Annotated in this window: 63 protein-coding genes (2 of these 63 cut by a window edge); 19 read left to right on the top strand and 44 right to left on the bottom strand. The window is 69.1% G+C overall.

Annotated elements, in window-relative coordinates; translation table 11 throughout:
- Window positions 1–9, top strand: partial view of a CaiB/BaiF CoA transferase family protein gene (locus ACFHNC_RS18030; protein WP_437170627.1) — the 3' portion only. Its footprint begins 1131 nt before the window's first position; 9 of the gene's 1140 nt are visible here — the last part of the coding sequence; its start codon lies beyond the left edge, outside the window; it ends in the stop codon at window positions 7–9.
- Here the strand turns inward: ACFHNC_RS18030 and ACFHNC_RS18025 are convergent.
- The 7 genes from ACFHNC_RS18025 to hpxZ form a co-directional block, all read right to left on the bottom strand.
- Window positions 1–292 carry the 5' portion of a hypothetical protein gene (locus tag ACFHNC_RS18025; RefSeq protein ID WP_437170626.1) on the bottom strand. The gene continues 17 nt to the left of window position 1, outside the view, so 292 of the gene's 309 nt are visible here — the first part of the coding sequence; its start codon is at window positions 290–292; the stop codon falls past the left edge of the window. The genes ACFHNC_RS18030 and ACFHNC_RS18025 overlap by 26 nt on opposite strands.
- Window positions 292–1272, bottom strand: a complete 981-nt coding sequence (locus tag ACFHNC_RS18020; RefSeq protein ID WP_437170625.1) for a phosphotransferase family protein — start codon at window positions 1270–1272, stop codon at window positions 292–294. Before ACFHNC_RS18020 ends, ACFHNC_RS18025 begins: the two co-directional genes overlap by 1 nt.
- Window positions 1265–2467, bottom strand: coding sequence for an acyl-CoA dehydrogenase family protein (locus tag ACFHNC_RS18015; RefSeq protein ID WP_437170624.1), 1203 nt, complete (start codon window positions 2465–2467; stop codon window positions 1265–1267). The genes ACFHNC_RS18020 and ACFHNC_RS18015 overlap by 8 nt, the downstream gene beginning before the upstream one ends.
- A gap of 13 nt (window positions 2468–2480) precedes the next feature.
- Window positions 2481–3233 (bottom strand): SDR family NAD(P)-dependent oxidoreductase, encoded by a 753-nt coding sequence (locus tag ACFHNC_RS18010; protein ID WP_437170623.1) that lies wholly within the window; start codon window positions 3231–3233, stop codon window positions 2481–2483.
- Between the two features lie 30 nt (window positions 3234–3263).
- Window positions 3264–3635, bottom strand: coding sequence for a response regulator (locus ACFHNC_RS18005; protein ID WP_437170622.1), 372 nt, complete (start codon window positions 3633–3635; stop codon window positions 3264–3266).
- Entirely contained in the window at window positions 3635–5113 is a 1479-nt protein-coding gene (locus ACFHNC_RS18000; protein WP_437170621.1) for a sensor histidine kinase, read from the bottom strand. Before ACFHNC_RS18000 ends, ACFHNC_RS18005 begins: the two co-directional genes overlap by 1 nt.
- Before the next feature lie 206 nt (window positions 5114–5319).
- Window positions 5320–5697 carry an oxalurate catabolism protein HpxZ gene (hpxZ, locus tag ACFHNC_RS17995; RefSeq protein ID WP_437170620.1) on the bottom strand — a complete coding sequence of 126 codons (378 nt, stop codon included), beginning with the start codon at window positions 5695–5697 and terminating at the stop codon, window positions 5320–5322.
- Window positions 5698–5857: 160 nt separating this feature from the next.
- Here hpxZ and ACFHNC_RS17990 point away from each other — a divergent pair, with 160 nt between their 5' ends.
- The gene (locus ACFHNC_RS17990; RefSeq protein ID WP_437170619.1) at window positions 5858–6703 is read left to right on the top strand and encodes a universal stress protein; all 846 of its coding nucleotides are present in this window, start codon (window positions 5858–5860) and stop codon (window positions 6701–6703) included.
- 6 nt (window positions 6704–6709) lie between these two features.
- On the opposite strand, the gene ACFHNC_RS17985 is transcribed toward ACFHNC_RS17990, so the two are convergent.
- The 5 genes from ACFHNC_RS17985 to ACFHNC_RS17965 are packed head-to-tail and all read right to left on the bottom strand — an operon-like array spanning window position 6710 to window position 10571.
- Entirely contained in the window at window positions 6710–7618 is a 909-nt protein-coding gene (locus ACFHNC_RS17985; RefSeq protein ID WP_437170618.1) for a DUF6282 family protein, read from the bottom strand.
- 11 nt (window positions 7619–7629) lie between these two features.
- Window positions 7630–8310 (bottom strand): amino acid ABC transporter permease, encoded by a 681-nt coding sequence (locus ACFHNC_RS17980; RefSeq protein ID WP_437170617.1) that lies wholly within the window; start codon window positions 8308–8310, stop codon window positions 7630–7632.
- Between the two features lie 3 nt (window positions 8311–8313).
- Window positions 8314–8988 carry an amino acid ABC transporter permease gene (locus ACFHNC_RS17975; RefSeq protein ID WP_437170616.1) on the bottom strand — a complete coding sequence of 225 codons (675 nt, stop codon included), beginning with the start codon at window positions 8986–8988 and terminating at the stop codon, window positions 8314–8316.
- A gap of 3 nt (window positions 8989–8991) precedes the next feature.
- Entirely contained in the window at window positions 8992–9816 is an 825-nt protein-coding gene (locus ACFHNC_RS17970) for a transporter substrate-binding domain-containing protein (protein ID WP_437170615.1), read from the bottom strand.
- A 14-nt stretch (window positions 9817–9830) separates the two neighbouring features.
- The gene (locus tag ACFHNC_RS17965) at window positions 9831–10571 is read right to left on the bottom strand and encodes an amino acid ABC transporter ATP-binding protein (protein ID WP_437170614.1); all 741 of its coding nucleotides are present in this window, start codon (window positions 10569–10571) and stop codon (window positions 9831–9833) included.
- Between the two features lie 76 nt (window positions 10572–10647).
- Here ACFHNC_RS17965 and ACFHNC_RS17960 point away from each other — a divergent pair, with 76 nt between their 5' ends.
- Genes ACFHNC_RS17960 through ACFHNC_RS17945 form a run of 4 tightly spaced genes read left to right on the top strand, consistent with a single transcriptional unit; the run spans window position 10648 to window position 14388 of the window.
- Entirely contained in the window at window positions 10648–10962 is a 315-nt protein-coding gene (locus tag ACFHNC_RS17960; RefSeq protein ID WP_437170613.1) for a 2Fe-2S iron-sulfur cluster-binding protein, read from the top strand.
- Complete coding sequence (locus ACFHNC_RS17955; protein WP_437170612.1) at window positions 10959–12368, top strand: FAD-dependent oxidoreductase; 1410 nt, start codon at window positions 10959–10961, stop codon at window positions 12366–12368. The genes ACFHNC_RS17960 and ACFHNC_RS17955 overlap by 4 nt, the downstream gene beginning before the upstream one ends.
- The gene (locus ACFHNC_RS17950; protein WP_437170611.1) at window positions 12368–13468 is read left to right on the top strand and encodes an NAD(P)/FAD-dependent oxidoreductase; all 1101 of its coding nucleotides are present in this window, start codon (window positions 12368–12370) and stop codon (window positions 13466–13468) included. The genes ACFHNC_RS17955 and ACFHNC_RS17950 overlap by 1 nt, the downstream gene beginning before the upstream one ends.
- Window positions 13465–14388, top strand: a complete 924-nt coding sequence (locus ACFHNC_RS17945) for a dihydrodipicolinate synthase family protein (RefSeq protein WP_437170610.1) — start codon at window positions 13465–13467, stop codon at window positions 14386–14388. Before ACFHNC_RS17950 ends, ACFHNC_RS17945 begins: the two co-directional genes overlap by 4 nt.
- Here the strand turns inward: ACFHNC_RS17945 and ACFHNC_RS17940 are convergent.
- The 6 genes from ACFHNC_RS17940 to ACFHNC_RS17915 form a co-directional block, all read right to left on the bottom strand.
- A complete protein-coding gene (locus ACFHNC_RS17940; RefSeq protein ID WP_437170609.1) occupies window positions 14369–15073 on the bottom strand; it encodes an amino acid ABC transporter permease in 705 nt (234 codons plus the stop codon). The two genes, ACFHNC_RS17945 and ACFHNC_RS17940, sit on opposite strands and share 20 nt — an antisense overlap.
- A gap of 1 nt (window position 15074) precedes the next feature.
- Window positions 15075–15743, bottom strand: coding sequence for an amino acid ABC transporter permease (locus ACFHNC_RS17935; RefSeq protein ID WP_437170608.1), 669 nt, complete (start codon window positions 15741–15743; stop codon window positions 15075–15077).
- A gap of 10 nt (window positions 15744–15753) precedes the next feature.
- Window positions 15754–16572: a transporter substrate-binding domain-containing protein gene (locus ACFHNC_RS17930; RefSeq protein ID WP_437170607.1), complete on the bottom strand. Its 819-nt coding sequence runs from the start codon at window positions 16570–16572 to the stop codon at window positions 15754–15756.
- 120 nt (window positions 16573–16692) lie between these two features.
- On the bottom strand, window positions 16693–17838 hold the full coding sequence (locus ACFHNC_RS17925; protein WP_437170606.1) for an MFS transporter: 1146 nt from the start codon (window positions 17836–17838) through the stop codon (window positions 16693–16695).
- A 13-nt stretch (window positions 17839–17851) separates the two neighbouring features.
- Entirely contained in the window at window positions 17852–18235 is a 384-nt protein-coding gene (locus ACFHNC_RS17920; protein ID WP_437170605.1) for a VOC family protein, read from the bottom strand.
- Between the two features lie 31 nt (window positions 18236–18266).
- A complete protein-coding gene (locus ACFHNC_RS17915) occupies window positions 18267–19730 on the bottom strand; it encodes an N-acyl-D-amino-acid deacylase family protein (protein WP_437170604.1) in 1464 nt (487 codons plus the stop codon).
- Between the two features lie 113 nt (window positions 19731–19843).
- Between ACFHNC_RS17915 and ACFHNC_RS17910 the strand changes: the two genes are divergently transcribed.
- Window positions 19844–20935 carry an FAD-dependent oxidoreductase gene (locus ACFHNC_RS17910; protein WP_437170603.1) on the top strand — a complete coding sequence of 364 codons (1092 nt, stop codon included), beginning with the start codon at window positions 19844–19846 and terminating at the stop codon, window positions 20933–20935.
- Here the strand turns inward: ACFHNC_RS17910 and ACFHNC_RS17905 are convergent.
- The 10 genes from ACFHNC_RS17905 to ACFHNC_RS17860 form a co-directional block, all read right to left on the bottom strand.
- Complete coding sequence (locus tag ACFHNC_RS17905; RefSeq protein ID WP_437170602.1) at window positions 20913–21638, bottom strand: aspartate/glutamate racemase family protein; 726 nt, start codon at window positions 21636–21638, stop codon at window positions 20913–20915. The genes ACFHNC_RS17910 and ACFHNC_RS17905 overlap by 23 nt on opposite strands.
- Window positions 21639–21645: 7 nt before the next feature.
- Window positions 21646–22521 (bottom strand): polysaccharide deacetylase family protein, encoded by an 876-nt coding sequence (locus ACFHNC_RS17900; protein ID WP_437170601.1) that lies wholly within the window; start codon window positions 22519–22521, stop codon window positions 21646–21648.
- The gene (locus ACFHNC_RS17895) at window positions 22521–23294 is read right to left on the bottom strand and encodes an ABC transporter ATP-binding protein (RefSeq protein WP_437170600.1); all 774 of its coding nucleotides are present in this window, start codon (window positions 23292–23294) and stop codon (window positions 22521–22523) included. The genes ACFHNC_RS17900 and ACFHNC_RS17895 overlap by 1 nt, the downstream gene beginning before the upstream one ends.
- On the bottom strand, window positions 23287–24120 hold the full coding sequence (locus ACFHNC_RS17890) for an ABC transporter permease (protein ID WP_437170599.1): 834 nt from the start codon (window positions 24118–24120) through the stop codon (window positions 23287–23289). The genes ACFHNC_RS17895 and ACFHNC_RS17890 overlap by 8 nt, the downstream gene beginning before the upstream one ends.
- A gap of 19 nt (window positions 24121–24139) precedes the next feature.
- Window positions 24140–25090, bottom strand: a complete 951-nt coding sequence (locus ACFHNC_RS17885; protein ID WP_437170598.1) for an ABC transporter substrate-binding protein — start codon at window positions 25088–25090, stop codon at window positions 24140–24142.
- 31 nt (window positions 25091–25121) lie between these two features.
- Entirely contained in the window at window positions 25122–25517 is a 396-nt protein-coding gene (locus ACFHNC_RS17880) for an allophanate hydrolase-related protein (RefSeq protein ID WP_437170597.1), read from the bottom strand.
- A complete protein-coding gene (gene atzF, locus ACFHNC_RS17875; RefSeq protein WP_437170596.1) occupies window positions 25514–26845 on the bottom strand; it encodes an allophanate hydrolase in 1332 nt (443 codons plus the stop codon). The genes ACFHNC_RS17880 and atzF overlap by 4 nt, the downstream gene beginning before the upstream one ends.
- Before the next feature lie 139 nt (window positions 26846–26984).
- The gene (locus ACFHNC_RS17870; RefSeq protein ID WP_437170697.1) at window positions 26985–27158 is read right to left on the bottom strand and encodes an FCD domain-containing protein; all 174 of its coding nucleotides are present in this window, start codon (window positions 27156–27158) and stop codon (window positions 26985–26987) included.
- Window positions 27159–27183: 25 nt separating this feature from the next.
- The gene (locus tag ACFHNC_RS17865) at window positions 27184–28239 is read right to left on the bottom strand and encodes a transporter substrate-binding domain-containing protein (protein WP_437170595.1); all 1056 of its coding nucleotides are present in this window, start codon (window positions 28237–28239) and stop codon (window positions 27184–27186) included.
- A 5-nt stretch (window positions 28240–28244) separates the two neighbouring features.
- Window positions 28245–29096, bottom strand: coding sequence for a DUF4189 domain-containing protein (locus ACFHNC_RS17860; protein ID WP_437170594.1), 852 nt, complete (start codon window positions 29094–29096; stop codon window positions 28245–28247).
- Between the two features lie 312 nt (window positions 29097–29408).
- On the opposite strand from ACFHNC_RS17860, the gene ACFHNC_RS17855 reads away from it, so the two are divergent.
- The 3 genes from ACFHNC_RS17855 to ACFHNC_RS17845 are packed head-to-tail and all read left to right on the top strand — an operon-like array spanning window position 29409 to window position 33346.
- Window positions 29409–30521 carry an S-(hydroxymethyl)glutathione dehydrogenase/class III alcohol dehydrogenase gene (locus ACFHNC_RS17855; protein ID WP_437170593.1) on the top strand — a complete coding sequence of 371 codons (1113 nt, stop codon included), beginning with the start codon at window positions 29409–29411 and terminating at the stop codon, window positions 30519–30521.
- Window positions 30522–30530: 9 nt separating this feature from the next.
- Window positions 30531–32174: an NAD(P)/FAD-dependent oxidoreductase gene (locus ACFHNC_RS17850; protein WP_437170592.1), complete on the top strand. Its 1644-nt coding sequence runs from the start codon at window positions 30531–30533 to the stop codon at window positions 32172–32174.
- Window positions 32171–33346 carry an NAD(P)/FAD-dependent oxidoreductase gene (locus ACFHNC_RS17845; RefSeq protein WP_437170591.1) on the top strand — a complete coding sequence of 392 codons (1176 nt, stop codon included), beginning with the start codon at window positions 32171–32173 and terminating at the stop codon, window positions 33344–33346. The genes ACFHNC_RS17850 and ACFHNC_RS17845 overlap by 4 nt, the downstream gene beginning before the upstream one ends.
- On the opposite strand, the gene ACFHNC_RS17840 is transcribed toward ACFHNC_RS17845, so the two are convergent.
- Genes ACFHNC_RS17840 through ACFHNC_RS17800 form a run of 9 tightly spaced genes read right to left on the bottom strand, consistent with a single transcriptional unit; the run spans window position 33292 to window position 39150 of the window.
- The gene (locus ACFHNC_RS17840; RefSeq protein ID WP_437170590.1) at window positions 33292–33747 is read right to left on the bottom strand and encodes a bleomycin resistance protein; all 456 of its coding nucleotides are present in this window, start codon (window positions 33745–33747) and stop codon (window positions 33292–33294) included. The two genes, ACFHNC_RS17845 and ACFHNC_RS17840, sit on opposite strands and share 55 nt — an antisense overlap.
- On the bottom strand, window positions 33747–34307 hold the full coding sequence (locus ACFHNC_RS17835) for a HupE/UreJ family protein (protein ID WP_437170589.1): 561 nt from the start codon (window positions 34305–34307) through the stop codon (window positions 33747–33749). Before ACFHNC_RS17835 ends, ACFHNC_RS17840 begins: the two co-directional genes overlap by 1 nt.
- Window positions 34307–34915 carry an urease accessory protein UreG gene (gene ureG, locus ACFHNC_RS17830; protein ID WP_437170588.1) on the bottom strand — a complete coding sequence of 203 codons (609 nt, stop codon included), beginning with the start codon at window positions 34913–34915 and terminating at the stop codon, window positions 34307–34309. Before ureG ends, ACFHNC_RS17835 begins: the two co-directional genes overlap by 1 nt.
- Window positions 34912–35607 (bottom strand): urease accessory protein UreF, encoded by a 696-nt coding sequence (locus ACFHNC_RS17825; RefSeq protein ID WP_437170587.1) that lies wholly within the window; start codon window positions 35605–35607, stop codon window positions 34912–34914. The genes ureG and ACFHNC_RS17825 overlap by 4 nt, the downstream gene beginning before the upstream one ends.
- Window positions 35591–36085, bottom strand: a complete 495-nt coding sequence (locus ACFHNC_RS17820; RefSeq protein WP_437170586.1) for an urease accessory protein UreE — start codon at window positions 36083–36085, stop codon at window positions 35591–35593. Before ACFHNC_RS17820 ends, ACFHNC_RS17825 begins: the two co-directional genes overlap by 17 nt.
- 9 nt (window positions 36086–36094) lie before the next feature.
- The gene (gene ureC, locus ACFHNC_RS17815; RefSeq protein ID WP_437170585.1) at window positions 36095–37804 is read right to left on the bottom strand and encodes an urease subunit alpha; all 1710 of its coding nucleotides are present in this window, start codon (window positions 37802–37804) and stop codon (window positions 36095–36097) included.
- The gene (locus ACFHNC_RS17810; protein WP_437170584.1) at window positions 37804–38109 is read right to left on the bottom strand and encodes an urease subunit beta; all 306 of its coding nucleotides are present in this window, start codon (window positions 38107–38109) and stop codon (window positions 37804–37806) included. Before ACFHNC_RS17810 ends, ureC begins: the two co-directional genes overlap by 1 nt.
- Entirely contained in the window at window positions 38106–38408 is a 303-nt protein-coding gene (locus tag ACFHNC_RS17805) for an urease subunit gamma (RefSeq protein WP_437170583.1), read from the bottom strand. Before ACFHNC_RS17805 ends, ACFHNC_RS17810 begins: the two co-directional genes overlap by 4 nt.
- A 40-nt stretch (window positions 38409–38448) precedes the next feature.
- On the bottom strand, window positions 38449–39150 hold the full coding sequence (locus ACFHNC_RS17800; RefSeq protein ID WP_437170582.1) for an urease accessory protein UreD: 702 nt from the start codon (window positions 39148–39150) through the stop codon (window positions 38449–38451).
- 15 nt (window positions 39151–39165) lie between these two features.
- On the opposite strand from ACFHNC_RS17800, the gene ACFHNC_RS17795 reads away from it, so the two are divergent.
- The 3 genes from ACFHNC_RS17795 to ACFHNC_RS17785 all read left to right on the top strand — a co-directional run bounded on the left by ACFHNC_RS17795 (window position 39166) and on the right by ACFHNC_RS17785 (window position 39859).
- On the top strand, window positions 39166–39363 hold the full coding sequence (locus tag ACFHNC_RS17795) for a hypothetical protein (protein ID WP_437170581.1): 198 nt from the start codon (window positions 39166–39168) through the stop codon (window positions 39361–39363).
- Between the two features lie 83 nt (window positions 39364–39446).
- The gene (locus tag ACFHNC_RS17790; RefSeq protein WP_437170580.1) at window positions 39447–39659 is read left to right on the top strand and encodes a hypothetical protein; all 213 of its coding nucleotides are present in this window, start codon (window positions 39447–39449) and stop codon (window positions 39657–39659) included.
- A complete protein-coding gene (locus tag ACFHNC_RS17785; RefSeq protein WP_437170579.1) occupies window positions 39653–39859 on the top strand; it encodes a hypothetical protein in 207 nt (68 codons plus the stop codon). Before ACFHNC_RS17790 ends, ACFHNC_RS17785 begins: the two co-directional genes overlap by 7 nt.
- On the opposite strand, the gene ACFHNC_RS17780 is transcribed toward ACFHNC_RS17785, so the two are convergent.
- From ACFHNC_RS17780 to ACFHNC_RS17770, 3 genes are read right to left on the bottom strand one after another with little or no spacing between them, the layout of a single operon-like run.
- Window positions 39860–41176: a TRAP transporter large permease gene (locus ACFHNC_RS17780; RefSeq protein WP_437170578.1), complete on the bottom strand. Its 1317-nt coding sequence runs from the start codon at window positions 41174–41176 to the stop codon at window positions 39860–39862.
- A complete protein-coding gene (locus ACFHNC_RS17775; protein WP_437170577.1) occupies window positions 41173–41667 on the bottom strand; it encodes a TRAP transporter small permease in 495 nt (164 codons plus the stop codon). Before ACFHNC_RS17775 ends, ACFHNC_RS17780 begins: the two co-directional genes overlap by 4 nt.
- Complete coding sequence (locus ACFHNC_RS17770) at window positions 41664–42710, bottom strand: TRAP transporter substrate-binding protein (protein ID WP_437170576.1); 1047 nt, start codon at window positions 42708–42710, stop codon at window positions 41664–41666. Before ACFHNC_RS17770 ends, ACFHNC_RS17775 begins: the two co-directional genes overlap by 4 nt.
- A gap of 265 nt (window positions 42711–42975) precedes the next feature.
- Here ACFHNC_RS17770 and ACFHNC_RS17765 point away from each other — a divergent pair, with 265 nt between their 5' ends.
- The 4 genes from ACFHNC_RS17765 to ACFHNC_RS17750 all read left to right on the top strand — a co-directional run bounded on the left by ACFHNC_RS17765 (window position 42976) and on the right by ACFHNC_RS17750 (window position 48980).
- Window positions 42976–44406, top strand: a complete 1431-nt coding sequence (locus ACFHNC_RS17765) for an NAD(P)-binding domain-containing protein (RefSeq protein ID WP_437170575.1) — start codon at window positions 42976–42978, stop codon at window positions 44404–44406.
- Window positions 44407–44472: 66 nt separating this feature from the next.
- On the top strand, window positions 44473–45879 hold the full coding sequence (locus tag ACFHNC_RS17760) for a M20/M25/M40 family metallo-hydrolase (protein ID WP_437170574.1): 1407 nt from the start codon (window positions 44473–44475) through the stop codon (window positions 45877–45879).
- A 13-nt stretch (window positions 45880–45892) separates the two neighbouring features.
- A complete protein-coding gene (locus tag ACFHNC_RS17755) occupies window positions 45893–47542 on the top strand; it encodes a M28 family peptidase (RefSeq protein WP_437170573.1) in 1650 nt (549 codons plus the stop codon).
- 13 nt (window positions 47543–47555) lie between these two features.
- Entirely contained in the window at window positions 47556–48980 is a 1425-nt protein-coding gene (locus tag ACFHNC_RS17750; protein ID WP_437170572.1) for a M20 family metallopeptidase, read from the top strand.
- Between the two features lie 58 nt (window positions 48981–49038).
- On the opposite strand, the gene ACFHNC_RS17745 is transcribed toward ACFHNC_RS17750, so the two are convergent.
- The 4 genes from ACFHNC_RS17745 to ACFHNC_RS17730 form a co-directional block, all read right to left on the bottom strand.
- Window positions 49039–50853: an SLC13 family permease gene (locus ACFHNC_RS17745; RefSeq protein WP_437170571.1), complete on the bottom strand. Its 1815-nt coding sequence runs from the start codon at window positions 50851–50853 to the stop codon at window positions 49039–49041.
- A 96-nt stretch (window positions 50854–50949) separates the two neighbouring features.
- On the bottom strand, window positions 50950–51591 hold the full coding sequence (locus ACFHNC_RS17740) for an NrsF family protein (protein ID WP_437170570.1): 642 nt from the start codon (window positions 51589–51591) through the stop codon (window positions 50950–50952).
- Window positions 51578–52246, bottom strand: a complete 669-nt coding sequence (locus ACFHNC_RS17735; RefSeq protein ID WP_437170569.1) for an RNA polymerase sigma factor — start codon at window positions 52244–52246, stop codon at window positions 51578–51580. Before ACFHNC_RS17735 ends, ACFHNC_RS17740 begins: the two co-directional genes overlap by 14 nt.
- 1 nt (window position 52247) lies before the next feature.
- Entirely contained in the window at window positions 52248–52694 is a 447-nt protein-coding gene (locus tag ACFHNC_RS17730; protein WP_437170568.1) for a YHS domain-containing (seleno)protein, read from the bottom strand.
- Between the two features lie 120 nt (window positions 52695–52814).
- On the opposite strand from ACFHNC_RS17730, the gene ACFHNC_RS17725 reads away from it, so the two are divergent.
- Window positions 52815–53390: an NUDIX hydrolase gene (locus tag ACFHNC_RS17725; protein ID WP_437170567.1), complete on the top strand. Its 576-nt coding sequence runs from the start codon at window positions 52815–52817 to the stop codon at window positions 53388–53390.
- Complete coding sequence (locus ACFHNC_RS17720) at window positions 53387–53839, top strand: N-acetyltransferase family protein (protein WP_437170566.1); 453 nt, start codon at window positions 53387–53389, stop codon at window positions 53837–53839. The genes ACFHNC_RS17725 and ACFHNC_RS17720 overlap by 4 nt, the downstream gene beginning before the upstream one ends.
- Window positions 53840–53850: the final 11 nt, after the last annotated feature.

Raw genomic sequence — 53850 nt, 5'->3', positions numbered from 1 at the left:
GTGCGCTGACGGCGGCACGCGCCCGCGCATAGTCGCGCAGGAAGGCCGCAACCTGCGCGTGGCTGTCCAAGCCGGGGTCGTGGCGACCGGCGCGAATTTCGGCGGCCAGCTTGGCGAGGTCCGGCGTGTCCGTCAGCGCCGGCGCAGCGCCCTGGCGCAGCGCCAGAGCGATGGCGGCGGCCACCATGCGGGCGGCCAGCGCCTTCTCCGACGGCAAGGCGGGCAGCAACTCGCGCAACACCACATCCCGCGCCGTGGCGAGCAGGTCGGCGGCATCCGGTTTTTCCTGCATCACAGCGCCTCCGCCATCGCCAGCACGTCCCATTCCAGTTCCGGCACCATATGGCCGGTCAACGCCAGCTCCAGGCTGCGCTCTTGGCCCGAAAGGTGGCGCGCTGCCTGGTCCGCGGCGATGACGGCCCAGCGGATGGTGGCGAGCAATTCCCACCAGGGCAGCCGCGCAGTGCCCACCGGCAATCCGTAGCCAGCGAGGAAAGCGTCCCGCGAGCCAATGCCGCCGGCCTCCTGCGCCACCTGGCCGAAGCGCCAGCACTTTGCGCAGAACCAGCCGAGATCGGCATGCGGGTCGCCCCAGCCGGCGAATTCCCAATCCAGCACGGCGGCCACGCCCTGCGAATCCAGCATGATGTTGCCGGTGCGAAAGTCGTTGTGGCAGAGCACGGGCGGCACCGGCGGCGGCGCCTTGCGTTCCAGCGCGCGCAGCCCCCATTCCAGCACCGGGCGCGGCGTGCCGGCCGCATCCAGCCGCGCCCGCAGCGACGCGATGGCAGCGCGTGCTGCATCCGCAGGCGGGTCGCCCAGGAAGGCGAGATCGGCGCGCGGCGGGCGGATCGCGTGAATTCGGGCAAGTTCGCGCCCGAGCGCCGCCACGCAGGCCTCGCGCCCGCCGCCCAGCGTCGCGTCCTTAACCACACGATGCGGCGCGGCGGTGCCCTCGACGCGCGCCATGACGAAGAAGGGCCGGCCGATCACCGCTGCGTCCTCGCAGAGGTACAGCGGTTCCGGCACCGTCACGCCGGCGTCGCGTGCCGCACGAAGCAGCGCGAATTCCTGCGGCCGCGTATGGCTCACCGCGAGCACGGCTGGCGCATCCGTCCGCAGTACCCAACGCTGCGCCGCGCCCGAAACCGTCACATCCAGCGCCCAGTTCTGCTGGATGGCGCCGCCTGAAAGCCGCGTCAGCGCGGTGATGCCTAGGCCCTCATCGCCGCTCGCCCGCGCCAGCCACCCACGCAGCGCGACTTCATCCATGCGCGCCCCACTGGAAGAAATCGCGACCCTCGCGGCGCAGGAAATTGGCCAGCACCATGCGGTGCACCTCGCTCGCGCCGTCCACAAGCCGCGCCTGGCGGGCGTAGCGGTACATCCACTCCACGGGCGTGTCCTTGGAATAGCCGCGCGCACCCAGCAATTGCAGCGCCGTGTCGACGGATTTGTGCAGCGCGTCGGCGACGACGATCTTCGCCATCGAGACCTCCTTCCGCGCAAAGCCGCCCTGGTCCAGCACCCAGGCCGCCTTCATGGTCAGCAGCCGGCCGATCTCCAGCTCCATCGCCGCCTGGCCGACCAGCCCCTGCACGGATTCGCGGTCGATCAGCTTCTGCCCAAAGCTCTGCCGTTCCGCGATGCGCGCCATGGCGATCTCCAGCGCGCGCCGCCCCATGCCAAGCCAGCGCATGCAATGCGTGAGGCGTGCGGTGCCGAGCCGGATCTGCGTCAGCTTGAGGCCGTCACCGACGCCCATCAGCACGTTCTCGTCGGGGATTTCCAGCCCGTCGAATGCGATCTCGCAATGCCCGCCATGTTCCTCCGGCCCCATGATCGGGATGCGGCGGATGATGCGCCAGCCGGGCTGGTCGGCATGGAACAGGAAGCAGGTGAGGCCCTTGCGGTCATCCTCGCTGGTGCGCGCGATCAGTAGGAAATGCTTCGATACCCCGGCGCCGGTGATGTAGTGCTTGCGCCCCGAGATGCGCCAACCGCCCTGCACCTTCTCCGCCCGCGTATAGGTCAGTGACGGATCGCTGCCGCAGCCATCGGGCTCGGTCATCGCGAAGCTGGATTGCACATCGCCATCGATGATGGGTTGCAGCCAGCGCGCCTTCTGCGCCTCCGTCGCCACCTTCTCCAGCACGATCATGTTGCCATCATCGGGCGCCGCGCTGTTGAAGACCACGGGGCCGAAAATGGCGCGGTTCATTTCCTCATAGCAGGCGGCCATGCCGACCACGGGCAGGCCGCCGCCGCCGCGGGCCTTCGGCATCTGCAAGGCCCATAGCCCCGCCGCCTTGGCCTCCGCCCGCAGGCGGCGCAGGACGTCCGGGTGGATGTTCTCATGCTCATCGTAATTGGCGCGGTCGGCTTCCAGCGGAATCAGCTTCGTATCCACGAAATCGCGCACGCGCAGGCGGATGGCGTCGATCTCGGGCGGCAGGGCGAAATCCATGCGGGGCGTATCCTTACAGGCTGTTGACGGAATGGCCGCCATCGACGGTCAGCACGCTGCCCGTCATATGCGCGCCGGCCGAGGAGGCCAGCAGCAGCAGCGGGCCGGTCAGGTCCTCGACCTGGCCAAGCCGGCGCTGTGGGATGCGTTTCACCAGCGCCTGGCCGGCCTCGCTGGCGAAGAAATCGGCGTTGATCTCGGTAGCGATGTAGCCCGGTGCCAGCGCGTTCACCCGGATGCGGTGCCGGGCGAGTTCCACCGCCATCTGCCGGGTGAGCTGGATCAGCCCCGCCTTGGCTGCGGAATAGCCGGCAACGCCCGGGATCACGCGTGCACCAAGGATGGAGGCGACGTTGACGATGGCACCCCCCTGCCCCGCCGCCACCATCGCCCGCCCCACCGCCTGCGCCACCCGAAAGGCGCCGCGCAGATCCACGGCCATCACCTGGTCCCAATCCGCCTCGGTATGGTCGAGGAAAGGGCGGGTCGCGGCGATGCCGGCATTGTTCACCAGGATGGTGGGGGCGCCGAATTGCACCTGAACGGCCTCCAGCGCCGCGGCGATGCTGGCATCCTGTGTCACATCCAGCGCCACGGTCATGGCGCCCGGGCCGAGTTCCGCCGCCAGCGTCGCCACCGCCTCCGGCCGCCGCGCCGCCAGCACCACCCGCGCCCCGGCGCCGTGCAGCACGCGGGCGAAATGGCGGCCAAGCGCCCCAGATGCGCCAGTCACCAGCGCCACCTGCCCCGACAGGGAGAATACCATGTGCCGTTCCATCCGCCGCCTGGCGGCAGCTTATGGCTCCGGCAGCAGCTTGCGAAGCACCGCCAGCACCGCATCCATGTCCAGCGGCTTGGGGAACAACGCGACCGGCCCCTCGCCGGGATGCGCGAAGGCCTCGGCGCCGCCCGCCGGGGCATAGCCGGTCATCACCACCACGGGCAGCGCGGGCGTGGCGGTCCGCAGCGCCCGGATCAGCGCGGCGCCGTCCAGGCGCGGCATGCGCAGATCGGTCAGCAGCAGGTCCGGCGGCTTGCGGGAAGCGGCCTCCAGCGCGGCCTGCCCGTCAGGCGCCCATTCCACCTCATACCCCTCACGCAGCAACTCATCCTCGATCGCCATCGCGGCGAGGCCTTCATCCTCGACAACCAGGATTCGCCACGCCATCAGATCCTCGCCTCATCCGTGGTCAGCAGACACGCAAGCGGTGCGAGAGCGAGGCGCATGGTAAAGACCGCACCACCCTCCGGCGCATTTTGCTGGACGATCCGGCCACCCATGCCGCGCGCCACCGCCGCCGCGAGCGCCAGGCCAAGTCCGCTGCCGCGGCCGGGGTCGCGGGTGGTGAAAAAGGGGTCGAAGATCGCATCGCGCAGCGCATCCGGCACACCGGGTCCGGTATCCTGCACCTCCACCACCGCCTCCCCGGCTTCCTCCCGCAGGGCCACGGTGATCCGCGCCTTGTTGCCCGGCTCGCCGGCCTGCCTGTCCTGCACCGCATCACGCGCATTGGCCAGCAATTGCAGCAGCGCCTGTTCCAGCCGCGCCGGCGCGCCGCGCACCGGCAATGGATCCGGGTTGTCCTGCAGGACCACATCAATCCCTTCCAGTGCATACTGGCCGGCGGCAGTGGCCACCGCATTCGCCGCCGCGCGGCCCGCATCGAAGACCTGGGTCGCGCCAGCCTCATCGCCCGGCAGGGCGCGGATGCGTGCCACCAGGTCACCGGCCCGTCGCAACTGGCCCTCGACAATCTCGAAGGCGGTGTGCAGCCGGGTCAGCTGCGCCTCGGGCTGCAGGCCCTCGGTCGCGGCGCGGGCGTTGCGGAGCCAGAGCGTCGCGGCATTCAGCGGCTGGCTGGTTTCATGGGCGAGGCCCGCGCACATGGTGCCAACGGTCGCCAACCGCGCGCTTTGCAGCAGATCCGCCTGCAGGCGGCGGGTCATGGTGATATCCCGCGCCGAGCCGAGCAGCCGTTCCACATGCCCATCCGCGCCCACCATCGGCACCAACACGGTCTGCCAGACGCGCCAGCCGGCCGGGGTTTCGGCCTCCATCACATATTCAACGGGCTGGCGCTGCGCCACCGCCTGGTGCCAATATGGCAGCGCGGCGGCCAGCATGGGGGCGGGCACCGCCTGCTCCAGCGGCTGCTGTCGGATCGCCTGCGCCGTGATGCCGAACAGGCGTTCGAAGGCCGGGTTCACCGTCTCCGCCTGGAAGCCGCCATCCGGCACCACGCGGATGACGAACAGTGCCTCCGCCAGATGCGCGATGAAGGCGGCGCTGCGCGCCTCACTCGCCAGGGCCCGCGTTTCCGCCGCGCGTCGATCCTGGACCTCCCGCGCCATCGCCTCCGGGCTGGGCAGAGCGAGGAGGCGGGGCAGCAGGGGCCACAATACGATCGCGGTGGTGACGGAGACGGCGGCAGTGATCGCCTTGACCAGCCCCTCGGCCTCATAGGCCGGAATAAACATGGTGTAGGCATGCATGAGATGCGTTGCGCCGCAGGCGATGATGAATGCGGCGAACAGGACGAAGACCCAGGGATAGGCCAGATCCCGACGCCGCATCGCGAAGACCAGAAGCGCGGCCGGTATCGAAAGATAAGCAAGACCGGTGGCCACATCCGAAATCAGATGCAACCAAACCAGGTCCGGATCGACAAGCGTGCACAGCCCCGGAGGGAGGAGACGCGGCGCGGAAAGAAGAAGTGGATCAAATGCCATGAATTCGCCGCACGGAGGCTACAATGTTTGCACTGAGTGTATCAGTGCATGTGGGCCACCGTCGCCCCGCACTACGGTGCAAAATCTGGACTCACGCGTCCTTGAAGAGGTGCTGATGCGAATCAGGCACCTGCCGTCATCAAACTGACATGCGCGGCCACCACGCGCCAACCTTCCGCCCGGCGAACCCATGTCTGGCTCTGCCGCCCGACACGGCCGTTCCGCTCGAAGGTGGTGTTGGCGGTGGCAAAATCCGACCCGTGCGTGGTGATGACGGTCCGCAGCAGGGTCCGCTCCAGCCCGACCGAGGGGCGGCTGGCGCGGAACTCCATGATCTCGGCAAAGCCATGCAGGATTTCGGTCGCACCGTATCGGATGGTGCGCGGATCGTTCCAAAAAAGTTCATCCAGCACCACCACGTCATTTGCAACCAGCGCCTGCTCGTACCGATTAAAGGCTGCGGTGACCTCGGCGACGACCTCGGGGATGTCGATCTGCATCGGGCGGACTCCTTGCGGCTGGATGACAGGCGGTTCAGCTTGACCGGGGCCGCCGGCGGCGGGCCAGATCAGCGGGCGGGCAGCATGATGCGGATCAAGGCCAGGGCTGGCCACAGGGCTCATCCTGCCCCCAGGACAAACCAGGTCGGAGAACGAAGCCATGGCCTTGCAGGATCTGCTGGTTCATCTTGATGGCACCGAGGGTGCTGCAAAGCGGCTGGACTTCGCGGCGGCTCTGGCCGCACGGCATGACGCGCATCTGATCGGGCTGCATGCGGTGGAGGCCTCCCTGCCCATCGGCCTGACCGGCAACCTGGCCAGCGCCACATTGGGCGAATTGGCCCAGCGCGTGCGGGCCGAGGCCGCCGTTGCCGCCACCCGGTCCCGTGCCGCCTTCGAAAACAAGCTGCGCCGGGACGGGCTGCGCGGCGAATGGCGGGAGACCGATACGCTGCCGGTGGACGCGGTGACGCTGCACGCCCGCTACGCCGACATGACCGTGCTGGGCCAGCCGGACCCGGCGAGCCCGGATGCGCGGCTGGACGAGGCGATCCTGGAACAAGTGCTGTTCCAATCCGGCCGCCCGGTGCTGATGGTGCCCTATGCCGGCGTCTTCCGGACCGCGCCGGAGCGGGTACTGGTGGCCTGGAAGACTGGGCGCGAAGCGGCGCGTGCCGTGCATGATGCGCTGCCGCTGCTGCGTGCGGCGCGGGAGGTGAAGGTGCTGTCCATCAATCCGCGCCAGGGGATCGGCGGGGATGGCGACGTGCCGGCCATCGACATCGCCCTGCATCTGGCCCGCCACGGCGTAAAGGCGACCGCGGAGCATCTGATGACGAATGAGGTACCCGCGGCCGACCTGCTGCTGAACGAGGCTGCGGATTCCGACGCCGGCCTGATCGTCATGGGCGCCTATGGCCATTCCCGCCTGCGCCAACTGATCCTCGGCGGCGTCACGCGCGGCATCCTGGCGCGCATGACGGTGCCGGTGCTGATGGCGCACTGAGGCAGGTCAGTCGAGGCCGAACAGGGCCGCCGGGTTGGCCGAAGTCATCCGGCGGATCTCGACGTCGGAGAAGCCCTCGCTCTGCACCAGCAGCATGTATTCCCGGAAGCACTCGACCGGCGGCGGCAGCAGGAACACGCCACCATCGGAGGACAGGATGCAATGGTCCCCCGCGGCGCGGATGCGCGGGGTGAAATCCTGGATGGTGCTGGCGGAGGCGATCTTGTGCTTTTCCTCATCCACATGCGTCAGCCCGACCTGCGTCGCATGGGTCAGGATGAAGAAGGACAGCTCCACATAGCCGCCGAGCGCGGTGATGGCCTGGATCTGGTCGATGGCGTAGCGGGATCCATGGGTGCGGATGCGGGTGACGCCGCGGCGCTTGCATTCCTCGGCCAAGGCAACGGCCTCTCGGCCGGAGACATGGCCGCAATCGAACACCACATCCTTCTCCGCGCACAGATCCATGATGGCGCAGACCACGTCCGGCACCTTGCCGGAGTCGGGAACCTGGAAGGTGGTCTCCAGGAAGGCCGGGCTGCGGCCCTCGCGTTCCGCGATGTAGCGGGTGTGGTGCGTGGGCAGGGAGACGAAGCGCGCGCCGGTGCCCGGACCGTAGCCATAGCCGATTGCGGCCTTCGCCACTTCCAGCGTCACGCCGCCGGCGGTGGGCTGCATGATGACGCCGCCGAAGGCCTTGCAGCCGAGATGGCCCAGCTCGTCATTCGCCAGCGCCGCGAAGCCGGAGGTGTTCTGGAAGTTGCACATGATGCCGATGGCCCGCATGCCCGCCGCTGCCGCCTGGCGCACCGCCTCGAACACATTCACCGAACGGCCGTTCAGATGCGGCGCGCAATGCACATGCGGGTCGATGGCGCCCTGCAGCAGATGCGTACCGGGCATGGTGTAGGGCATGGCGTGGGTCCTCAGCGTCGGGCGAGGCGGCGTTCCAGCCGTTCGCCGAAATGTTTGGTGGGCCAGCAGATCAGGAAATACAGCAGCAGGATGGTGCCGAAGCACAGCAGCGCGGAGAAGCCGCGCGTGTTGAGGATCTTCGCCGCATAGGTCAGCTCCATCACGCCGATCTGGCTGGCGATGGAGGTGCTTTTTATGAAGCCGACCGTGTAGCCGAACAGCGGTGGCAGAACGATCCGAAAGCTCTGCGGCGCGACCACGCGCCACAGGGTGCGCCAGCGCCCGAAATTCATTGCCTCCGCCGCATCCCATTGTGGCGCGGGGATGGATTCGAGACCCGCCCGCGCGATCTCCGCCGCGAAGGCCGCCGCGGACAGCACGACCGTGACGAGCGCCACCGTGAACAGCGAGGCCTGCGCGCCGGAAAGTTGGAAGGCGAAGAACACGCACATCAGCTTCACCAGGAAGGGAATGCGGCGGAACAGCTCGACATACAGCGTGGCGACAATCCGCAGCGGCAGCACGCCGAACAGCCGCGGGTGGCGGCAGATGGCAAACAGGAAGCCAAAGCCGAATCCGACAGTGGCGCCGATCCAGGACAGCAGCAGCGTGTTGACCAGCGCCTCCCCGATGAACAGCAGATTGTAGTATCCGAAGAAGCGCGGCGCTTCCTCCATTACCTGTTCCCACATCGCTCAGAACACCTTCGCGTTGACGCGGAACAGCCAGCGTCCGAGCAGGGCGAGCGCCAGACTGCAGACGATGGTCAGCGCGATATAGATGACGGCAGTGATGGAGAAGACCTCCAGCGCGCGGAAGGTCAGGGCGTTCACATTGTAGGCGCGGCCCGTGAGTTCCTCGACCGCGAAGATGGCGGCGATGGAGGTGGTCATCACCTGGATGATGAACTGGTTCGCCAGCGGCGGGTACAGCGCCTTCGCGATATGCGGCAGCACGACGTACCAGATGGTCTGCACCAGGCTGAAGCCCATCGCCGCAGCCGCATCCATCTCCGCCCGCCGCAGGCTGCTGAAGCCGGCCCGCTGGATTTCCGTGAGATAGGCGCCGGCATTCAGCGACATGCCGATGGCGACCGCGGCGTAGGGCGAGAGCAGGATGCCCATATCCGGCAGCACGAAGAAGATGAAGAAGATCTGCACCAGCAGGGGCGTGTTGATGAAGAAGGTCACATAGGCCCGCACCGCCATCTGCGCCGGGCGCGGCCCATAGGCCAGCACCGCCGCATTCACCAGCCCGATGGCCCAGCCGATGAAGAAGGAGATGCAGGCCAGTTGCAGCGTCAGCCAGGCCCCGGCCAGCAGATAGGGAATATGGCCGGTGACCTGCGAATAGATGAGCGTGTAGCTCATGCCTTAGAAGAAGGGGCTGTGCGGCACCTTGGTGAACATCGGCCCGTCGAACCACTTCTCCCACGCCCGCTCGATCGTACCGTCCATGTGCAGCTCATACAGCGCGATGTTGAGCCAGTTGCGGAGCGAGTGGTTGTTCTTGGCAACCCCAAGGCCGGAATAGGTGACGCCGAAGGTCGGCACGGCCGTCACCTCCCACTGCACCTGGCGGAAGGGCCGCAGGGCAAAGCGCACGGAGTCGATGCCGTCGAAGCTGGCCTGGGCGCGGCCCTGGGCGATGGCGCGGTTGCGATCCGGGTAGTTGTCCAGGAGCAGCACCTGCGCATTGGGGATAACGCGCGCGATGTAGGGGATGGCGGTGGTGCCGCGCACCTGGGCCAGCGTGATATCCGGCTTGTTCAGCGCCTCCAGCGTCGTATGGCCACGGCCCTGGACGGCGACGATGCCGTAATTCTCGGAATGCACCGGCACGGTGTAGTCGATGACCTTGGCGCGTTCGCTGGTGCGGGACATGGCGCCCATCACGAAATCGATGCGGCCGGAGGCGACCATCGGGATCCGATCCGGCGAGCCGACGGGCTGGAGCGCCAGGGCCACGCCCAGCTTGCGCGCGATGGCGGCCGCGACCTCCGGCTCGAAGCCGTCGATCTGGTTGCGGTCGTTGTAGAGCGCGCGCGGCGGCAGCGTGGGGTTGACCCCGACGCGCAGCTCATTCGCGCGCAGCACATCCTCCAGCGGCCGCGCAGAGGCCTGACCCGGCGTGAACAACGCGGCACCGGCGGCGGCCGCGGCGGCACCCCCGACGAAAAGTGAGCGGCGATCGGTCATGGCGATGGCTCTCCTTAATGCCGCAGGATGCGGGCGGTGAAGTCACGCAGCCGCGGGCTTTGCGGCGCGTCGAAGATCTGGGCCGGCGGGCCGACCTCGACCACGCGGCCCTGGTCCATGAAAACGACGGTGGTCGCGACTTCACGGATGAAGGCCATCTCGTGGCTGACGATCAGCATGGTCATGCCATCGGCGTGCAGGGCGCGGATGGTGTCCAGCACTTCTCCCACCAATTCGGGGTCCAACGCGCTGGTCACCTCATCCAGCAGCAGGATGTCGGGGTGCAGGGCCAAAGCGCGAGCGATGGCGACGCGCTGCTGCTGGCCGCCCGAAAGCTCATCCGGATAGGCGTTGAACTTCTCGCCCAGCCCGACCTTGGTCAAAAGACCGCGCGCTTCCGCCTCGACCTCCGCCGATTTGCGCTTCTTCACCAGCGTGGGCGCGATGGCGACGTTGCGGAGCGCCGTCATGTTCTGGAACAGGTTGTATTGCTGGAAAACGATAGCGAAACGGTCCCGAGCCGCGCGCAGCGATTCGCGGTTGCCATAATCCACCGCCTGTCCGCCCAGCGTCACGCGCCCGGCATGCGGCTTCAGCAGGCCGACCAGCGCGCGCAGCAGCGAGGATTTGCCAGAACCCGACGGGCCGATCAGCCCGACCACCTCGCCCTTCGCGAAGTTCAGCGTGACGTCGCAGAGAACGTCCTGTGCGCCGCCATAGCTGGCGGACAAACCATCAAGCGCGAGGAAGGCCAAGCCCGGACCCACTTCCCTGTCTGTTGCAACGAAGTCTCTTTGCGTTACCGCCATGTCGTCAAGCGGCTTTGCGGACATGGACGTGATCGCGAAGCAAGATAGGATGAAAGATGTGGCACACCCCATCCGAATCGCGGGTATTTCGCGCCCCGCTGACGTCGCCTTCAGCTTCGAAGGCCGGTCACTGACCGCGCCCGAGGGCGAAAACCTCGCCGCTGCACTGATCGCCGCCGGTATACGACGGCTGGGCGAAGGACAGGATTCGGCGCGGCCACGCGCGGCGCTGTGCATGATGGGTGTGTGCCAGCAATGCCTGCTGCGCGTGGATGGCAGGCTGGCGCAGGCCTGCCTCACACCCATCTACGCCGGCATGGTGGTGACGGCGGCATGATTCACGACATCGCGGTGCTGGGTGGTGGGCCAGCCGGCATGGCCGCGGCGACGGAAGCGGCGCAGCGGGGCGCGCGCGTGGTGCTGCTGGAGGAAAGCGCGGCGCCTGGCGGCCAGGTGTATCGCGCACCGCCCGCGGGCTTCGTCGTGCCGCCCGATGCGGATAGCCGCGCCGGTGACGCGCTGCGCGCCGCCCTGCGGCAATCCGGCGCGGAGGTGCGAACCGGATGCCGCGTCTGGGGTATCGGCGGCGGGCCGCTGGTGCCCATGGGTGCGGAGGCCGCACCGTTCCGCCTCGACGCGCTGGCACCGGATGGGCAGAGCTTCGCCGTGGAGGCGCGTGCGCTGGTGCTGTGTGCCGGCACGCATGAACGCATTATCGCCTTTCCGGGCTGGACGCTGCCCGGCGTGCTCGGCCTGGCAGCGGCGACCATTCTGCTAAAGGCGCATGGCGTGCTGCCGGGCCGGCGCGTGGCGGTGGCTGGTGCCGGGCCGCTGCTCTACGCCGTGGCGGCGAAGCTGCTGAAGGCGGGGGCGGAGGTGGCGGCGGTGGTGGATCTGGCCGCTAGCCGCGAATGGGCGCGCGCGCTGCCCGCCCTAGCGGTGCGGCCAGACCTGCTCGCGCGCGGCCTGGTGTGGCGGGCGCAGATGCTGGCGCGCGGCGTGCGCGTGCTGTCCGGCGCGCGGGTTGCCGCGGCGGCGGGGGGGGATGTGCTGGAACGCGTGCTGGTCGGTGACCACTGGATTGACTGCGACGCGCTGTGCATCGGGCACGGCCTGGTGCCGGCGACGGAAGCCACGCGGGCCTTCCGCGCCGCGCATCGCTACGCGGCGGAGGCCGGCGGCTGGGTGCCGGTGCTGGATGCGGACCAGCGTTGTTCCGTGCAGCGCCTCTACGCGGCCGGTGATGGCGCGGGCGTGCGCGGCGCCGCGGCCGCACCGGCCTCAGGCCGCCTGGCAGCGCTGGCGGCTCTGCACGACCTTGGAATGCTGCCGGACCACGACGTGGCCCGCGCCGCCCCCGCGCGGGATTTCGCGCGCGCCGCGCGGGCCGGCGGCGCGATGGCGCGGATGATGGCGCTACGACCGGCGTTGGTCCGCGCAATCCCGGCCGAGACCGTGGTGTGTCGCTGCGAAGGCGTGACGCGCGCGCAGATCGACGCCGCCTGCACCGATGGCGCGGCCGACATGAACCAGATGAAGCAGTTTACGCGCTGCGGCATGGGCCCCTGCCAGGGGCGGCTCTGCGGTGAGACGGCGGCGGAGCTGGTGGCGATGCATTGCGGTGGCCGTGAGCGCGCCGGCTTTGCCACGGGCCGTCTGCCGCTGCGGCCGGTGGCGATGGACGCGCTGCTCGGCGATTTCGACTATGCCGATATTCCCGTGCCGAACGCGGCGCCGATCTGATGTTCGATGTCGCGGTGATCGGCGCGGGCGTGATGGGCTGCTCCACGGCACTGTTCCTGGCGCGCGCCGGGATGAAGGTGGTGCTGCTGGATCGTGGCGCCATCTGCCGCGAGGCGTCCGGCGTCAATGCCGGCACGCTGACCATGCAGATGACCCGCGCGGCGCTGATCCCCTATGCGCTGCGGGCGCATGATATGTGGCTGCGCATGCCGGAATGGTGCGATGGCGGCCATGTGCTCGCCACCGCCTGCCCGGGCCTTTCCGTCGCCTTCACGGAGCATGAGGCGGCAATGCTGGAGGAGCGGGCGCATTTTCGGCGGCAGGCGGGCGCTCCGATCGAACTGGTTTCCGCGGCGCGTGCGCGGGAGATTGAACCGGGGCTGTCGGACCGGGTCATCGCGGCCGGGCATTGCCCGATCGACGGATTCACCAGCGCCTATCTCACCGGCCGCGCCTTCCGGCCGGCCTTGCTCAATGCGAGCGTGGAACTTCGGGAGAATTGCGCGGTGCGCGGCATCGAGCCGGGCTTCGTATTGGACACGGCGACGGGCACCGTGCAGGCGAAGCGCATCGTGCTGGCTGGCGGCGTGTGGCTGCAGGACATGGCGGCCTGGCTTGACGTGACACTGCCGATCAAGGTGCTGATCAACCAGCTTGTGGTGACGGAACGCATGGCTCCGGTGATGCGGACGGTGCTCGGCGTGGCATCGGGCCTGTTGTCGCTGAAGCAGTATGCGAATGGATCCGTGCTGATCGGCGGCGGCTGGCAGGGCATCGGCGATCGCGCGCGCGGCGGGCTTGCTGTGAAGCCGGAGAGCTTCCTCGGCAATGTGCGGCTCGCCGCACATACGGTACCGGCACTGCGGGACGCGCGGGTGGTGCGCGCCTGGCTGGGGCTGGAGGCGGAGACGGCGGATGCACTGCCCGCCATCGGCCCCATCCCCGGCATCGACGATGCCTGGATCATCGGCAGCGTGCATTCCGGCTATACCAGCGGCCCCTATCTCGGGAAGCTGCTGGCGCAGGCCATCTGCGGCCAGGCGCCGGAACTGCCGCTGTTTCCCATCGACCGTTTGCTGGCGCAGGAGAATGCGGCGTGAAGCCCCAGACATTCCACGGCATCTATCCCTCCACCGTGCTGCCGATGCGCGGCGATTTCAGCGTGAATTGGGAGAGCTACGCCCATCACACCGCGCATTGCGTGCTGCGGGACGGCATGGCGGGCGTGCTGATCAACGGCCATGCCGGCGAGAACTATGTGATGACGCGGGCGGAGAAGAAGCGCGCGGTGGAGGTCTCGGTCGCGACCGTCGGTGCCTCCCGCCTCGTGGTGGCGGGCGTCAATGCCGAAAGCAGCCTGGAGACGGCGGCGGAGGCGCGGGACGCGAAGGCGGCCGGCGCCGATGCGGTGATGGTGTTCCTGCCGAACAGTTTCGCGCTCGCCCACACCACGGCGATGTCCGTGCTGCACCATCGCGCGGTGGCGGATGCCGTGCCGGGGATGCCGATGTTCCTGTTCCAGGCGCACCACGCCGCCGGCCGCATGGGCTTCACGGCCGAAACGCTGGACGCCCTGCTGGATATTCCGGAGGTGGTCGGCATCAAGGAAGGCGGCTGGGAGGTGGACAGCTACGACGATGTCCGCCGCCGTGTCCGCGCCAAACGGCCGGATGTCGCCGTCTGCGCCTCCGGCGATGAGCATCTGTTCGCCTGCTATGTGCATGGCTCGGATGGCAGCCTGGTTTCGCTGGCGGATATCCTGCCGGATGAGATCGTGGCGCTGGACGCCGCGGTGCGCGCCAACGACCTGCCTGCCGCCCGCGCACTGCACGAGAAGCTGGAGCCGCTGGCGGAGGCGATCTACGGCGCCCCGCCCGCCGGACGTGCCACCGCACGGCTGAAATTCTGTCTCCGCGAGATGGGCGTCATCCCCGATGCCACGCTGCGCCTGCCGCAGCCGCCGGTGGATGTGGCGGAGGCGGCGATGCTGCGCGCGGCGCTCAGGGCGTCAGGTTTGTAGGCCGCACCGTCAGCCGCCGTTCTGCCCAGCGGCCGAGATTGGCCAGCGCCCAACTGATGATGAAGTACAGCACCAGCGCGGTGCCATAGGTGATCAACGCGGAGAAGCCGCGCTGGGTCAGCATCTTCGCCGCGAAGGTGATCTCGATGAAGCCGATCTGGCTGACCAGCGAGGTCTCCTTCACCATCGACAGCACATGCACGATCGAAGGCGGCAGGATCACGCGCCAACTCTGCGGCAGCACCACGCGGCGCAAGGTGGTCAGGCCCGGCAGATTCATGGTCAGCGCGGCTTCCCACTGGGTGCGCCGCACCGTCTCGAACCCCGCGCGCACGTTCTCAGCCGCCAGCGCGGACATGCGCAGCGCCACGGCGGTGACGGCGATGGACCAAAGCGGCGCCTCCAGCCGCGCGAATTGCGACAGGAAGAACACCAGCAGCAGCAGCACGAGGAACGGGATGCGTCGGAAGATTTCGACCCAAAGGATGCAGAGGGCGCGCAGCGGCGCGACGGGATTGATCTGCGGCAGTCGCAACACCGCCAGCAGGAAGCCGATGGCGTAGCCGATGCTGCATCCGGCGACGGCGGCAATCAGCGTGTTGCCCACCGCGATCGCCAGGAAACGCAGGTTCCACCAGGTGTAGAAGCGCGGCGCCTCCGCCAAAAGCATGTCCCAGGCATTCATCTCAGAACACCTTGGCCTTCACCCGGAACAGCCAGCGCCCGACCAGCCACAGCAGCGCGGAGGCCACCACCGTCAGCGCGATGTAGATCACCGCGACGATGGAGAATATCTCGACGGAGCGGAAGGAGATGGCGTTCGCGTTCATCGCCCGGCCAGTCAACTCCTCCACCCCGAAGATCGCGGCCATGGAGGTGCCGAGCGTCATGATGATGTAGTGGCTGGACAGCGCCGGATACAGCGCGCGGATCACATGTGGCGCGATCACGTACCACACGGTCTGCACGCGGCCGAAGCCGAGCGTCTCCGCTGCCTCCAGCTCCGCGCGCGGCACGCTGGTGAAGCCGGCGCGCTCGATCTCGGTCAGGTAGGCGCCGGCATTCAGCGTCATGCCGATCAGCACGGCGACGACAGGCGACAGCATGATGCCGATTTCCGGCAGTGCGAAGAACAGGAAGAAGATCTGCACAAGCTGCGGCGTGTAGGTGAAGAAGCGCACATAGGCGATGACCAGCGCGCGCAGCGGCCATGCGGCGTAGGTCAGCGCCGCAGCGCCGGCCAGGCCGATCAGCAGGCCGCCGGCAAACGCCACGCCGGCGATCCACAGCGCGGTCGCCGCACCCACCAGAAAATCGGGCAGGTATTGCCAGACCTGCCCGTATTGAAGCTGCACGCGGGACGCTTCAGAACATCGGGTTGAAGGGAATCGGCGTCGTCATCGGCACGCCGAAATACTTCTGCCACGTCGTGTTGACGAAGCCGCTGCGATGCATCTCGAAGAGGATGACGTTCAGAACGTCCTTCAGCGTGGTGTTGCCCTTCTGCACGCCGATGCCGACCCAGAAGCTGGCCAGCACCTCGTCCAGGATCTTCCACTGCACGGGGAAGTTCCGCATCGGGATGACCACGGATTCCGCCACATCCACCATCGCATCCGCGCGGCCCTGGGCCAGGGCGCGGAAACAATCCGGGTAGTTGTCGAGCAGCGTCACCTGCGCCTGCGCCGCGTTGGCGGCAATCCAGGGCACGCCCACCGTGCCGCGCACCTGTACCAGCCGCACGGCGCGGTTGTTGAGGTCCGCCGGGGTGTTGATCGGCACCGCCGTGCCGCTCGCCTTGGTCAGCACCACCATGGATTGGGTGTGCAACGGCACGGTGTAGTCGATGACCAGCGCGCGCTCCACCGTGCGGGTGATGGAGCCTAGCACGATGTCGATGCGGTCCGCCTGCAGGAAGGGAATGCGGTCCGGGCTGCCGACCTGCACGATCTCCAGCTCGACATTCATTCGCCGGGCGATCTCGCGCGCGATATCGGCGTCGAAGCCATCGATCTGGTTGCGCTCGTTGAACAGGCCCATCGGCGGCAAGGTGGGGTTGATGCCGGCGCGCAGGCGGCGGGTGGACAGCACCTGGTCCAGCGGCCGCGCCTGGGCGGAGGCCCCCAGCAACGGCAGCGTCGCGGCGAGGCCGAGCAGGTGGCGGCGGTCGAGATGGCTTGGCATGTATACGCTCCCTTCGAATCGGTTGGCGTGCAGCAATCCCTGGGTGCGGCGCTTGCGGGCCGCGTGGGATGCAGCTTGGCCGCCGGAGCGCAGGACGACAAGACCGCTTCGGGTGCGAATTCAGCGTGCGAGGGACCGACCTGCCAATGTCGCGAGCAGCCCCGCCACAAGCAGCGGCAACGCGGCCAGCGCCCAGGATTGCGTCGCCAATGCGCCGATCAGTGGCGGTGCCAGAAGCTGCGCCAGGTTATTGCCCTGGATCACCAGCCCGACCGCGGGTGCCACCAGCGCCGGGTCCGGCACGGCACGCGGCAGCAGGGCGAAACAGGCCGCCGGCAGCAGCCCGCCGATGCCGCAGGCCAGCACCGCCAGCACCACCACCGCGGTCGGGTCCGGCACCAGATAGACGCCGCTTCCCATCACCGCCATGCCGAGCGCACCCACCACCACCAGCCGCTCCGCCGCCACGCCGCGGCGCATCAGCAGACCGGCCACGAGGTTACCGGCGGCATTGGCCAGTGCCGCCAGGGCAGCCGCGGCCCCGGCCCCGCCAGTGCCGGCGCCGAGCGATTCGAGGCGGGCCGGCAGGAAGGCGGCGATACCGAAATACAACGTGTTGTAGGTGGCGAAGGCGCTCGCGATTTGCAGCGGCCGGCGTGCGGCGACCAGCGCGCGCAGTTGCGCCGGGATGGGGGCGGCGGGCGGCGCCTCCACCACCGCGTCGCGTGGCACCAGGCGCCAGCACACCAGCGCGGCAAGGCCGAGGGCCAGCGCCAGCACCATCCAGGCGAAGCGCCAGCCCTGCGCCTCCACCAGCGGCGCGCTGACCAGGCCGAGCGCGATGCCTGCCGGCATGTAGGTGCCCCACAGCCCCATGGCGAGGCCGCGGTCACGCGCGGCGACGCTGGCGGAAATCAGCCCGGGGGCGGCGACCACCAGCAGCAGGAAGCCGGCGCCTTCCGCCACCCGCGCCAGCAGCAGCAACGGCGCGTTGGGTGCCAGCGCCGCCGCCACCGCCGCCACGGCGCCCAGCGCCAATCCGGACAGCAGCGCCCGGCGCGGCCCGATCCGTGCCACGGCCAGGCCGATGCCCAGGCCGCCCAGCGCCGCCATCAGCGCGAACAGCGAAACCAGCAGCGCCGCGCCGGCCAGGCCCAGGCCGAATTCGGCGCCGATGGTGGTCATCGCCGCCGGCACCTTGCCGATCTGCGCCGCGCCCAGCACGCCGCCGGCCAGCATGGCGGCAACCGGCGCCCAGGGCGTCATCGGCCCGGCAGGATCAGCCGCGGCGTTCGATCAGTTCCACGCGCACGCCATCCGGCGCCTGGAGGAAGGCGATGCGGACGCCGGGGCGGGCCTCGGTGGGGCCGGAGATCAGCGGCACGCCCTTGGACTTGAGGTCGGCCAGCGCCGCATCCAGGTCATCGACGCCGAGGCCCACATGCTCCAGCCCCAGGAAGGGCGGCGGCGGCGGGGCGGCGGTGTCGGCCGGCACTTCCTCCACGAATAGCGGCACGGCGGCGAGGTCGAGGATGATCCGCAGCTTTCCGCCCGGCGTCACGCGCTGCTTGATCTCGGCGCCGAAGGCCGAGACGTAGAAGGCGGCGGTCGCCTCCGGGTTCGGGCTGCGGAGGTGGAGGTGGTCGAATCGATAGGTGTTCATGGGTGCTTTCTTGCGTGTCTTGGGGTGGGTCTCAAACGGTCTCCGGCGCCTCCCGGCGCAGCAGGCGGCCGGCGGGTGTTTCGCTGGCGCCGTCGGCGTGGGTGTAGACGGATTGGCCGTTCACCCAGGTCTCGACGATGCCCTCTGCCACCTGGCGCGGTTCTGCGAAGCTGGCGCGGTCGCGCACCGTGGCGGCGTCGAACAGCACCAGGTCGGCGAAGGCGCCTTCCCGCAGCACGCCACGATCCGGGATGCCGAAGATCGCCGCCGTGCGGCCGGTCATCTTGTGCACGGCCGTCTCCAGGTCGAACAGCCCCAGCTCCCGGCTGTAATGGCCAAGCACGCGTGGAAAAGTGCCCCATAGCCGCGGGTGCGGGTGCGGCGCCAACGGCCCGCCATCGCTGCCGACCATGGAGAGGGGATGCGCCAGGATGCGGCGCACATCGGCCTCCGCCATGTTGTGGAAGACGCCGCCGCCGGGGGCCAGGCGCCGCGCGGCCTCGGCCAGGTCCACGCCCCATTCGGCGGCGATGCCGTCCAGCGCGCGGCCTGCCATTTCGGGATGCGGGACGGAATAGGTGACCGTGACCGGCACATCCGGCCGCGGTGGGCGCGCGGCGAGGGAGGTGGAGGAGGCGGTGTAGGGATAGACATCGAAGGCCACCGGGTAGCCCGCCGCGTGGTGCGCGATCAGCGCCAGGCTCTCGGCGGAGCGACCGTGATTCTCCGGCTGCGCGCATTTGTGGTGGCTGATGATGATGGGCGCGCCGACCGCGCGGCCGATTCGCAGCGTCTCCTCGATGCTGTCCAGCACATGATCCGCCTCGTCGCGCATATGCGTGACGTAGAGGCCCCGGTGTTCGCGCAGCGCTTCCGCCACCGCGATCACCTCCTCAGTCGGCGCGGCCTTGCTGGGCGGGTAGAACAGGCCAGTGGAGAAGCCGGCGGCGCCTTCGGACAGGGCCTGGGCGAGTTGCTTCCGCATCCGCTCGGCTTCCTTGTCGGTCGCCGGCCGCCCGGTATCGCGGCCCATGGCACCGATCCGCAGTGACATATGGCCGATCAGCGCCAGCGTGTTGACGGCGGAGGGTGTGGCCTGCAGGCGTTCGGCATAGGCTGCGAAACTGTCAAAAATCCACCATTCGGGGGCGCAGATGCCGTCCATCGGCGCAGGTGGGCGCTCGGCCATCGGCACGGGGGCCAGGCTGATGCCGCAATTGCCGACCACCACCGTGGTCACGCCCTGGCTGGTCTTGCACAGCATGCAGGCCGGGCCGCAGAGCACCGCCTGGTCGTCATGCGAATGCGCATCGATGAAGCCGGGGGCGACGACGCGGCCCTCGGCCATCACCTCGCGGTCCGCCGCCAGGCCGGAGAGGTCGCCAATCGCCGCGATGCGGTCGCCGCGCACCGCGACATCGCCGCGGCGGCGCGGCGCACCGGTGCCGTCGATCAGCGTGGCGTCGCGGAGGATGAGGTCGCAGCGGAAGGCCATGGGCGGCGTCCTTCGGTTCAGGCGCCAGGATGCCGCCGGGCGAGGACGGGCGAAAGCCCTCCCGCCGCGGCGCCGTCCGGGGCATGATGTGGGGAGGACTCAGGATGCCGCCCGTGAACAACCTTCGCCATCTGCTGCTGCTCGGCGGTGGCCATGCCCATGTGGAGGTGCTGCGCCAGCTCGGGCAAAGGCCCCTGCCCGGCTGGCGCGTGACCCTGCTGACGCGGGAGGAGATGTCGCCCTATTCCGGCATGCTGCCGGGCGTGATGGCCGGGCTGTATCAGCCGGCGCAGGCGTTGATCGACATGCCGGCACTGACCGCGCGTTGCGGGGTGGAATTGCTGCTGGACCGCTGCACCGGGATCGACCCGCAGGCTCGGATGGTGCTGCGGGCGGGTGGGCCGGAGATCGCCTGGGACCTGCTGTCGATCGACACGGGCGCGACGCCCGATACCAGCCGCACGCCAGGTGCCGCGGAACACGCGCTGCCGCTGAAGCCGATCGATGCGCTGCTGCCACGGATGCAGGCCATCACCGAGGCGGCGCAGCCGGGGGAGCACCTCGTCGTGGTGGGTGGCGGCGCTGCGGGGTTCGAGGTGGCCTGCGCATTGGCGGTGCGGCTTCCGGCTTCCGTCACGCTGGTGGCCGGTGCATCCGGCCTGCTGGCGGGCTTTCCTGACGGGCTGCGGCGCCGGGCGAAGCGTGCGCTGGCGCGGCATGGCGTGACGCTTTCGGAAGGGCGGAATGCGGCGCGGGTTGCGCCGGGCGCGGTGCATATGGAGGACGGCGAAACCCTGCCGGCCTCTGCCGTGATCTGGGCCACCGGCGCGGCCGCGGCACCCTGGCTGGCGGAAACCGGGCTGGCGCGGGATGCGCGCGGCTTCCTGCGGGTGGATGCCTGCCTGCGCGCGGAGGGCCATGCCGACATCTTCGCCGTGGGCGATGTGGCGAGCTTTCCCGAGCCCCTGCCCAAGGCCGGCGTCTTCGCCGTTCGGCAGGGTCCGGTGCTGGCGGCCAATCTACGCGCGGTGGCGATGGGCGAGACGCCGCAGCCCTATGTGCCGCAGCAGGACTATCTGCGGCTGCTGTCCCTGGCGGATGGGCGGGCGCTCGGCACGCGCAACGGCTTTGTGTTCGGCGGGCGCTGGGTGTGGTGGCTGAAGGACCGCATCGACCGGCGCTTCATGGCGCGGTATCAGCACTGAGGCGCGCTGCCAGCGCTGGCGACAGGCCGATGGTCTCCACCGCGCCATGTGGGATCAGCCCGGCGCCGCCCTGGCCGAGTGCCGTGAAGGCCGCGCGCACCCCCACCTCCACCGAGCACAGCACCGGCACGCCAACCGAAAGCCGCGCGGCCAGCCCGGCGAGGCCTGCGCCGCCCAGGATCACCACCTCCGCCCCATCCTGCTCGACGCAGTCGCGGCAGCTTTGCGCCAGCAGCGCCAGGGCACCCTCCGGGTCGCGCGCGATCTCGCCGCCCGTGGGCGCCACGGTGCGAATGCCGGCGAGTTGTTCGGCATAGCCGCGGCCGGCGAAGAATTCTTGCAGCATCGGCTGCCAGGCGGCGCCGCCGGTCACAACGCCAAAGCGGCGACCCTGCGCGGCGGTGGCGGAGGCGTCGGCCAGGCCGAGCACCGGCACGGGCGCCAATTCGCGCAGCGCATCCAGGCCGGGATCGCCGAAGCAGCCGATCAGCACGGCATCCGCGTCCGCGCCGTGTTCGGCATAGGCATCAAGCGCGGCATGGGCGGCGATGGCGGAACTGGCGCGGCTGGCGATGTAGCGGGCGCCGAAGCGGCCGGTCGCGCCCTGGATGGTCACGCCGGGCGGCGCCAGGCCGCGCGCAATGGCAACCAGGCGGTCCGTGATCGCCTCGGTCGTGTTGGCGTTGATCAGCAGCAGCTTCATGCAGGCCTCAGCTAGGATCGCCGCTGCCCTCGTACCACGCCAGGATGTCGCGCGCCTGCATGAAGGCAATGCCGGGCATCGCCGCCAGATCGTCCAACATCGCCTCCAGCGCCGCGATGCGGTGCGGCACGCCGGTGATGTAGGGGTGGATGGCGATGCACATGATCCGCGGCGTAGTGGTGGCCTCCGCCAGCAGCCGCGCGGCGTGCAGGCGGGCGCGGCGGGGCAGTTCCTGTTCGTCATGGTGCTGGATCATCACCACGGGAATGTCGTTCAGCTCGACGCTGTAGGGCATGGTGATGAGAGGGCCATGCGCCGTCTCCAGCCGGCAGGGCAGGTCGTCCACCACCCAGTCGGCGCAATAGCGCAGCCCGGCCTCGGCCAGCAGGTCCGCGGTTTCCAGCGTCTCCGTCAGGCCCGGGGCGAGCCAGCCGAGCGGCGGGGCGCTGGTGCAGTCCTGGATCGCCTGGATGGTCTGGCGGATCATGGCGCGCTGATCCGGTACCTTGTGGGTCGGCACCTGCACATGGCCGTGCCCCATGAAATCCCACCCCGCCTCATGCGCCGCCTGCGCAACGCGCGGATAGGCGGTGCAGACGGAGCCGTTGACGGAGAGCGTGGGCCGAATGCCGCGCTTGGCGAAGGCATCGAGGAAGCGCCAGAAGCCGACGCGCATGCCGTATTCGTGCCAGCCCCAATTGGCGATGTCCGGCAGCAGGGATACCCCCGTGGGCGCAACGAGAACCTGGCGCGGCATCGGGTTGTCGATCAGCCAGTTCTCGACATTCACCACCGGCCAGACCGCGACCTTGGCGCCATTCGGCAGCGCGCTGGGCGGGCGATCGGCAGGAGTTGAGTAGCGCAGGCGCTGTTCGGGACGCATCAGGCCGCCTTCTTCGCATGGTGGGAATGCAGCCTTGCGCCGAGCTCGCGCCGGACCTCATTGAATTCCGGGGAGGCGACGTCGCGCGGGCGCGGCAGTTCCACCCGGTGCGCGCTGGCAATGCGGCCGGGGCCAGGCTCCATCACCACCACGCGGTCGGAGAGGAAGATCGCTTCCTCGATGGAATGCGTGACGAACAGCACGGTCAGGCCGGTGCGCTGCCATAGTTCCAGCAATTCGTCCTGCAGGCGCTCCCGCGTCATCGCATCCAGCGCGCCGAAGGGCTCGTCCATCAGAACCACCTCCGCGTCATTCGCCAGCACGCGGGCAATGGCAACGCGCTGCTTCATGCCGCCGGAAAGCTGGTGCGGATAGGCATCCGCGAAGCGGCTGAGGCCGATGAGCGAAATGAACCGTTCGACCGTGTCGCGCACTTCCGCCTTCGGGCGGCCGCGGCTGGCGGGGCCGAAGCCGATATTCTCCCGCACGGACAGCCAGGGGAACAGGCCGTAATCCTGGAACACCATGCCGCGATCCGGCGCCGGGCCGGCGATCGGCTTGCCCCACATCAGCGCCTGCCCCGCGCTCGGCGCCTCGAACCCCGCGACGATGCGAAGCAGCGTGGATTTGCCGCAGCCGGAGGCGCCGATCAGGCAGACGAATTCGCCCTTCTTCACGGTGAGGTTGGCGTCGCGCAGCGCCTCGATGCGGCTGTCGTTCAGGATGTAGGTCTTGCCCACACCCTGGATGTCGAGGATCGGAAGTTCAGCCATGGTGGGACGGGCTCCAGCGCAGCAGCCGGTTCATCAGCATCACCACCACGCGGTCGGAGATGAAGCCGGCTATGCCGATGACGATCATGCCGCAGATGACGAGTTCGGTGCGCGACAAGGTGCGCCCATCCATGATGACGGCGCCGAGGCCCTGCGGCACGCCCGTCATCTCGCCCACCACGATGACGAACCAGGCCAGCCCGAGGCCCAGCCGCAGACCGGTGAAGATGGAAGGCAGCGCGGCCGGCAGCACCACCTTGAAGAACTGCGCATTGCCGCGGCAGCCGAGCATGGAGGCCGCCTCGAACAGCCGCGGCTCCACATTCTTCACGCCGAAAATGGTGTTCAGCAGGATCGGGTAGAAGGCGCCCAGGAACACCAGGAAGAAGGCGGACCGCGCGCCAAGGCCGAACAGGATCATCGACAGCGGCAGCCAGGCCGTGACCGGAATCGGCCGCATCAATTGCAGGAACGGGTCCAGCAACTGCCGCACGAAGGCGTTGCGGCCGATCAGCAGGCCGAGCGGAATCGCCACCAGCGCTGCCAGCACGAAGCCGCCATAGACGCGGCTGGCCGAGGCCAGCAGGTGGATGTGCAGCGTGGCGGAGAACGCATCGTCCCAGATGCCGCCGACCGCGAAGTCCACCATGTATTCGGCGACCTCGGCCGGTGACGGGATCAGCCGCGTCATCCCCGCCACCACCGCCCAGTGCCAGCCGAGCAGAAGCAGAAGCGGCACGATCAGGGACAGCAGCACAGGCCGGACGCGCCGCCACAGCCGCAGCGCCGGCAGGGGCGGCACCGCAGTCGCCTGGGTGAGGGTCACGTCCGAAATGCCTCTACCCTCAGGCCATGGCGATGGCGTTGGAGAAGGACGGGTTCAGGAAGGTGTCGAAATTCGGCAGGCGGCGGATCTGGCGCAGCTGCAGCATCTGCTCGGCATAGGTGCGGGATTGGCGCAGCACCGTGTCATCCAGCTTCCAGATGTATTCGACATTGCCCGCGCCCAGCGCCTGCTGCACGGCGGCGCGCGGCGCACCGAGGATGCGCACAGTTGCCTCCGCCACCTCGGTCGGGTTCGCCTTCATGTACTCGCTGGCCTGGCGGTGGATGTTCAGCATGGTGCGGACCAGCGCCGGGTCGGATTTGATGAGGTCTTCGCTGGTGCCGAAGATCATGTTCAGCCCGCCCATGGCGGTTCCGTAGGGGTATTCCACCAACTGCCCAACGCCGGAAGAGATGGACAGGCCCGGGCCCGGCTCCGCGCCCACATAGGCGTCGATGTCGCCGCGGGCGAGCATGGTGTGCATCTCGCCGAAGGGCACGCGCACGGCGGTGATGTCGCGCACGGTCATGCCGGATTCACGCAGGCGCTCCAGGATGAACACCTCCTGCGTCGAGCCGGGCCAGATGCCCACGCGCTTGCCACGCAGATCCATGATCGCGCGCACATCGCTGCCCGCCTTGCTGATCACGCCCATGCCCTTGTTGCAGAAAGCGCCGACCACGACGACAGGTTCGCCCGCCGCGGCGCCCAGCGTCGCGGCGGCGATGCCGAAGCCGCCGCAGGCGACGGAGCCGGTGACGACGGCGTTCTTGCCATCGGTCGGGCTGTCGAAGGTGATGATCTCGATGGTCAGGCTCGCGGGCGCGAAGCGGTGGTAGAAATGCGGCGTCATCGAATGGATCAGCCGCAGCGAGCCCATCTTCACCGTGCGCGCGGCCTGCGCGTTGGCGATGTGGGGTGCGGCCAATATGGCGGCGGAGGCGGCGAGCAGATGGCGGCGACGGATCATGATGTTGTTTCCCTGTTTGACGTGATGGGGTTCATGCGGTTGCGAGGCTGGCGATGAAGGCGCGCCAGCCGCCGAACCGGGTGATGTCCTCGGCCCCGTGCAGGCCTTCCGGCTCCACGAGGAACCCCTTGGGCGTGGTGCCATCGGCGAGAAGCAGCGTGCCGATGCAGAGCGGCGCGGGGATGCCGGCGACGAAGCGGCCGAAACCATCCTCCGGCAGCGCCCAGATTTCGGTGGCGATGGCCGCCCCCTGCCCGGCCGCCACGCGCAGCAGACCGGGGCGACGCGGCGGGCCGCCGGCCAGTGCGAACAGGCGGTAACAGGGCTCGGTCGCGACGGCGCGGCGCAGCACGCCAGCCTCCGCCAGAAGCTCCCGATTCAGCACCATGCCGGACAGATGCGCGCCGACGACGCAGATCTCGATCATGCCATCGCCTGCATCAGATGCGCGCCGGTCGCCGCCAGCGCGGCGTCGCTGGCGCGCGGTCCGATCAGCGTGATGCCGAAGGGCAGCCCGTCCGGGCGGCGCATGGCCGGCACCGCCAGTGCGGCCAGGTCCAGTAGATTGACAAAATTGGTGTAGGTGCCGAGGCGGGCATTCGGGCCGATCGGGTCCGCCTCCAGTTCCGCCAGGGTCGGAAAATTGGGCGCGGTCGGCACCAGCAGCGCGTCCATCCGCGCCCAGGCGGGCTGGGTCGCCAGGCGCAGCGCGGCCAAGCGGTGCAGGCCGGTGAAGGCGTCGGTGGCAGTGAAGCGCACGGCGCCGGCCAGGATGCGTTGCGTGACGGGGTGCATCGCCGCGCGCGGCACCAGATGGCCGAAGGCGGCATCGCGTTCCGCGACGAAGGCGCCCTCGTAGAGCAGCCGCGCGGTTTCCAGGAACGGGGTGAGGTCGATCTCCTCGATCGTCACATGTGGCGCGATGCGCGCGAGGCTGGCGTCCCAGGCCGCGCGCTGCTCCGCGCCATCCAGATGCAGGTCTGCGGCACGGGGAATGCCGAGGCGGTTCAGGGGCGCGCCCGGCGTGCCGAGCACAATGGGGCGCGACCACGGATCGGACAAATCCGCCCCCGCCATTACCGCGAAGCCGGCCCAGGCATCCGCCACACTGTTGGCGAAGACGGAGATGCAATCGAGGCTCGGGCAGGCCGGCACCACGCCGCGGGACGGGATGGCACCGACCGAGGGCTTCAGCCCGACCAGCTCATTCAGCGCCGCCGGCACCCGGCCCGAACCCGCCGTATCCGTCCCCAGCGCCAGCAACGCCAGGCCCTGCGCCACCGCGACGGCGGAGCCGGAGGAGGACCCGCCCGGCACGCGATCCGGCGCGCAGGCGTTGCGCGGAACGGGGTGCAGCGTGCGGGTGCCGACCAGGCCGGTGGCGAATTGGTCCAGATTGGTCTTGCCGATGATCAGCGCCCCAGCCGCCACCAGCCTGGCCACGGCCGGCGCGCTTTCGGCCGGCCTATGGGCGAATTCCGGGCAGCCGGCCGTGGTCGGCATGCCGGCGACGTCGATATTGTCCTTCACCGCCACCGGCACGCCCCAGAGCGGAAAGCGTGCCGGGTCGAATGCCGGCAGGGCGGCGACCGCGTCTTCCAGCGCAGCCGGGGCCGGCCGGTGCAGGAAGATGCCTGGGTCGGCCAGCGCATCGTGCCGCGCGGACAGGGCGTGGAGCAGAGCGGCAGGGGTCAGCCCGGCGGAATAGGCGGCGTGCAGCGAAGCGATGCCGGTGGGCAGGCTCGGCGCGGTCATGGCTGGATCGGGTGCGACATCGCACGGCGCCAAGCAAGCCGCGTGCCGCCACCGGTTTCGCTTGAAGTCAGCAGCCTAATGAAAGGACGGTGGTTCCGTGTATGCAATCATGCCCATTCGGCACGATTTCGCCTTTTTATTAGGCAGCGCTCGGCCGGTGCAGTGCCTCCGCCATCGCCGCCCAGGTCTGCCCCGTCAGCCCGATATGGGTGCGGATCATCGCCGCCGCCGCCGCCGCATCGCCGCGCTGGATGGCGGTGACGATCGCCCCATGCTCGGCATGTGACCGCCGCAGCCGGTCCGGCGCCTCCAGCTGCGGTTGTGCCGCGCCGCGGGCGTTACCGGAAGGGGAAGGGATACATCAGCCCGCCGCGCCGCCACAGATCGGACAGGCCACGATCGAGGCCGATGGGCGAGCCTTCCCCGAGGTTCCGGTCGAAGATCTCGCCGTAGTTCCCGACCTGGCGGATCGCCTCCGCCGCCCAGGTGTCACGCAGGCCGAGCGCCGCGCCCAGGCCCGGATCCAACCCGATGAGGAAGCGGATCTCCGAATCATCCGAGGCCAGCGCCGCATCCAGCGTGGCGCTGGTGATTTCCAGCTCCTCCGCCGCCACCAGCGCATGCAGGGTCCAGGAGACAATTTCGCGCCAGCGCTCATCGCCACCGCGGACGAAGGGGGTCAGCGGCTCCCGGCTCAGGCGCTCGGGCAGCAGCAGGGCCTCGTTCGGATCGGGCAGGTCGGTGGCGCGCAGCGTGGCCAGCGCGGCGGCATCGGCGGTCACCGCATCGCAGCGCCCGGCCTTGAAGCCCTCCAGCAGCGAGGGACCGCCTTGCGCCACCACCACTGGCACCACCGTGATGCCAGCCCGGGTGGCGGCGTTGCGGAGGATGGCCTGGCTGCCATCCACCGTGGGCGCCGCGACGCAGATGCGCTTGCCGTCGAGCCCCGCGAAACTGGCAATGCCGGCATCGGCGCGCACCAGCACCGCCTGGCCGTCATACAACAGCACGCCGGTGGGAACGACGTTGCGGCCGGCATCGCGCATGGCGGTGGCCGTCAGGTTGCTGGACAGCACCTCCACCCCCCCCGCTTCCAGCCCGGCGAACCCGGCCGCGACGGATTCGGCGGTGACGAATTCCACCTTCTCCGCATCTCCCAGCACCGCGGCGGCAATCGCTCGGCAGAAATCCGCGTCCAGCCCGCGCATGGCGCCGCTTGCATCGGGTGCCGAAAAGCCGGGCAACTGGCCGAACACGCCGCAGCGCAGGGTGCCGCGCTGCTGCACCGCCTCGCGTGTCTGCGCGGCGGCGGCACCGGTCATGACGAACAGCGAGAGAAGGCCAAGAAGGCAGCGGCGCATGGCGGTGTTCCGATCGAGGAAGGGGCGCGGCATGGGTTTCAGCATCCGGAGGCGGCGATGCGGCAGACGATGCCGGAGCCGGGGCGTTCCGCCACCCGGCACATCTGCAGCGCCTGCGCCTCAGCCTGTTCACGCGTCTGGCCGGCGCCGGCCGCGGTGCGGCGCAATTGCTGCGGCGCGCCGCTGACGGCCTGGGCCAGCGCACCGCAGGCATTGGGGAAATCCAGCGTGATGCGGCACTGGTTGCGCCCGACCACGGCTTCGCAGGCGCGGATCGCCGCCATGCTGGCCGCCAGGCGGTCCGGCTGGCCGCTGGTGAAGCCGAAGGCGGTGGAGGGGGGCTCTGCCGTGTAGATGAAGCCGAAGCGGCCGCGGATGGCGGCGGCGGTACCGCGCGGGATGGGTGCCGCGGCGTGGATCGTGCCGCCCTCGGCACAGCGCTGCTGGCAGGCGTTCACCAGGCCGCGTGGCTGGGTGGCGCAGGCTCGTTGGCAGGATGGCGGAATGCCGACCGGCCGCGTCGCCACACGTGCCGGCGCGGCCACACCCGTGCCGAGCGGCCGGAAACACGCCCCGGCCGAGGGGCCGGAACTCAGGCCGCAGGCGAACAGCCGCGGACTGCCCCAGCGTTGCGACGGCAGCGCGATGCGCCAAGGCCCGCCATCCCGGCATTGCAGATCCCAGAAGGCGGTGCGGTCCCGGCTTAAACCGGCAGCGTAGATGTTGGTGACCTCGGCGCAGGCCAGGCCGTTGGTCCGCAACAGGCTGCGAAACGACTCCCGCTGCCCGGCCGCATTCTGGGCCATGAGGGAATCATGGGTCGGGTTGCCGGTCTGCGCCATGGCGGGCGTTGCCAGCAGCGGCGTGAGAAGCGCGAACAGACCCGCCACTGCCAGCATAGCCCATCGCATTGCAACGACCCCCGACCGTTTCGCTACCCACCCTGGGTCAAGCTTTCGCCGTTCGTTACTCTAAGCGCAAGTCCAGAAAATCGAACGGAATGCGGAGTCCTGCGCCGGATGTCTCGCCTGCGGCACAAGCTGAGACGCAGTCGTGAATTTGCGGCAGGTGAGACACGGCCACGGGCCTGCCCGGTTGTGTCCACGCCACCCACACCTCGCGGTGCGCGCAAGCTGCGCCGCCTGTCCCGGCGCGGGTGCGGGATGCTATAGGCGCCGCGTGATGCAGACGGAGCGGATGGCATGAAGACGCGCGCGGCGGTGGCCTGGGCGGCCGGCAAGCCCCTTTCGGTAACGGAAGTGGAGATCGGCGGCCCGAAGGCCGGGGAAGTGCTGATGGAAGTCAAGGCGACCGGCCTGTGCCACACCGACCTCTACACCCTGTCCGGCGCGGACCCCGAAGGGCTGTTCCCCGCCATCCTGGGCCATGAGGGGGCGGGCATCGTGCGGGAGGTGGGCGCCGGCGTCACCAGCCTGAAGCCGGGCGACCATGTGATTCCGCTCTACACGCCGGAATGCCGGCAGTGCAAAACCTGCCTCAGCCAGCGGTCCAACCTGTGCACCGCGATCCGCGGTACCCAGGGCAAGGGCGTGATGCCGGACGGCACCAGCCGCTTCAGCTGCGAGGGTGCGCCCGTGATGCACTACATGGGCTGCTCCACCTTCGCGAACTTCACCATCCTGCCCGAGATCGCACTGGCAAAAGTTCGCGAAGACGCGCCGTTCGAGAAGATCTGCTACATCGGCTGCGGTGTGACCACCGGCATCGGCGCCGTCATCAACACCGCCAAGGTCTGGCCGGGCGCCAATGTGGCGGTGTTCGGCCTCGGCGGCATCGGGCTGAACGTGATCCAGGGCGCCCGGATGGTGGGCGCCGACAAGATCATCGGCATCGACCTGAATGACGGGCGGGAGGAAATGGCCCGGAAGTTCGGCATGACCGACTTCATCAACCCGAACAAGGTTGGCCACGACAAGGTGGTGCAGGCGATTGTCGACCTCACCGGCGGCGGCGCCGATTTCTCCTTCGAATGCATCGGCAATGTGCAGGTGATGCGCCAGGCGCTGGAATGCACGCATCGCGGCTGGGGCGAGTCCATCATCATCGGCGTGGCGGCGGCCGGGCAGGAGATCAGCACCCGGCCGTTCCAGCTCGTCACCGGCCGGTCCTGGCGCGGCACGGCCTTCGGCGGCGCCCGTGGGCGGACCGATGTGCCGAAGATCGTCGACTGGTACATGCAGGGGAAGATCGACATCGACAGCCTGATCACCCATGTGATGCCGCTGGATGAGATCAATCATGGCTTTGAACTGATGGAGCGCGGCGAGTCCATCCGCTCCGTCGTCGTCTATTAGGAGACCCACTTGTTACGGCTGACCGAATTGAAGCTGCCGCTGGACCACCCGGAAGGGGCGGTGCAGCAGGCACTCTGCACGGCGCTCGGGCTGCGGGCGGAGGCGGTGCGCGACATCACCATCGCCCGCCGGGCCTGGGACGCGCGCAAGCGGTCGGCCATTCTGCTGGTCTATTCCGTCGATTTTTCGGTGGATGACGAGGCGGCGCTGCTGCGCCGCGCTTCGGGTGACAAGGCGCTGGCGCGCACGCTGATCCGCACGCCGGATACCAGCTACCGACCGGTGGCGCAGGCCCCTGCCCGGCTGCCGCAGCGGCCCGTGGTGATCGGCACCGGGCCGTGTGGAATCTTCGCCGCGTTGATCCTGGCGGAGATGGGCTTCCGGCCGATCATCCTGGACCGCGGCAAGGTGGTGCGGGAACGCACCAAGGACACCTGGGCGCTGTGGCGCCGCAACGAGTTGACGCCCGACAGCAACGTGCAGTTCGGGGAGGGCGGCGCCGGCACCTTCTCCGACGGCAAGCTGTGGTCCGGCATCAAGGACCCGCAGCATCTCGGTCGCAAGGTGCTGACCGAATTCGTGGCGGCCGGTGCGCCGGAGGAAATCCTCACCGTCGCGAAACCCCACATCGGCACCTTCCGCCTGGTGACGATGGTGGAAAGCCTGCGCGCGAAGATCGAGGCGCTGGGCGGCGAATACCGCTTCGGCACCAAGGTGGTGGATTTCCTGGTCGAGACCGGCCGCGACGGCCAGCGCCGGATGCGCGGCGTGGTGACGGAAGCGGGCGAGACGATCGAGACGCAGCATGTGGTGCTCGCCATCGGCCATTCGGCGCGCGATACCTTTTACCAGTTGCACGCCGCGGGCGTCTTTGTGGAAGCAAAGCCCTTCTCGATCGGCGTGCGGATCGAGCATCCGCAATCGATCATCGATCGCGCCCGCTTCGGCGCTTTCGCGGGCAACCCCATTCTCGGCGCTGCGGACTACAAGCTGGTGCATCACAGCAGCAATGGCCGTGGCGTCTATTCCTTCTGCATGTGCCCGGGCGGCACCGTGGTGGCCGCAGCCAGCGAGCCGGGGCGACTGGTGACCAATGGGATGAGCCAGTATTCGCGGGCGGAGCGCAACGCCAATGCCGGCATCGTCGTCGGCATCACGCCGGAGGTGGACTACCCCGGCGACCCGCTGGCCGGTATCGCCCTGCAGCGGCACTGGGAGGAACGCGCCTTTGTCGCCGGCGGCAGCAACTACTGCGCGCCGGCGCAGCTTGTCGGGGACTTTCTCGCGGGGCGCGCCTCGACCAGCCTTGGCGCCGTGGTACCGAGCTACAAGCCGGGCGTGACGCCGACCGACCTCGCAACCTGCCTGCCGGATTTCGCTGTAACCGCCATGCGCGAAGCGTTGCCCGCCTTCGGTAAGCAGATTCGCGGCTTCGACATGGCCGACGCGGTGATGACGGGCGTCGAAACCCGCACCTCCTCCCCCATCCGCATCCGCCGCGACGCCAGTTTCCGCAGCGTCAACACGCTCGGCCTGTACCCGGCCGGCGAGGGTGCGGGCTATGCGGGCGGCATCTTTTCCGCCGGCGTGGATGGTATCCGCGTGGCGGAAGCGGTGGGGCGGGACATGGCCGGGTTGGCGCAAGCGGCGTGACCCATTTCGATGTGGTGGTGCTGGGCGCCGGGGCGGCGGGGCTGTTCGCGGCGATGCGCGCGGGGCAGCGTGGGCGGCGCGTGCTGCTGCTGGATCATGCGGAGGCGGCGGGGAAGAAGATTCTCATCTCCGGCGGTGGACGCTGCAACTTCACCAATTCGGGCTGCGTGCCGGAGCGGTTCCTTTCGGCCAATCCGCATTTCGCGCGGTCAGCGCTGGCCCGCTACACGCAGCACGATTTCGTCGCGCTTGTCCGGAAGCACGGCATTCCGTTCCATGAGAAGACGCTGGGGCAGTTGTTCTGCGACGGCTCCGCCCGCGCCATCGTGGCGATGCTGCTGGCGGAATGCAGCGCCGCGGGCGTCGATCTTCGCCTGTCGCACCGCATCACCGACGTCACCCGCGATGACCGCTTCCGCATCACCACCGACCGCGGCGGCTTCACGGCGGACAGCCTGGTGCTGGCGACCGGTGGCCTGTCCATCCCGAAGATGGGCGCGACCGGCTTCGCGCATGACGTGGCGCGGCGCTTCGGCCTGAAGCTGGTGGCGCCGCGCCCAGGCCTGGTGCCGCTGACCTTTGGCGGTGACCTGCTGGCGCTGATGCAGCCGCTATCCGGCGTCGCGCTGGACAGCATCGCCAAGGCCGGCAAGGCCGCGTTCCGGGAGGCGCTGCTATTCACCCATCGCGGCCTGTCCGGCCCCGCCATCCTCCAGGCCTCCTCCTATTGGCAGGACGGCCAGGCCATCACGCTGGACCTGCTGCCGGAACGCGACGCCACGGCCCTGCTGCTGGCCGGCAAACGCGCCCGGCCGAAGGCAGAGCCGAAGACCATTCTGGGCGAGTTCCTGCCGGCCCGGCTGGCGCAGGCCATGGCCGCGCTGCATCTGCCGCCGCGCGTGATTGGCGAAGTGGGCGATGCGCCGCTGAAGGCGCTCGGCGCGCTGCTCAAGGCCTGGCGGGTGGAGCCTGCGGGCAGCGAGGGCTATGCGAAGGCGGAGGTGACGCTGGGCGGCATCGACACCGCCGGCCTGTCATCCCAGACCATGATGACGAAGGATGTGCCCGGCCTGTTCGTGGTGGGCGAGGCTGTGGACGTGACTGGCTGGCTCGGCGGCTACAATTTCCAGTGGGCTTGGTCGAGCGGCTGGGTCGCGGGCGACGCCGCCTGAAGCGTCTGGGAGAATCGCAACAGGTAGCCATCCGGATCCTGCGCGATGAATTGCCGCACGCCGACATCGCCTTCGGCCACGCGGTACCATTTCTCCTCGACCGCGAGGTAAAGCGGCCAGCCTGCCGCCTCCAGCTTCGTCAGGATCGGCGCGCAATCCGCCACCGCGATCTGCAAATTCATGCCGCGGCCGAAGGGCCGTTCCAGCTTGCCGGTGATCCAGCGGCGACCGGGCCCGGCCGCTTCCTCCAGCATCACCTGGGCGCCGTCGCGGTCCAGATAGGCGAAGCGGTCTTCCGGCCGGTCGTAAGCGATGTGGAAGCCGCAAAGCCCGCACCAGAAGCGCAGGCTGGCCGCCAGATCGGCGACCAGCAGTTCCGGGACCAGGACGGCCCGCTGCATCAGGCGATGGCCACGACGACCAGCATCAGCGCCGCCATGGCGCCACCGGCCACGCGGACGACGAACTGGTTGGTGATGGCGCGCGCGCCGAACACCCCCGCCGCATGCAGCGCCGCGGTGGCGAGGATGAAGCCCGCAACGTAGCCCAGCGCGCCCTGCCCGCCCATTTCCGTACCATGGGCATGCCCGTGCAGCAGCCCGAATATCGCCACCAGCGGCACCGCGAAGGCCAGCGGGAAACGCGCGGCCGCAGCAACCAGCGCGCCGAGGATGATGACGGAGGCCAGGATACCCGCCTCCACCATCGGCAGGCCGAAGCCGCCCGCGCCCAGCCCGAAGCCCAGCACCATGGCGCCCAGAAAGCCCGCCGGCAGCGCCCAGTTGGCGCGACCGCTCACCAGGCCGGCCCAGAGACCGACGGCGACCATCGCCAGCATATGGTCCAGCCCGCCGACCGGGTGCAGGAAGCCGGTGAGGACACCATGCACATGGGCGCCGCCCTCATGCGCGAGGGCAGGCATCGGCGCGAGAAGGGCGGCCAGGGTGAGAAGACGGCGCATCAGGCAATACCTCCGGATTTCAGAATGAAGGACGCGATCTCGGACACGCCCTTGTTTTCCTTAAGATTGGTGAAAATGAAAGGCCGCGCGCCGCGCATCTTCTTCGCGTCGCGATCCATGACGGACAGATCGGCACCCACCAGCGGTGCCAGATCGGTCTTGTTGATGACCAGCAGGTCCGATCGCGTTATGCCCGGCCCGCCCTTGCGCGGGATCTTGTCGCCGGCCGAGACATCGATGACGTAGATCGTCAGGTCGGCCAGTTCCGGGCTGAAGGTCGCGGCCAGATTGTCGCCGCCGGATTCGATGAACAGGATTTCGAGCGCCGGAAAACGCGCGGACATCTCGGCCACGGCGGCGAGGTTGATCGAGGCATCCTCCCGGATCGCGGTATGCGGGCAGCCGCCGGTCTCCACACCCATGATGCGCTCGGCCGCCAGGGCGCCGCTGCGGGTCAGGAATTCGGCATCCTCGCGCGTGTAGATGTCGTTGGTGATGGCGGCGATGTCATGCGTATCGCGCATCACCTTGCAAAGCCGATCGACCAGCGCAGTCTTGCCGGACCCGACAGGGCCGCCGATGCCGACGCGGAAGGGACCGTTACTCATGATCTAAATAGCCTCGTGTATTGCGTCTCGTGGCGCAGGGAGAACAGGTCGATGACCGGGGCGGCGCCACCGATCTCATCGGCGTCCTGGATCGCCAGCGCGGCATCCGTGGCGGCCACTATGGCGGGCAGCAGGGCCGCGGTGGCGATCTGGCCATCGGTCTGGCCAAGCGGCACCACGCGCACGCCGGCGGAGACCAGGTTGGCAGCAAAGGCGGCGAGCCAGGCGAAGCAGGATTCGCGCAGCGGCATCGCGTGGAAACCGGCGGCGGCGCCAAATGCCACAGCATGCGTCAGCCGCCCCGTGTGGCGCGCGGTGAAGGCGGCAAAATCCGGCTGTGGCCAGGCGGCGTTGGTCGCCAGCGCAAAAGCGCCGCCGGGCTGCATCGCTTCCAGCGCCAGTTCGGCCGTGCCGCGCATGGCGGCTGCCAGTTCCACCAGAACATCCAGCGCGGCACCGTCGCGCACCGTGGCAGCCCGCCAGGACAGCGCCAGCAGCCCGCCATCCATCGCGCCCGCGCCATGCGCCAAGGCAGCCTCGGCATAGGCGACCATTCCGGCGCGGCTCGTCACCGCGCCTTCCTCCACCGCCATCTCCAGCCCATGGCTGTAGCTGAAGGCGCCGGTCGGGTAGGCGGGCGAGAGCCACGCCAGCAGCCGCGCCAGCGTCGCCAGGTCAGTGATGGTGGTCATGGTCGTGATGGCCGTGCGGATGGGCCGGCAGGCGGTTGTGCTCGCCATAGGCGCCACCCTCCGGGTTGAAGGGCGCGCGCACCTTGGCGAGCGTGGCGCCCAGGCCCTCCAGCATGCGGATGATGACGTGGTCGTAGCGGATCAGGATGCGGTTGCCATCGAGTTCCGTCGGCAGATGCCGGTTGCCGAGATGCCAGGCGAGGCGCAGCAACTTCGCGGGGCTGTCGGCGGTGACGGAAACCAGATCCTCCGCCGCCGCGCGCAGCAGGATGAAGCCGCCGGCTTCCAGCTCCAGCCCATCGCCATCGCGCATCACTGTGGCCTCCGGCAGGTCGAGCAGGAAGCTGCCGCCGCCATCGGTCAGGTAGATCTTTCGGCGGCGGAAACGGTCGTCGAAATCGACGGTCACGATGTCCTTGGCCGCATCCTCCGGCCAGCTTCCGGCGGGGTGTACGGCGATGGCGCGGGCATGTGGCATGTTGGGCTCTCAGAACAGAAAGTAGCGCTGCGCCATCGGCAGCACGGTGGCGGGTTCGCAGATCAGAAGCTCGCCATCGGCGCGGACTTCGTAGGTTTCGGCATCCACCTCGATCCGCGGCAGCGCATCATTCAACACCATGTCGCGCTTGCCGATGTTGCGGGTGTTCGTCACGGCCAGCATCGGGCGTTGCAGGCCAAGCCGTTCGGCAATGCCGGAATCAAGCGCCGCCTGGCTGGTGAAGGTAACGGAGGACAGCGTGTTGGCGCGGCCATAGGCGGCGAACATCGGGCGGTAGTGGATGGGCTGCGGCGTGGGGATCGAGGCGTTCGGATCGCCCATCGGCGCCATGGCGATGCTGCCGCATTTCAGCACATAGTCCGGCTTCACGCCGAAGAATGCCGGCGACCACAGTACCAGATCCGCCAGCTTGCCCACGGTGATGCTGCCGACATGCGCCGCGACGCCCTGCGAGATGGCCGGGTTGATGGTGTATTTCGCGATGTAGCGACGCACGCGCAGATTGTCATTGTCGCCCGTCTCGCCCGGCAGCCTGCCGCGCTGCTGCTTCATCTTATGCGCGGCCTGCCAGGTGCGAAGGATCACCTCCCCCACCCGTCCCATCGCCTGGCTGTCGGAGGACATCATGGAGATGGCGCCGAAATCGTGCAGGATATCCTCCGCCGCGATCGTCTCCTTGCGGATGCGGCTTTCGGCGAAGGCCACGTCTTCCGGAATGCGCGGGTCGAGGTGATGACACACCATGAGCATGTCGAGATGCTCATCCACCGTGTTGCGCGTGTAGGGCATCGTCGGGTTGGTCGAGGACGGCAGAAAATTCGGCTCGCCGATGACGCGCAGAATGTCCGGCGCGTGGCCGCCGCCGGCGCCTTCCGTGTGGAAGGCCTGGATCGCGCGGCCGCCAATGGCGCGGATCGTGTCTTCCACGAAGCCGCTTTCGTTCAGCGTGTCGGAGTGGATGGCGACCTGGATATCGAATTCATCCGCCACCTTCAGGCAGGTGTCGATCGCCTTCGGCGTGGTGCCCCAATCCTCATGCAGCTTGAGGCCACAGGCGCCGCCGCGAATCTGTTCTTCCAAGGCTGCCGGCAACGCTGCATTGCCCTTGCCGAGGAAGCCGAGATTCATCGGAAAGGCCTCGGATGCCTGCAGCATTCGCGCCAGGTGCCAAGGGCCGGGCGTTGCCGTCGTCGCCAAGGTGCCGTGCGCGGGACCGGTGCCGCCGCCGAACATGGTGGTGATACCGGAGACCAGCGCCTCCTCGATCTGTTGCGGGCAGATGAAGTGGATATGCGGATCGACGCCGCCTGCTGTCAGGATGCGCCCCTCGCCGGCCAGCACTTCCGTGCCGGGGCCAATGATGATGGTCACCCCCGGCTGCGTATCCGGATTACCCGCCTTGCCGATCGAATGGATCAGCCCGTCCTTCAGGCCGACATCCGCCTTGTAGATGCCGCTGTGGTCAAGGATCAGCGCATTGGTGATGACGGTATCCACCGCGCCACCTGCGCGCGTGACCTGCGACTGGCCCATGCCATCGCGGATCACCTTGCCGCCGCCGAATTTCACTTCCTCACCATAGATGGTCAGGTCACGCTCGACTTCGATGATCAGGTCGGTATCCGCGAGGCGCAGGCGGTCGCCGGTGGTTGGGCCATACATGCCGGCATAGGCGCGGCGGGAAAGCTTTGCGGGCATCAGAGCTTTCCCTCCGTTTCGCCGCGAAAACCATGCACGATGCGCGCGCCGCCATAGGGCACCAGCCGCACGCTGCGTGCCTGCCCTGGCTCGAACCGCACCGCTGTGCCAGCGGGAATATCGAGGCGCTGGCCGCGTGCCGCCACGCGGTCGAAGCGCAGGGCCGGGTTGGTCTCCGCGAAATGGTAGTGGCTGCCGACCTGGATCGGGCGGTCGCCGGTGTTGGCGACCTCGATCTCCGTCGTCGGCCGGCCCGCGTTGAGTTCGATCTCGCCCTCCGCGGGGAACAGCTCGCCGGGGATCATCGGATCGGCTCATGCACGGTGACGAGCTTGGTGCCGTCCGGGAAGGTCGCTTCGACCTGGATCTCGTGGATCATCTCGGCAATGCCCTCCATCACCTGGTCGCGCGTGATCACCGTGGCGCCGTCGCGCATCAACTCCGCCACGCTGCGGCCATCGCGGGCGCCTTCCACCACATAGTCGGTGATCAATGCCACCGCCTCCGGATGGTTCAGCTTCACGCCGCGTTCCAGCCGCCGCCGGGCGACGATGGCCGCCATGGCGACCAGCAGCTTGTCCTTCTCACGCGGCATCAGGTTCATGCGTCACCTCCGTCTCGGACCAAGCATGGCGCGTGCCACCTCATGCGCGCCAGAGCCTCGGAAGCTTCGGCGGCAGGCCGAGCGCGGCTTCGCGCAGCGCCATGATGGCCGCGCCGAGCCCGGCGCGCACGGCCCCGGCCTCACCGAGCCAGCGGGCCACCAGAAGCCCCGGCGCGACCAACCCTGCCCCGCCTTGTGCAAGCTCTCGCGCCAGGTCGCGATGTGCCGCCGCCTGCGGTATGGCCAGCACCAGCGTCGCCATGGCCCCGGCGCCATTCAGCGTGAAGCGATGGCCGAGCGCCGCTGGATCCAACCGCATCGCATCCACCCACAGCAACCGGCCGTCGCGCGTGATGCGCCAGCGGTCCTGCAGCGCGCCATGGGCGAAAACCTCGCCACGGGCGGCGCGGCCGAACACCAGCATCTCCGCCGCCAGCAGCCGTGCATCCGGTGCAAGCGCAATATCCAGGCGCCGGCGCAGGCGCGCACCATCGAACAGGATTGTCTCCTGCGGCAGCCATTCGCAGGTGGAATTCGCGCCGAGCGTGAGGTGGGCTGCGATCTCCGTCTCCGGACCCAGGCTGCGATAGATCTTCTCGGCCGCGGGCGTGGTCGCGGTGAAGCGCGCGGCGGCGCCCAGGGTGATCACGGAGTGCAGCGCATCGCCGCCCGCCAGCCCGCCCGCGACATTCACCAGCGCGACCTGCTTCGGCTCGTCCGGGTCCGCATCCGGGAATAGCACGCGCAGCGGCGCAGATTGAAAAAGATGCGCGATTCGCGCGCCACCCGGCGCGGCAACCAGGCCGAGTTCGGCGCGCCCGCGGGCGCGCTGGTGGTGGGGCGCGGGGGCCGCATCGTTAAGCATACTGCCAATGATGCCATGGCGAAGATCGAACGACCAGAGACGGCATATCTGCACAATCCGCGAGCGCAGACAGCGCCAAAGATGCAGTGATCGCCCATTTCCGAAGCATCTTCGCGATCATGGGGCTTGAGTAGGTGCGCGCAGGGCCCAGCACCTGGGAAGGGTGCGACGTGATGCGGCTCGCGCTCGCGGTACGCGCCCGCGCCGGTCTCACCGTGCAGGAAATCGTGAAACCGCGCTGGCGGCCGCACGGCGTGGATACGGAAACGCTGGACTGTTCAGCACCCTTCGGCAATTCCGGCGCCGGCGCGGCTGGCGAATGCTCCGGTGGGCAGCAGCAGCAATTGGCGATCGGGCGCGCTCTGAGTGCCCGGCCGCGTTGCTGATCCTCGATGGGCCGAAAGAGGGAATCCAGCCCTCTGTCATCAAGGACACGGCCCGCGTCATTCGCCATATGGCAAAGGATCGCGGCGTGGCCGTGAAGCTGCTGAAGCAAATCGCCGTGATGGTGCGCGGCGAAGCGGCGCTGGCTGGCGCCGCCGGCCCGCTGGATCAGACGGCGGTGCGGAAACCGCCCACCGTCTGACTACCAAAGCCCCGGCAGCCACAGCGACAGCGACGGAAACAGCACCAGGATGACGATGCGAACAACATCGGACAGGCAGAAGGGCAGCACGCCGCGATAGGTCTCACCCATCGGGATCTCCTTCGCCATCGCGTTGATCACGAACAGGTTGAGCCCAAAGGGTGGCGAGATCATGCCCACCTCCACGCTCATCAGCACCAGGATGCCGAACCAGACCAGCACCTGCGTGCGGTCCATGCCGAAATCCAGGCCTAGCATCAACGGGATGAAGATAGGCAGCGTCAGCAGCACCATCGCCATGCTTTCCATGAAGCAGCCGAGGATGAAGTACACAACGAGGATCAGCGCCAGGATCACCAGCGGCGGCACCGGCAACGCGGCGACCATGGCGGACAGCTCGGCCGGCAGATGGGACAGCGCCAGCGCCGCGCTGAACAGCTCCGCCCCCAGCAGCACCAGGAAGATCAGGCCCGTGGTTTCCGCGGTGGACAGCAGGCTTTCCTTCAACCCTTGCCAGCGCATGCCGCCCAGCACCACCGCCAGAAGCCCGGTGGCGGCGGCGCCGATGGCGGCCCCCTCCGTCGCGCTGAACCAGCCGCCATAGATGCCGGTGATAACAACAATGAAAACCAGCATCACCGGCCAGACATCGGAGGTCGCACGCAACCTCTCCCGCATCGGCATGCGTTCCGCCGGTGGCGCGGCGCCAGGCACCAGGCGGCTGTAGAGGTTCACCACCAGCATGTAGCCGCCGGTCGCCAGGATGCCCGGGATGACGGCGGCGATGAACAGCGCGCCGATGCTCATCTCGGTGTAGATCGCATAGATCACCAGGATGACGCTGGGCGGAATGAGAATGCCCAGTGTGCCGCCCGCCGCCAGCGTGCCGGTGGCGAGCGCCGGCGAATAGCCGTGCCGCCGCATCTCCGGCAGCGCGACCTGGGACATGGTGGCCGCCGTCGCCAGCGAAGACCCGCAGATGGCGCCGAAGGCCGCGCAGCCGCCGATGCTGGCCACCGCCAGCCCACCACGCCAATGCCCCATCCAGGCGCGGGCACAGCGAAAGAGCGCCCGGTTCATGCCGCCCTTGGTGGCGAAATCGCCCATCAGCAGGAACAGCGGAATGACGGACAATGTATAGGAGAAGAAGCGGCTAAAGGTCAGCGTGTTCAGCGTGGCGAACAGCCGGTCCCAGCCCGACAGCTCGGCATAGCCCAGCCCGCCCACCAGCAGCATGGCGATGCCGACCGGCATGCGAAGCCCGATCAGCAGCAGCGCGCCGCCGAACATCAGCAACCCGATGGTGAAGTTGGTCATGCGGGGCGGCGCGGCCGGATGAGGCTCTCGGCGGCGACGAAGGCGGCACAAAGGCTCCAGGCCATCATGCCGAGCGCCGCGCCGGCATAGCCCCACCAGAAGGGCAGTTGCAGGAACATCGTATCCCTCTCGCGGTCCCACATGTTGTAGCCGCCGATCGCCAGCCGCCAGGCCAGCACGGCCACCACCACCGCCACCACCACCCGCATCACCGCATCGAGACCCGCCAGGCCGCGCGGCGGCAGCTTCTGGGTGAAGAAATCCACCACCACATGCGCGCCCTTCATCTCACACAGCGGCATGCACATCACCACGGCAACGCCGAGCAGCATCTCCACGATCTCGCTGTCACCCAGGATCGGCCGCCCGAAGGCGCCGCGCAGGACGGAGGCGGTGGTGACCGCGACCGCCGCCAGCAGCAGCAGGCCTGCCACCAGTGCGCAGCCGACCGCGAGGCGCGTCAGCGCACCCCGCAGCGCTGCCAGGCTCACGCGCGGCCGTGCTTCGCGGTGATGGCCTGAAGGTCCGCGAACATCGCGCGGCCATCTCGGCCACGGCGCGTCATCTCCGCGATCCAGGCGTCGTAGGCCGGCTGCACGGCGGTGCGCCAGCGCGCCATTTCCGCAGGCCCGATGGGGATGATCTCGTTGCCGGCGGCCAACGCCGCATCCACCGCGGGCTTGGTCTGCGTGTCCCAGATCCGGCCGCGGTCGGTGGCGAGCGCCGGGCCGGAATTGGCATCGATCACCGACTTCAGATCGGGCGGCAGGCGGTTGTAGCTGCGGCCGTTCATCAGGGTGAGGATCATGCCCTGGAACAGGCCGACGCCCGGCGGCTCGCTGTGGAATTTTGCGACTTCATACAGGCGGAAGGGTTGGGTGATCGCCCAGTTGATCAGGAAGCCGTCCACCTGGTTGCGCGCCGTCGCCTCGTACACACCGCCCAGCGGGATACCCACGGGCGTGCCGCCCAGCGCCGTCACCGCCTCCCCGATGAAACGCCCGGCGACGCGCAGCTTCATGCCGCGGAAATCCTCCATCGTGCGGATCGGCTTGCGGGAGGTGTGCACCAGCGCGCGGTCCGTGGAATGCACAGCGATGATCTTGATGCCGCGGTATTCGCTGTCCGCCAGGTGCTTGCCGATGAATTCCATGGCCGCCGCGCTTTCGGTGGCGGACAGGCCGGTGTTCATGAAGGGCAGTTCCAGCCCCTCCGTCCCCATGAAGCGGCCAGGGGTGAAGCCGGGCACCGTCCAGATGATGTCGACGACGCCGTCTTCCAGCTGCTGCACCAGGTCGCGCGGCTGGCCGCCGAGCTGCATGGCGGGGAAGACCTCGATCTTGATGCGCCCGTTGGATTCCCGCGCCACCTTCTCCGCCCAGGGGTCCAGATGCATGGTGTGGTCGAGTGCGGTGGGGGAGGAGAAGCTGTGCAGCCGGAAGGTGAATTGCGGCGCTCCCTGCGCGCGCAGCGTCGCAGGCGCGGCGAGTGTAAGCCCGGCGCCGGCCAGCAGGTGACGTCGCATCATGGTCATGGTCGCTGTCCTCAATCGCGTGGGCCGTTTGGGGAAAGGTCTTCTCCCGCTCCGGTGAAGCGTGGCAACAATCGGTGGTGACTTGCAAGCGCCTTGGCCGGCGCGGCGGGCGCCATCAACACGGGGCTGCGCGCAATGGCGGCAGCCGGTGCCGGTATACGCGGCAATGACGTGTCGCCCGCGATCGCGGCGCCGCTTCCGGGGGATGGCGAGGCGGCGGAATCTGCCCATCCTCCTGCCGAGCCGTTGATCGGAGACCCGCACCTTGCCCGCCCCCCGCACCCTGCTGGACCTCGAAACCGATGTCCGGCGCGACCTGGACCTGATCGCGCATCCGCGCATGGACTGGCTGCAGCCGAAGACCTGCGGCGGCGCGCCGGTGCTGGATGTGCTGGTGGTGGGTGCCGGGCAATGCGGCGTGGTCACCGCCTTCGCGCTGATGCGCGACAAGGTGCGGAACCTGCTGGTGCTGGACCGCGCGCCAATGGGGCGAGAGGGGCCTTGGACCACCTATGCGCGAATGCTTAATCTCCGGTCCTGGAAGGACCAGAGCGGGCCCGATCTCGGCGTACCCTCCCTCACCTACCAGGCCTGGCATGAGGCGCAGTTCGGCACCGCATCCTGGGATGCGCTGCGCTACATCCCGAAGGAATTCTGGAACGACTACCTGCTTTGGCTGCGCCGCGTGGTCGGCGTGCCGGTCCGTAACGGCGTGGAGGCCGGGCGCATCGGACCCGCGCGCACGGATGATGGCCTGCCCTGCCTGCGCGTCGAGACCAGCGAAGGGCCGATGCTGGCGCGCAAGGTGGTGCTGGCGACGGGCCAGGAGGGTGCCGGCATCTGGTGGATGCCCGATTTCATCCGCGCCCTGCCCGCGCATCTGCGGGCGCATAGCGCGGATGCGATCGATTTCGCCGCGCTGCGCGGCAAGGTGGTGGCGGTGCTCGGCGCCGGCGCCTCCGCCTTCGACAATGCGGCGATGGCGCTGGAGGCTGGCGCGGCCGAGGTGCATCTGTTTTGCCGGCGGGCGGAGCCGATGGTGGTGCAGCCCTATCGCTGGCTGACCTTCGCGGGCTTCATGCGCCACATCCATGAAATGCCGGATGAGTGGCGCTGGCGCTTCATGGCGAATGTGCTGGGGCTGCGGGAGGGCTTCCCGCCCGACACCTACGCCCGCGTCCTCGCCTTTCCCAACTTTGGCATGCATGTCGGGCGCCCCTGGACGGCGGCGCGCGTGCAGGACGGGCAGGCGGTGGTCGCGACGCCGCGCGGCGAGTTCAGCGCGGACTTCCTGATCTGCGGCACCGGCGTGCGGATGGACCCCGCGCTGGTGCCGGAACTCTCGGGCTGCGCGCACAACATCGCGCGCTGGTCGGACCGCTACACGCCGCCGGCGGAGGAAGCCAATCCGCGGCTCGGGGAATTCCCCTATCTCGCCGATGACTACAGTTTCCAGGAACGCATGACGGGCGAGACGCCGTGGATGCGGGACATCCATCTGTTCGGCATCGGCACCACTATGTCCTTCGGCCCGGCAGGTGCCTCCATCAACGCCATGGGCATCGCCGTGCCGAGGCTGGCCGCGGGCATCACGCGCGGCCTGTTCGCCAGCGACCTGCCCCGCTTCTACGAATCCCTTCGCGCCTATGACGTGGCGCAGGTGGAGATCGACCCGACGCGCATCGCGGCGGATTAGGTGCGGCCCTTCCCGCGGCCTGCAATCCGCGCGAGACTTCGGATAACGGACGGGAAGGAACATTGCATGGCAGGCTCTCGGGCTGGGGCGATCGCGCGCGCGGAACGCTGCTTTGATGAAGGCGCATATCTCGATGCGCTGCGGAAGCTGGTGGCGGTGCCAACGGAAAGCCAATTGCCGGACAGCCTGCCGGCGCTGACGCTCTACTGCACCGAAACGCTGCCCGACCTCATGCGCGACATGCCCTTCGAGCAGACCGTGCTGGAAAACCCCCGCCCCGGCCGCGGCCCGGTGTTCGTGGCAACCCGCATCGAGGACCCGGCGCTGCCGACCGTGCTGATCTATGGCCATGGCGACGTAGTGCGCGGCCTGGCGCCGAAATGGAGCGACGGCCTCGACCCCTGGCAGGTCACGCAACGCGGTGACAAATGGTACGGCCGCGGCACGGTGGACAACAAGGGCCAGCATCTGATCGCGATCGAGGCGCTGCGCGCGGTGATGGCGGAGCGTGGCGGCCGGCTCGGCTTCAACGCCAAGGTGCTGGTGGAAACCGGGGAGGAGCAGGGCTCCCCAGGCCTGCGCGACCTGCTGCGGGCGGAGAAAGACCGGCTGGCGGCGGATGTGTTCATCGGGCTGGACGGTCCGCGGCAGACCACCTTCATGCCGGAGATGAAGCTCGGCGCGCGCGGCGGCGTGGCCTTCGACCTGGTGGTGCGGCTGCGCGACCATGCGCATCACTCTGGCCATTGGGGCGGCGTGCTGACCGATCCGGGCTTCGTGCTGGCGCATGCGCTGTCAAGCATCCTCGATCGCAACGGTCGCATCCTGGTGGAGGGCTGGACACCCGCCGCCATGCCCGACTCCGTCAAGCGCGCCATCGGCGATTTGGTGTTCGAGGACATTCCCGGCCTGCCAGAAGGCGATCCCGCCTGGGGCGAGCCGGGCCTGACGAAAGCGGAGAAGATCTTCGGCTGGACCAGCGTGATCCTGCTGGCGCAGGTCACCGGCCATCCAGATGCGCCGACCAATGCGGTGCAGGGCGAGGCCCGCGCGCGGCTTCAGGTGCGGCACACGGCGGATATCCCCGGCGGCGCCTTCATCCCCGCGCTGCGCCGGCATCTGGATGCGACGGGGTTCCCGGAGGTCGAGGTCGTGCCGATGCTGGAGCGCGACGCCTTCGGCGCGTCGCGCACCGATCCGGATGATCCCTGGGTGGCGATGGTCGCGGGGTCGATGCGGCGGACCACCAACCAGGCGCCGAACATCATCCCGAACTCCTCCGGCTCGAACCCCTCCGACATGTTCATGGAGGAACTCGGCATGCCGGTGATCTGGATTCCGAACAGCTATGCCGGCTGCAACCAGCATGGCCCGGATGAACACGCGCTGGCGCCGCTGCTGCGTGAGGGGCTGGGCCTGATGGCGGGCATCTGGTGGGATATCGGCGAGGGCCAAGTGCCTGCGCGCCGCTGAAGGAGAGACCGACATGCTCGATGCCGTCAGCGGCCCGGAGATGATGGCCAATCTGCGCGAGATCGCGCGCTGGATGAAGCTGAGCGGGGAAAAGGATGAACTGGAGTCGATCCGCTTCCTCGAAACCCGCATGCGCGACTATGGCTTCCGCACGCAGATGCTGATGCACGACGCCTATATCAGCCTGCCCGGCAAGGCGCAGGTGCTGGTCGATGGCAAGGCGGTCGGCTGCATCACGCAATCCTTCTCCTGCCCCGGCCGGATCTCCGGCGTGCCGGTCTATCTCGGCCACGGCACGGATGCGGATTTTGCCAGGGGCGACCTCGCCGGGCGGATCGTGCTGTGCGAGGGCATGGCAACCCCCGCGGCGGCGCAGCGTGCCGCGCGCGCCGGCGCGGCCGGGCAGCTGCACATCAGCCACCATGAGCATATCCATGAGATGTGCATCTCCCCGGTCTGGGGCAGCCCCGGCACCAGCACGTTGGAAGGCCTTCCGACCACCATCGTCTGCAGCGTGAACAAAGCGGATGGCGGCGCGATCCGCGACACCTTGGCCGCCGGCGGTCAGCCCGTGGTGACGCTGGAGGCGGAGGTGGATACCGGCTGGCGCAAGACGCCGATCCTTGTCGCGGAACTCGGTGAGCCGGACGCGCCCTTCATCCTGATGTCTGGCCACCAGGACACCTGGTATTATGGCGTGATGGATAATGGCTCGGCCAATGCCGGCATGATGGAGGCGGCGCGGATCTGCGCGCAGCAGCAGACCAAATGGCAGCGCGGGCTGCGCCTGTGCTTCTGGTCCGGCCATTCGCATGGTCGCTATTCCAGCTCCGCCTGGTATGCCGATACGCATTGGGATGAGCTGGACCGGCTCTGCGCCGCGCATGTGAATGTGGACAGCCTCGGCGGCGTCGGCGCCACGGTTCTGGAAAATGCGGCGGCGATGACGGAACTGCGGCATTTGGCGGCGGAAGCGGTGCAGGCGCAGACCAACGGGCCCTACAAGGGTGGTCGCAAGGCGCGCAACAGTGACGAGAGCTTCGTCGGCATCGGCATCCCTTCCATGTTCGGCGTGATCAGCGAACAGCCGGCCAAGCACGAACAGGCGCGCCACGCGCTGGGCTGGTGGTGGCACACGCCGCATGACCTGCTGGACAAGGTCGACGAGGCCAATCTGGTTCGCGACACGCGCGTGCTGACCCAGGTGGTGTGGAAACTGCTGGAGGAGCCGGTGGTGCCGCTGGACCATGCGGCGACGGCGGAGGCGCTACTGCGCGAATTGGCGCCGCTGGCACAGAAGCTGGATGGGCGCTTCGACCTCGGCAGGCTGATGGCGGCGGCGCAGCACCTGCGCGACAGCGCCGCGAGCCTCGTCGGCCGCCCGGCCAAGGATGCGGCAGCGGCCAGCGCCGCACTGATGCGCGCCTCCCGCGCCCTGGTGCCGGTGGACTACACGCCAGGCGACCGCTTCGTCCACGCCGCCGCCCTGCCCCTGCCCGCCTGGGTCACCCTGCAGCCGGCGCGCGACCTGGCAAGGACGGAGCCGGGCAGCGACGCCGCGAAATTCGCCACGGTGGACGCGCAACGTGCCTGCAACCGGCTGGCCCATGCGCTGCGTGAAGCCCAGGCCGCCATCGATGCCGCCGCCGCTGCTCTGAATTGAAGGAAGTACAGCCATGCAGAATGACGAACAGGTCTGGCGCAGCGTCGACGAGCGCAAGGAAGCCTATGCGGCGCTCAGCGACCGCGTCTGGGGCATGCCGGAGCTTTGCTACAACGAACACCGCAGCGTCGCGGAGCATATCGCCATGCTGGAGGCGGAGGGCTTCGCCATCACCCGCGACGTCGCCGGCATTCCCACCGCCGTGATGGGCGAGGCCGGTGAGGGCGGGCCGGTGATCGCCATCCTCGGCGAGTATGACGCGCTGCCGGGCCTTTCGCAGGAGGCCGATGTCGCGGAGCACAAGCCGCTGCCGGGCGATGGCTACGGCCATGGCTGCGGCCATAATGTGCTGGGCTCCGCCAGCCTGCTCGCCGCCGCGGCGGTGAAGGATTACCTCAAGGCCAACAACCTGCCCGGCCGCGTGCGCTACTATGGCTGCCCGGCAGAGGAAGGCGGCGCGGCCAAGGGATTCATGGTGCGCGAGGGCGCCTTCGATGACGTGGACATCGCCATCTGCTGGCACCCCGCCGGCTTCTCCGGCGTGAACGAGGCGATTTCGCTCGCCAATACCCGCATCGATTTTTCGTTCACAGGCCGCGCCGCCCATGCGGCGTCCTCGCCGCATCTTGGGCGCTCGGCGCTGGATGCGATCGAGCTGATGAATGTCGGCGTCAACTACATGCGGGAGCATATGCCGAGCGATGCGCGCATCCATTACGCCTATCTCAACGCCGGCGGCATCGCGCCGAATGTAGTGCAGTCGCAGACCAAGGTGCGCTACCTGATCCGGGCGCGTAACCTGGTCGAACTCAACGCCCTGGTCGCCCGCGTGCGCAAGATCGCGGATGGTGCGGCGCTGATGACGGAGACCACCGTTTCCACCCAGGTGATCTCCGCCGTGTCCAACCTGCTCGGCAATTCGCCACTCGAACAACTGATGCACGACAATTTCCAGCGCCTCGGCCCGCCGCAATTCACCGATGCGGACAAGGCCTATGCGGCGGAAATCCAGAAGACGCTGTCGGAGGAAGACATCCTATCCGGCTATCGCCGCCAGGGCGTCACGCCGGATACCGGCAAGGCGCTGTGCGAGCTGATCGTGCCGCTGGATGCCAAGGGCGCCGGCATGAACGGCTCCACCGATGTCGGCGACGTCTCCTGGAAGGTGCCGACGGTGCAGGCGCGCGGCGCGACCTATGCCATCGGCACGCCGGGCCATAGCTGGCAGGTGGTGGCGCAGGGCAAGGCACCGGCCGCGCATACCGGCATGGTGCATGTGGCGAAGGTGATGGCCGGCACGGCGGTGGATGCGCTGCAGAACCCGGCGCTGATCGCCAAGGCCAAGGCCGACCACGCGGCCCGCACCGGCGGCAAGCCCTATGTCAGCCCGCTGCCGGCGGATGCGAAGCCGGCGCTCGGCATGTCGCTCGCGGAATAAGGCGCAACTGAGCGCGTGATTCAGATTTTTCGGTGAGTCCACCTCAAGTCGTCACGCTCTACAGCGGCCAGAACAGCAGCAGCGCCGGCACCGCCACGGCCACCACCAGGATCTCCAGCGGCAGGCCAAGGCGCCAATAGTCGCTGAAGCGGAAGCCGCCGGGCCCCAGGATCAGCGTGTTGTTCTGGTGCCCGATCGGCGTCAGGAAGGCGCAGGAGGCGCCGATCGCCACCGCCATCAGGAACGGGTCGGCGGCGACACCGAGCTGGCTGGCGGTGCCGATCGCCACCGGGCACATCACCGCGGCGGTGCCGGCGTTGTTCATGAAGTCCGACAGCGTCATGGTCACCACCAGCACCAGCACCAGCGCCGCCACCGGGCCGTAGGGCGCGACAGGTGCCAGCATGGCGTTGGCCACCAGATCCGCGGTGCCGGTGGTGGCCATCGCCTCCGCCACCGGCAGCAGCGCGGCCAGCAGCACGATCACCGGCCAGTCCACCGCATCATACAGCCGCCGCACCGGCACCTGGCCGAGCAGCACCACTGCCAGCACGCCGGCCGCGAAGGCGATGGCGGCGGGCACCAGGCCGAAGGCGGCGCCCGCGATGGCGGCCAGCATCACGCCACCCACCAGCGCGGCGCGGCGCGCATCCGGCAGGCGCAGCGACCGTTGCGCCAGCGGCACCAGGCCAAATTGCTGGGCAAACTCCGTCATCGTCTCCGGCGAGCCCTGCAGCAGCAGCATGTCGCCTTCCCGCAGCGCCATGCTGTTCAGGCGCGCGGTCTCCCGCACCCCGCGGCGGGAGATGGCCAGCAGGTTGACGCCGAACTGGTGGCGCAGGCGGATGCCGCGGGCGGAAAGCCCGGCGATCTTGGCCAGTGGCCGCACCACATATTCCGCCAGCACCACATCAGGCGATTGCAGCGCGGCGGCGGGGCTGTCCGGCTCGGGCTTCGCGCCCTCCGCGGCGCCCTCGCCGGGTCGCACTTCCTCCTCCAGCTTCAGGCCGAGATCGGCGAGGGCCGCGGTCAGCGCCTCAGGCTCCGCCTCGATCACCAGGATGTCGCCGGCCTTGACCTCGCGCGAGAAATGCGGCGCGGCGATGCGGCGCTCGTTGCGTAACAGGCTGATGACCTGCGCTTCGCTGGCCTTCAGCGCTTCCTCGATCGCGCGCAGCGTCAGGCCGGCGGCCTTGGCGCCTTCCGGCACCCGCGCCTCCGTCAGGTAGGCCCCGCTGGCGAAGCCCTCCGCGCCGCTGACCTTGCGCGACGGCACCAGGCGCCAGCCGAGCGCGAGGAAGGCGAGGCCGGCCAGGGCCACTGCCACGCCGACCGGGGCGAAGTCGAACATCGCGAAGCTGCCCGCGCCGCCGGCCTGTGCGCGAAAGCCGGAGACGATGAGGTTGGGCGGCGTGCCGATCAGCGTCGTCATGCCGCCGAGGATGGAGCCGAAGGCGAGCGGCATCAGCACCCGGCCCGGCGGAAGCCCAAGCCGCGCGGCCACGGGAATCGCCACCGGCATCAGCAGCGCCAGCGCGCCGACATTGTTCATGAAGGCCGAGAGCAGCGCGGCGAGGCCCGCCAGCGCCGCGATGGTCAGCGTGGGCCCGGCCTTGCGCGGCACCGCGACGCTGGAAAGCCAGTCCACCGCCCCGCTGGCCTGCAGCGCTGCGCTGAGAATCAGGATGCAGGCAACGGTGACGACGGCCGGATGCCCCAGCCCGGCAAAGGCCGCATCGGGCGCCACCAGCCCCGCCGCGACCGCGGCCAGAAGCGCCGCCACCGCCACCACGTCATGCCGCCAGCGGCCCCAGATGAACAGGATGATGGTGGCCGCCAGGATGGCGAGCAGGCTGGTCTGGGCAAGGGTCATCGATTCGGTCTCGGCAGCGCACAGCGGCCATAGCAGCCCGCGGCCGCCACCGTTGCATCACGGCCGCGCGGGCGACGGCTTTCGGCCGTGTGCCGTTCAGGCGGACATGGCGCGCATGGCGCGGCTGCCCCACAGCCGCGACAGCAGCATCACCACCAGCACGGACCCGCCATGCCAGATCAGTACCATCGCCGCGGCCTCCAGATGGTGCACCAGCGACAGCCCGACCGAGGCCACCGCCGCCGCCGCCAGCCCCGCCAGCCAGGCGACGGGGCCGGGGCGGATGCGGGCGGCGTGCCGTGTCATCCACAGCATGCCCAGCGTCAGCGGCACGCCGAAGCCGATGATGAAGCCCATGCAGGCGAAGCTGATGCCCAGCGCCGGCCAGCCGCGCTCGATGAATTCCGCGATGCAGCCCCAGCCGAGGCCAGAGATCCAGAAGATGGCAAAGGGCAGCGGCAGCAATGCCCAGCGATCGGAACGGTCGGGCAGCGCCAGGTGGAAGGCGGCCACGGCTGCCGCCGCGGCGGTGGCCAGCGCCGCCAGCAGATTCACCTGCTCATGCATCAGCATCAGCCGGTGTTCCAGATCGTGCCGGAAGCCGGAGATCAGCACGCCGGCCGCCACCACCGTCGCCGCCAGGGCCAGCCAGCCCAGCGCCGCCCGCATTGGCGGCGTCACCCGGCGCACCGGCGGCACGTCGCGCGCAAGGCGGCGGATCAGCTCATCGGTCTGCACGATCATCTCCTACTTTGGCCTCCCCTTCTTCCCCCACGCCGAAGCGGCGGCGGAGCGACCGCATGGCGCGGTGGGTCGCCACCTTCAGCGCCCCGATGCTGAGGCCGGACCGGGCGGACGCCTCGGCCAGCGACAGATCCTCCAGCTTCGCCAGGCGCAGGGCCGTGCGCTGGCTTTCCGGCAGTTCGGACACGGCCTCACGCAGATTGCGCGCCGCGATGCGCTCCTCCGCCACCGGCGGCACGGAGGCGGCGGAATCCGGCAGATCGTCCAGGTTCGATTCGCGGCCGGCACCGCGGCCACGGCGGCGCAGCCGGTCGATGGCGCGGCGGGTGGCGATGGTGGTCATCCAGGGGCCGAAGGGGCGCTCGGGGTCGTAGGTGTGGCGCAACGCGTGGATGGTCATCAGCGCGTCCTGCACCGCATCCTCCACCTCCGCCGCATCGCGGATGCGGGCGCGGGCCAGTTGGCGCAGCCGCGGCGTCACTTCCCGCAGCAGGGTGTCGTAGGCGCGGGCATCGCCTCCCTGCGCCTGCGCCAGCAGCCCGCCCCAGCGCATCTCCTGCAGCAGGCGCGGGTCGGCCGGGCGCGCGCGCTCCGTCATGCGGGCCAGCGGCGCCGGCAGCAGGCCGGCCTGCATCGCCGCGCAGGACATCTCAGCGCTCCGCAAGACGCGCCCAATTGGCCTCGGCGCGCGCGATGTTGCCTGGGATATCCCGCTGCCACTGCCTTTGCACCCCTCGGTCGTAGTTCAGGTACAGCACGCCGTTGCGGATGTGCCATGCCTCGGGGTCGATATCCACCTTGTAACCGCGGGCCACGCCGAAGGCACAGAATCCGCCGTAGCGCGGCAGATGCGCGGCCGGGTCGGCCTGGAACCGCGCCAGATGGGCGGCGGAGGCGAAATGCCAGGCCACCCCCGCATGTTCGGCGGAGAAGGCCGGGCTGCCGCGGCGTGGCCGGCCTTCGGTGAACCAGGCCACGGGGTCCCAGCCATCCAGCGCCACGCCGGCCTTGTGGTTGATGGAGCGCGGCAGGCCATCGGCGCGGGCGGAGCCGATCATCAGCGCCGGCGCCAGGGCCAGGAGGGTACGGCGATGCATGGCAGCAGGCCTTTGCGGTTGCGATGCCCTGTCTTCGCCGCCTGTTGCACCTTGGTTACGCACGGCTGTCGCGCGCCCGCACGGCTTGCCGGCCGCCACCCGGCCGCGCCAGGGTGCGGCATGGACATCGACACGCCCCCCTGGACCACCACCCATTCCGAAATCCTGGTCGAGGACCGCTGGATCCGTCTGCGCGCCGACCGGCTGCGGACCCAGCAGGGCGTCGAGGTCGCCCCCTGGTATGTGCTGGACTACCCCGATTGGTGCGTCGTGGTGGCGCTGACGGAGGATCATCGCCTGGTGATGGTGCGCCAGTGGCGGCACGGCGCGCAGACCTGGTCCCTGGAACTGCCCGGCGGGGTGATCGACCGGGCCGATGCCGACCCGGTCGCCGCCGCCCAGCGTGAATTGCGGGAGGAGACCGGCTATGGCGGCGGCACCTGGCGCTACCTGTATGCCGGCCACGCCAATCCGGCGATGCAGACCAACCGCCTGCATGTCGTGCTGGCCACCGGCCTCCGCCTGGTCGCCGCCGCGACGCCGGAGCCGACCGAACTAATCAGCGTGGAACATCTGCCGGTGGCGCAGGCGCTGGAGGCGCTCCAGCATGGCCTGATCGGCCAGTCCATGCATGTCGGCGCGATCTGCGTCGGCCTCGCCGCGGCAGGGATCATCAAGCTGGAGACCCAGGCATGACCGGTTTCACCATCACCCCCCTCGCCCCCCGCCACCGCGCGGATTGGGACCGGCTCTATGCCGGCTATGCGGCCTTCTACAAGGTGGAACAGACGGCGGAGATGCGCGCCCGCGTCTGGGGCTGGATCATGGACCCGGCGCATGAGGTGAAAGCCCTGGTGGCGGAGGATGCGGACGGCACGGCGATCGGCTTGGCGCATTACCGCCCCTTCGCCCGGCCACTGGCCGCCGGCACTGGCGGATTCCTGGACGATCTGTTCGTGGATCCGGCGCAGCGCGGGCGGCGAATCGCCGATGCACTGATCGATGCGCTGGCCGAGATCGGCCGCCAGCGCGGCTGGGGCGTGATCCGCTGGATCACCGCGGACGACAATTACCGCGGCCGCGGCGTGTATGACCGGCTGGCGACCCGGACCATGTGGATCACCTACGACCGCAAGCTGGGTTAGGGACCAAATCA

The sequence above is a fragment of the Falsiroseomonas sp. E2-1-a4 genome (assembly GCF_051433165.1).
Lineage (GTDB): Bacteria > Pseudomonadota > Alphaproteobacteria > Acetobacterales > Acetobacteraceae > Falsiroseomonas.
The sequence above is the reverse complement of the archived record's forward strand: the minus strand, read 5'-3'. Positions and strand labels throughout refer to the sequence as shown.

Excerpts from the sequence above, each read along its gene's own strand:
- ACFHNC_RS17840 (WP_437170590.1), bottom strand. The coding sequence starts at position 33,747 with ATGCAGCGGGCCGTCCTGGTCCCGGAACTGCTGGTCGCCGATCTGGCG.
- atzF (WP_437170596.1), bottom strand. The coding sequence starts at position 26,845 with ATGACCGCGCCGAGCCTGCCCACCGGCATCGCTTCGCTGCACGCCGCC.
- ACFHNC_RS17745 (WP_437170571.1), bottom strand. The coding sequence starts at position 50,853 with ATGACCCTTGCCCAGACCAGCCTGCTCGCCATCCTGGCGGCCACCATC.
- ACFHNC_RS17780 (WP_437170578.1), bottom strand. The coding sequence starts at position 41,176 with ATGACCAACTTCACCATCGGGTTGCTGATGTTCGGCGGCGCGCTGCTG.
- ACFHNC_RS17930 (WP_437170607.1), bottom strand. The coding sequence starts at position 16,572 with ATGCCAAGCCATCTCGACCGCCGCCACCTGCTCGGCCTCGCCGCGACG.
- ACFHNC_RS17905 (WP_437170602.1), bottom strand. The coding sequence starts at position 21,638 with ATGAAGCTGCTGCTGATCAACGCCAACACGACCGAGGCGATCACGGAC.
- ACFHNC_RS18015 (WP_437170624.1), bottom strand. The coding sequence starts at position 2,467 with ATGGATTTCGCCCTGCCGCCCGAGATCGACGCCATCCGCCTGCGCGTG.
- ACFHNC_RS17750 (WP_437170572.1), top strand. The coding sequence starts at position 47,556 with ATGCAGAATGACGAACAGGTCTGGCGCAGCGTCGACGAGCGCAAGGAA.
- ACFHNC_RS17725 (WP_437170567.1), top strand. The coding sequence starts at position 52,815 with ATGGACATCGACACGCCCCCCTGGACCACCACCCATTCCGAAATCCTG.
- ACFHNC_RS17865 (WP_437170595.1), bottom strand. The coding sequence starts at position 28,239 with ATGCCGCGCCCCTTCCTCGATCGGAACACCGCCATGCGCCGCTGCCTT.
- ACFHNC_RS17770 (WP_437170576.1), bottom strand. The coding sequence starts at position 42,710 with ATGACCATGATGCGACGTCACCTGCTGGCCGGCGCCGGGCTTACACTC.
- ACFHNC_RS17950 (WP_437170611.1), top strand. The coding sequence starts at position 12,368 with ATGTTCGATGTCGCGGTGATCGGCGCGGGCGTGATGGGCTGCTCCACG.
- ACFHNC_RS17940 (WP_437170609.1), bottom strand. The coding sequence starts at position 15,073 with ATGAATGCCTGGGACATGCTTTTGGCGGAGGCGCCGCGCTTCTACACC.
- ACFHNC_RS17730 (WP_437170568.1), bottom strand. The coding sequence starts at position 52,694 with ATGCATCGCCGTACCCTCCTGGCCCTGGCGCCGGCGCTGATGATCGGC.
- ACFHNC_RS17955 (WP_437170612.1), top strand. The coding sequence starts at position 10,959 with ATGATTCACGACATCGCGGTGCTGGGTGGTGGGCCAGCCGGCATGGCC.
- ACFHNC_RS17920 (WP_437170605.1), bottom strand. The coding sequence starts at position 18,235 with ATGAACACCTATCGATTCGACCACCTCCACCTCCGCAGCCCGAACCCG.
- ACFHNC_RS17880 (WP_437170597.1), bottom strand. The coding sequence starts at position 25,517 with ATGATCGAGATCTGCGTCGTCGGCGCGCATCTGTCCGGCATGGTGCTG.
- ACFHNC_RS17805 (WP_437170583.1), bottom strand. The coding sequence starts at position 38,408 with ATGAACCTGATGCCGCGTGAGAAGGACAAGCTGCTGGTCGCCATGGCG.
- ACFHNC_RS18020 (WP_437170625.1), bottom strand. The coding sequence starts at position 1,272 with ATGGATGAAGTCGCGCTGCGTGGGTGGCTGGCGCGGGCGAGCGGCGAT.
- ACFHNC_RS17810 (WP_437170584.1), bottom strand. The coding sequence starts at position 38,109 with ATGATCCCCGGCGAGCTGTTCCCCGCGGAGGGCGAGATCGAACTCAAC.
- ACFHNC_RS17975 (WP_437170616.1), bottom strand. The coding sequence starts at position 8,988 with ATGAGCTACACGCTCATCTATTCGCAGGTCACCGGCCATATTCCCTAT.
- ACFHNC_RS17960 (WP_437170613.1), top strand. The coding sequence starts at position 10,648 with ATGGACGTGATCGCGAAGCAAGATAGGATGAAAGATGTGGCACACCCC.
- ACFHNC_RS17885 (WP_437170598.1), bottom strand. The coding sequence starts at position 25,090 with ATGATCCGTCGCCGCCATCTGCTCGCCGCCTCCGCCGCCATATTGGCC.
- ACFHNC_RS18010 (WP_437170623.1), bottom strand. The coding sequence starts at position 3,233 with ATGGTATTCTCCCTGTCGGGGCAGGTGGCGCTGGTGACTGGCGCATCT.
- ACFHNC_RS17895 (WP_437170600.1), bottom strand. The coding sequence starts at position 23,294 with ATGGCTGAACTTCCGATCCTCGACATCCAGGGTGTGGGCAAGACCTAC.
- ACFHNC_RS17820 (WP_437170586.1), bottom strand. The coding sequence starts at position 36,085 with ATGCCACATGCCCGCGCCATCGCCGTACACCCCGCCGGAAGCTGGCCG.
- ACFHNC_RS17990 (WP_437170619.1), top strand. The coding sequence starts at position 5,858 with ATGGCCTTGCAGGATCTGCTGGTTCATCTTGATGGCACCGAGGGTGCT.
- ACFHNC_RS17855 (WP_437170593.1), top strand. The coding sequence starts at position 29,409 with ATGAAGACGCGCGCGGCGGTGGCCTGGGCGGCCGGCAAGCCCCTTTCG.
- hpxZ (WP_437170620.1), bottom strand. The coding sequence starts at position 5,697 with ATGCAGATCGACATCCCCGAGGTCGTCGCCGAGGTCACCGCAGCCTTT.
- ACFHNC_RS18005 (WP_437170622.1), bottom strand. The coding sequence starts at position 3,635 with ATGGCGTGGCGAATCCTGGTTGTCGAGGATGAAGGCCTCGCCGCGATG.
- ACFHNC_RS17755 (WP_437170573.1), top strand. The coding sequence starts at position 45,893 with ATGCTCGATGCCGTCAGCGGCCCGGAGATGATGGCCAATCTGCGCGAG.
- ACFHNC_RS17825 (WP_437170587.1), bottom strand. The coding sequence starts at position 35,607 with ATGACCACCATCACTGACCTGGCGACGCTGGCGCGGCTGCTGGCGTGG.
- ACFHNC_RS17980 (WP_437170617.1), bottom strand. The coding sequence starts at position 8,310 with ATGTGGGAACAGGTAATGGAGGAAGCGCCGCGCTTCTTCGGATACTAC.
- ACFHNC_RS17925 (WP_437170606.1), bottom strand. The coding sequence starts at position 17,838 with ATGACGCCCTGGGCGCCGGTTGCCGCCATGCTGGCCGGCGGCGTGCTG.
- ACFHNC_RS17735 (WP_437170569.1), bottom strand. The coding sequence starts at position 52,246 with ATGTCCTGCGCGGCGATGCAGGCCGGCCTGCTGCCGGCGCCGCTGGCC.
- ureG (WP_437170588.1), bottom strand. The coding sequence starts at position 34,915 with ATGAGTAACGGTCCCTTCCGCGTCGGCATCGGCGGCCCTGTCGGGTCC.
- ACFHNC_RS17835 (WP_437170589.1), bottom strand. The coding sequence starts at position 34,307 with ATGCGCCGTCTTCTCACCCTGGCCGCCCTTCTCGCGCCGATGCCTGCC.
- ACFHNC_RS17790 (WP_437170580.1), top strand. The coding sequence starts at position 39,447 with ATGCGGCTCGCGCTCGCGGTACGCGCCCGCGCCGGTCTCACCGTGCAG.
- ACFHNC_RS17760 (WP_437170574.1), top strand. The coding sequence starts at position 44,473 with ATGGCAGGCTCTCGGGCTGGGGCGATCGCGCGCGCGGAACGCTGCTTT.
- ACFHNC_RS17915 (WP_437170604.1), bottom strand. The coding sequence starts at position 19,730 with ATGGCCTTCCGCTGCGACCTCATCCTCCGCGACGCCACGCTGATCGAC.
- ACFHNC_RS17970 (WP_437170615.1), bottom strand. The coding sequence starts at position 9,816 with ATGACCGATCGCCGCTCACTTTTCGTCGGGGGTGCCGCCGCGGCCGCC.
- ACFHNC_RS17720 (WP_437170566.1), top strand. The coding sequence starts at position 53,387 with ATGACCGGTTTCACCATCACCCCCCTCGCCCCCCGCCACCGCGCGGAT.
- ACFHNC_RS17900 (WP_437170601.1), bottom strand. The coding sequence starts at position 22,521 with ATGCGTCCCGAACAGCGCCTGCGCTACTCAACTCCTGCCGATCGCCCG.
- ACFHNC_RS17985 (WP_437170618.1), bottom strand. The coding sequence starts at position 7,618 with ATGCCCTACACCATGCCCGGTACGCATCTGCTGCAGGGCGCCATCGAC.
- ureC (WP_437170585.1), bottom strand. The coding sequence starts at position 37,804 with ATGCCCGCAAAGCTTTCCCGCCGCGCCTATGCCGGCATGTATGGCCCA.